We start from the raw sequence: 57,671 nt of genomic DNA on the forward strand, positions 1-57,671 counted from the left end.
CGTCGACTCCCGCGTGAAGCATGCGCTGGGTGACGGGGAGTACGCGGAGCGCCGGGAGGGCTGCGAGGAGGGCGCCCGGCAGCTCGGCATCCCGTTCCTCCGGGACCTCCCGTACGAGGACCTGGACGCGGCGCTGACCCGCCTGTCCGACGAGCGGGTACGCCGCTACGTGCGCCACGTCGTCTCGGACGACCACCGTGTGGAGCAGGTCATCGCGCTGCTGGACGCGGGTGACGTACGAGCGATCGGTCCCGTCCTGACCGACGGCCACACTTCCCTGCGCGACGACCTCCGCATCTCCTGCCCGGAGCTGGACCTGGTCGTCTCCACGGCGAACGAGGCCGGTGCCCTGGGCGCCCGAATGACAGGCGGCGGCTTCGGCGGCTCGGCGATCGTCCTCGTCGAGTCCACGGACGCGGAAACGGTCACCAAGGCGGTGGAGGAAGCGTTCGTGGCGGCGGGCTATACGGCGCCTCGGGTGTTTCCGGCGGTGCCTTCGGCGGGTGCGCGGCGGGTGGGTTGAGCTTCAAACGCCGGACGGGCTGAAAACAGCCCCTCCGGCGTTTGAGGAGCGGGGGTTCGGGGGCTGGCCCTCGAAACGGGGTCTGGGGCGGAGCCCCTGTCACCCCAACCGCTTCGTCAGCGTGTACTCCGTGATCCCCGGCGGATAGTCGGGGATCACGCACACCACGTCGTAGCCCCGCTTCCTGTAGAACTCGGGCGCCTGGAAGTCCCAGGTCTCCAGGCGGGCGGCACCGCAGCCGCGTTCCGTCCGGGCCAGGTGTTCGGCCCGGGACAGCAGGTGGGAGCCCAGGCCCGTGCCGCGGTGGGGTTCGTCGACCCAGAGGTACGTCACGTGCAGCCAGGTCGCCCAGGTGTGGCCGACCAGGCCCCCCGCGAGCTCGCCCCGCTCGTCCAGCGCCCACAGGTGGAGCGGAAGCTCGCGTTCATCGGGGGTTCCGCGGAGGGCACGGAGTACGGGAGAGGCCGCCGTGTTGGCGTCCCGGAGGCGGGAACGCAGCAACTTGCTGAACTCTTTGTCGACTCCTGTCTCAATGCGAAACATACGCCTCACCATAAACGTGCCGGACAATCAGTTCTGCAAATCCTCTTCCACTCCCGCTGCCCGGCCTTACTCTGTGAGCAGCACCGGTGGGGGCCGGTGTTGATCAGGGGGCGAGAGAAGTCGGGTACGACGCCCGGAGTGGGGGTAGCAGTTCCAGCACGGCGGCGGCCGTGCGGCTGCGGCTCCCCGTCCCGGGGTCCTCGGGGTCCCGGAACACTCCGGGCGCCGTACCTGCGTCGGTCGTCCCCCGACCAGTGGGGGTTTCAGTGGTTCGCATCCGTGTCCTGGTCGTCGACGACCATCGCATCTTCGCCGAGTCGCTCGCGGCAGCTCTTGCCGCCGAGCCCGACGTCGACGTCTCCGCAGCCGGCAGCGGTCCCGCCGCGCTGCGCTCCATGGAGCGCGCGGCGGCGGAAGGCCGCAGATTCGACGTGCTGCTCGTCGACGCCGATCTGGGCGGCAATGTGCCGGGCGTCCGCCCGGCCGTACCCGTGCACGACAACAACGAAGAAGGCCTGGTCGACGGCATCTCCCTGGTCGCGGGCGTCCGCTCGGGCCAGCCCGGTGTCCGTATCGTCGTCCTCGCCGAGAAGGACGACCCGCGCCGCGCGGCCCTCGCCCTGCAGGCCGGAGCCTCGGGCTGGGTCGCCAAGGACTGCTCGCTGTCCCGGCTTTTGACGGTCATACGAGGCGTACTGCGGGACGAGACGCACCTTCCGCCCGCCCTGCTCACGGGCGTGCTGCGCGAGCTGACCGCCGCCCGCAAGCACCGCACCGAGAGCGAGGAGCTCGTGGAGTCCCTCACGCCGCGTGAGCGCGAGGTGCTGCGGTGCATGGTCGCGGGCCTGGGGCGCAAGGCCGTCGCCGAGCGCCTGTTCCTGTCCCCGCACACCGTCCGTACGCATATGCAGAACGTGCTGGGGAAGCTGGGCGTCCACTCCACCCTCGCCGCCGTGGCACTCGCCCGCCGTGCCGGGGTCGGGCCGGTCGACCTAGCCGGGGATGTTGTCGAACGGGGCGGTCAACTGGCGTAGCAGCCCGGCCAGTTCACCGCGCTGCGCAGTGCTGAGCTCCGCCAGGATCGCCCGCTCCTGGTCGAGGAGTCCGGCCAGCGCCTGGTCCGCGCGGTCCCGCCCCTCGTCGGTCAGCCGCACCAGCACGCCCCGGCGGTCGTTGGGGTCGGGGAGGCGCTCCACCAGGCCCTTCTTCGCCAGCCGGTCGATACGGTTCGTCATCGTGCCGGACGTCACCAGGGTCTGGGTCAGCAACTGGCCGGGGGAGAGCTGGTACGGAGCCCCAGCCCGCCTCAGCGCCGTCAGGACGTCGAACTCCCAGGGCTCCAGGCTGTGTTCGGAGAACGCCAGACGGCGTGCGCGGTCCAGGTGTCGGGCCAGCCTGCTCACCCGGCTGAGCACTTCCAGCGGCTCCACATCGAGGTCCGGGCGCTCCCGGCGCCACGCTGCGACCAGTCGATCGACCTCGTCCTCCATGGCGATCAGTGTAGTGGTTGTGTCGATGTGAAGTCTCTTGACGTCAAGATAGTTGGGGTGTGAGCCTGGAGATCCGTTTCGGTCGCTTCAAGGAGGCCCACCCGTGCCCGCAGCCGGTCGTTCAGTCGCCCCCACCTGGGACCCGAGCCAGTACCTGCGTCACGCGGACCATCGCGCCCGCCCCTTCGTGGACCTCCTGACCCGCATCCCCTCCCTGCCCACGGACCCGCCCCGCATCGCCGACCTCGGCTGCGGCCCCGGCAACATGACCCGCCTCCTCGCCGACCGCTGGCCCACCGCGCACATCACCGGCCTCGACAACTCACCCCAGATGCTCGCCCGCGCCGAACTCCTCGCCGGCCCCACACCGGGCGGCGGCCACCTCGACTTCACCGCCGCGGACGCCGGGACCTGGGCGCCGACAGAGCCGTACGACCTGATCGTCAGCAACGCCACCCTGCAGTGGGTACCGGACCATATGGCCCGCTTCCCCGCCTGGGTGGACGGCCTCGCTCCGGGCGGCACCTTCGCCTTCCAGGTGCCCGGCAACTTCGACGCACCCAGTCACCGACTGATGCGCGAACTCGCCCATTCCGCGCGCTGGAAGAGCCGTCTGGCCGAAACGCTCCGCCACGACGACGCGGTCCACGAACCCGCCCGCTATCTCCAGGCCCTCACCGACCGCGGCTGCGAAGTCGACGTCTGGGAGACGACGTACCTGCACCTCCTGACGGGCGAGGACCCGGTCCTGGACTGGGTGAAGGGGACGGGGCTGCGCCCGGTCCTGACGGAGTTGGGCGAGGAGGCGGAGTCCTTCGTCGCCGAGTACCGCACGGCCCTCCGTGCCGCGTATCCGGCCGGGGAACGGGGCACCGTGTTCCCCTTCCGTCGCATCTTCGCGGTGGCGCGGAAGGCGGATGCCTGAGGCCGCCGCGCCGAAGCGGCGGCGCTCCCGCGCCCCGGCCTGCGATGTTGTGCAGAATATTGACGGCAACTAAATCTACGCCTACCTTCGCCGGTGTCCCTCCCCCCGCTCAAGGGAGACCGCGATGCCCCAGTCCCCACCCGCATCCCCAGCACCACCCCAATCCCCCGAATCCAGGCGCCAGTTGCGACGCGTCGCGCTGTCCGGGCTGCTCGGCACCGCCGTCGAGTTCTACGACTTCCTCGTGTACGGAACCGTCGCCGCCCTCGTCTTCGGGGAGCTGTTCTTCCCGGGAGCCGACCCCGCCGTCGGCACGATCGCCGCGTTCGGCACCTTCGCCGCCGGTTACGTCGCCCGGCCGCTCGGCGGCATCGTCTTCGGACACTTCGGCGACCGGCTCGGCCGCAAGTCCATGCTGTTGCTGACCATGGGCCTGATGGGCGGCGCCAGTTTCCTCATCGGCGTGCTGCCCACGTACGACACCGTCGGTGTCTGGGCGCCCGTCATGCTGATCACCCTGCGCGTCGTCCAGGGCCTCGCCATCGGCGGTGAGTGGGGCGGCGCCACGCTCATGGTCGTCGAGCACGCCGGTCAGCGGCGGCGCGGACTGTGGTCCAGCTTCACGCAGATGGGAGCCCCGCTCGGCTCCCTGCTGTCGTCGCTCGTGGTCACGCTCGTCGTCACGCTGCCCAAGGACGAGTTCGCCGCCTGGGGCTGGCGGGTGCCGTTCCTGCTCAGCGTCGTGCTCCTGGGCGTCGGCCTGTTCGTACGCCTGAAGGTGGTCGAGAGCCCGCTGTTCGCCGAGGTGAAGAAGGAGCGGAAGGAGGCCCGGCTGCCCGTGGTGGACGTACTGCGTCGGCCCCGCGCGCTGCTGCTCGCCTGCTGCGTCGGCATCGGCGCCTTCACCGCCCAGTCCCTGCTGACCAGCTACATGATCGCGTACGCCACCGGAATCGGCTACGCCCGCTCGCAGGTGCTGACCGCGCTCACCGTCTCCGCCTGCGTCGCCCTCGTCGTACTGCCCTGCGCCTCCGCCCTGTCCGACCGCATCGGACGCCGCCCCGTCGTGCTCACCGGTGCCGTCGCCTCTGCCGCGCTGGCCTTCCCGGTGCTCGCGCTGGTCGACTCGGGGTCGCCCGGGCTGCTGATCCTCGCCATCGCCCTCGGTCACGGCGTCGCCCAGTCGATGATGTACGGCCCGCTCGGCGCCCTGCTCACCGAGATGTTCGGCACCCGCGTCCGCTACACCGGCGCCTCCCTCGGCTACCAGCTCGCCACCCTCGTCGGCGCCGGCTTCTCCCCGATGATCGCCGGAAGCCTGGTCGCCGCGGACGGCGGCAGCTCCACCTCGATCGCCCTGCTGCTGTGCGGCGGCGCCACCGTCACCGCACTGACCGTGTGGTTCCTGCGCGAGACCCACCGGGATTCCCTGGCCGACGCCGAGCCCGGAACCAACACCCCCCACACCCCTGCACCCAAGGAGCAGATGACCTCGTGATCACCCCCACCCGCACCCGCGCCCGTACGTCATTAACGCGCCGGACCGCTCTCGCTCTCGCCGTCCTGCTCGCCGCCTCCGCCGCCCCCACGGCCTCCGCGTACGCCGCCGGAACCCCCGCCGAACACATCGAGGGCACCCTCCCGTCCGGCGCCAAGTACCTCATGGACAAGCCCGCGAACTGGAACGGCACCGTCCTCCTCTTCAGCCACGGCTACCGGCCCGCCGGCTTGCCCCTCGCCGGCCAGAACGCCTCCGACGACGCCACCAAGGCACTCCTCCTCGACCAGGGCTACGCGCTCGTCGGCTCCTCGTACGCCACCAACGGCTGGGCCGTGACGGACGCGGTACCCGATCAGCTCGCCACCCTCGACGTGTTCACCGCCCGCTTCGGCGAGGCCCGGCGCACCATCGCCTGGGGCCAGTCGTACGGCGGCCTCGTCACCACTGCGATCGCCGAACGGCACCCCGGGCGCATCGACGGCTCGCTCGCCATGTGCGGCCTCGTCCACGGCGGCGTCGCCAACTGGAACAACACCCTCGACCCCGTCTTCGCCCTCAAGACCCTGCTCGCGCCCGGCTCCTCCGTCCAGCTGACCGGTTTCGCCGACCAGGCCTCGGCGACAGCCGCCGCCGGCACCATGGGCAAGACGGTCACCGACGCCCAGGCCACGCCCGAGGGCCGCGCCCGCATCGCCCTCGCCGCCGCACTCCACAACATCCCCGGCTGGAACGACCCCTCGCAGCCCGAGCCCGCCCCGGACGACTGGAACGCCCAGCAGGCCAACCAGTACCAGGCCCTCCAGGGGATGCTGGGCAGGCCCGCGTTCAGCTGGCGCCAGGAGGCCGAGAGCCGGGCGGGCGGCAACATGTCCTGGAACACCGGCGTCGACTACACGAAGATGCTCAGCCGGTCCTCCGTCTACAAGGAGGTCACCGAGCTGTACAAGGAGGCGGGCCTGTCCCTGAAGAAGGACCTGGGCGCCCTGAACCGGGCCCCGCGCATCAGCGCCGACCCCGCCGCCGTCGACTGGATGAGCCGCACCAGCTCCTTCACGGGCAAGCTCCGCAAACCGCAGCTCACCATCCACACCACCGGCGACGCCCTCGTCCCCGTACAGGTCCAGAGCGCCTACCGCAGGGCCGCCACCGCCGCGGGCTCGGCACCGCTCCTGCGTCAGGCGTACGTCGACAACCCCGGCCACTGCTCCTTCAGCCCGGCCGAGCAGTCGGGTGCTCTGCACACCCTGGAGAAGCGGCTCGACAAGGGGCGCTGGCAAGGCACGGATCCGGCATCGCTCAACGCCACCTCCGCCGCGGCCGATCCCACGACCCCGGCCCGCTACATCCCGTACCGGCCCGCTCCCTACCCCCGCCCGTACGACCTGGCACATCCCGGCGACGGCCGGTGACAAGCGCGTACGGCCGCTCGTGACCTCCCGCGCACGGGCGGCCGTACGCTTACCGCTGTGGAGGACGACAACCTGGACACGACGGACACGCCGCCCGAGGCCCCCGACACCCCGCAGTTGCGCCCTCAGTCGCTCGTGCTCGCCTTCTTCGGCAACCACGTACTCGACGAGGGCGAGCTGTGCGTGTACTCGGGCAGCATCATCGACGTACTCGCCCGGGTCGGGACGGGCGAGCAGGCCGTACGGTCCACGCTGACCCGCATGGTCAACCGGGGGCTGCTGCGGCGTCAGCGCGAGGGCCGCAAGATGTTCTTCGGACTGACCCCGCAGACGGTACGGATCCTCAAGGACGGCGGCCAGCGCATCTGGCGGGACGGCGCGGTCAACGAGGACTGGGACGGCACCTGGACGCTGCTCGGCTTCTCCCTTCCCGAGTCCTGGCAGCGCCAGCGCCATGACCTGCGGTCGCGGCTCACCTGGTCGGGGTTCGGCGCGCTGTACAGCGGGCTGTGGATCGCGCCCGGCCGCGTCAGCGTCCACGACATCGTCTCCGAACTCGGCCTCACCGCCCACGTCAAGATCTTCCACGCACAGGCCGACGAGGCGACGGACATCGGCGCGATGATCTGCGAGAGCTGGGACCTGGAGAGCGTCGCGGCACGATACGCCGCCTTCGACAAGCGGTGGGCCGGCGGCACCGGCGTCACCCCCGCCGACCCCATGGCCACCCGCCTCCGCCTGGTCGCCGAATGGCTGCGGATCATACGCACGGACCCCCGGCTCCCCGTCCAGCACCTGCCCCCGGAGTGGCCGGCCCGCCAGGCCCAGGAGACGTTCCGACGCATAGCGGAGGAGACGGCGGGGTCCGCTGCGCGGATGGCGGGGGAGCTGCTGGAGACGGTGCCGCTGCGCTCGGCTTGAACGGTTTGGCCCGGTGGGCGGGTGCGGGTTGTTTGTGGTTGCTCGCTCCCCCACTCTCGGCTGCTCCCCCAGTGCCTTAAGGGCCTGGGGGGACCCCAGAGCGGGGGGATCCCCAGAGCGGGGGTCCCCATCGCGGCGGAACCGCAAATCGACACAGCCCCGCGCCCCTTACAGGGGCGCTTCAGTGGCGGTTTCGTTATTAGCGAAGCCATCCCCCAGCTATTAGATGCCCCCTTTCGCTTTCAGTCGACTGGTCGAACGTATGCCTCGCACCGCCTGTCACTTCGGTGTGAATTCAGCTTGCTTTGCTAGGTTCGAAGCCGCAGGTGGGTCTTTGACCAGGAGATTTTCTTTCTTGCTGCCGTTTTCCGGTGGCGGACGCCTGCCCTGCCGCTGTTTCCGCGGAGCGGCTCCGCTTGCTGAAAGGAATTCTTCGGTGGCACTCAGACTCCGGATTGTTCGCGTGAAGTCGAGAACGTCGTGAAGATCGCTTTCCTGATCAACAACGCGTACGGAATCGGCGGTACCATCCGCTCCACGGCGAACCTCTCGGCCGCGTTCGCCGACCGCCACGACGTCGAGGTCGTCAGCGTGCACCGCGTACGGGAGGAACCGGCGCTCCCCTTCGACCCGCGCGTACGGCTGACCTCGCTGATCGACATGCGCGAGGACAGCCCGGGCTACGACGGCGCGCACGAACTCACCCGGCAGCCCTGCACGATGTTCCCCGGCGCGGGCGCGGCCATGTACACGTCGAAGCTGCCGTTCACGGCGCTTCAGGACAAGCGCATCGGCGGCTACCTCAAGGACACCGACGCCGACGTGGTGATCGCCACCCGCCCGGACCTCAACGGCTACCTCGCCCGCGACGGCCGGCCCCGCTACCTGCGGATCGGCCAGGAACACCTGAGCCTGGCCACCCACCGCGACCCGCTGCGCGAGTACCAGAACAAAGCCATCGCGAGCCTCGACGCCTTCGTCACCGTCTCCGAGGCGGACGCCGCGCAGTACCGCGCCGCACTGCCCGAGGTGACGACACGGATCATGTGCGTACCCAACGGCGTACGCACCCCGGCCGTCCTCCCCTCCTCCCTGGACTCCGGCATCATCGTGGCGGCCGGACGTCTGATCCCCGTCAAGCGGTACGACCGGCTGGTCTCGGCCTTCGCCGAGGTGGCCGCCGAGCATCCCGGCTGGACCCTGCGGATCTACGGACGCGGGCCGAGGAAGGCGAGGCTGCGGGAGCAGATCGAGCGGCTCGGGCTGTCCGACCGTGCCTTCCTCATGGGACCCGTGTCGCCCATCGAGACCGAGTGGGCCAAGGGCGCGATCGCGGCCGTCTCCTCCGACATGGAGTCCTTCGGCATGACGATCGTCGAGGCCATACACTGCGGCGTCCCGGTCGTCGCGACCGACTGCCCGCACGGACCCGGCGAGATCATCACCGACGGCCAGGACGGACTGCTCGTACCGCTCTCCGGCGACGTCGACGCATTCGCCGACGGACTCAAGCGCCTCGTCGCGGACCCCGAACTGCGCCGCACAATGGCCGCAAGCGCCCAGGAGAAGGCCGCGACCTACGCGCCCTCCGTCATCGCCCGCCGCTACGAAGCGCTCATCGACGAACTGTCCCGCAAGCGCCGCCGCACCTGGACCGGCGGCGGCGCAGCCCTGATCCGGCGCCTGAGCCGCACCGTCCGGCCCCGCCCGGCAGCGCGCACCGCCCTCCCGGAGAGCCCCCCACCGCCCGCCGCACACGCCCGCGCGACAGCGGAAGGCGGACTGACCGTCCTGCTGGACACGGCCGAACTGCCCGCCGGACCACTGGACTTCGTCCTCCGGCTGCGCCGCGACCCGGAAAAGCGGGAGGTCCGCCTCCCCGTGCTCCCGGATCCGGACTCCCCGGACACCGGCGCCCGCGTCACCCTGCACCGAGCCGAGCACAGCCTCGCCGAGGGCCGCTGGGACTGCTACGTCGCCCCGCACGGCACCGGCTCCGGCACCCGTAAGCGCCTGACCGCCCGGCTCGTCGAGCAGGCGGCACTGCTCCAAAGACCGCTCACCGTCCGCGACCCCGACGGTGTGAGCGCGTGGATCCCGTACACCACCGCCGACGGCTTCCTCGCCCTGCGCACCTGGCTGCGGCCCGCCCACGCCGAGGTCGAGCGGATCGAGGCGGGCGAGCGGTCGGTGTCCGTCACCGTCGCGCTGCACGGGGCTGCCGGCCTCGCGGGAGGAGCCGGAGTCACGGTGCGGGCGGTGTCCCGGACGGAGCGGGCGTACGACTTCTCCGTGCCCGCCCGTACCGTGGGCGCCGACAGCCTCCGCCTCACCGTCCCGTACGAGGAGGTCATGGCGCGGCGCACCAGGGAACAGGATCTCTGGGATCTGCGGCTGTCCACCGACGACGGGACCGTCCCGGTGGGCCGGATCGGCGGGGACATCGTGGGGCGCAAGAAGACGGATGTGGTGCCGGCGGTCGTCCTCGACCACCCGCAGCGGGGCAGTACCCGCGTCAGGCCGTACTTCTCCGCCACCAACGACCTGTCGCTGAGCGCCCGAGACATCGCGGACAACTGAGGCCCAGCTGACTGGCCGACCCCGCCGCAGCCTTGGTGAAGTCCGGTGCGGTACCGCGCCCCTGAGAAGAGGGGGCCGCAGGCCCCTCTTCTCAGGGGCGCGGGGCTGTATCACTATGCGGCTCCGCCGCGCGGGCGCGACCAGCCACAACGAACCCGCAGCTTCGAACCGCCAAACCCAGCGGAGCGCTCAGCTTTTGCGGTGCCCGATGAGGCGCGGCTTCGCCTCCAGTCCGTCAAGCCCGTGCCAGGCCAGATTCACCAGGTGGGCCGCCACCTCGGCCTTCTTCGGGCGCCGTACGTCCAGCCACCACTGGCCGGTCAGGGCGACCATGCCGACCAGGGCCTGGGCGTACAGCGGCGCGAGCTTCGGGTCGAAGCCGCGGCTCTTGAACTCGCGGCCCAGGATGTCCTCGACCTGTGTCGCGATGTCGGAGATCAGCGAGGCGAAGGAACCCGTGGACTGGGGGATGGGGGAGTCACGGACGAGGATGCGGAACCCGTCCGTGTACTCCTCGATGTAGTCGAGCAGCGCGAACGCCGCCTGCTCGCACAGTTCGCGGGGATGGCCGGCCGTGAGCGAGCTGGTCACCATGTCCAGCAGGCACCGCATCTCACGGTCCACCACCACCGCGTACAGACCCTCCTTGCCGCCGAAGTGCTCGTACACCACCGGCTTGGAGACCCCGGCCTTCGCCGCTATCTCCTCCACCGACGTGCCCTCGAAGCCCTTGGTGGCGAAGAGCGTGCGGCCGATCTCCAGGAGCTGCTGGCGTCGCTCCGCCCCCGTCATCCGGGTCCGGCGCGCTCGCCGCGGCTTTTCGTTGCTGGGTGTGCTGGAGTCGGCCACGCCGTCAATCATGCCGCCTCGGCGGTCTCCTGCTTACCTCGGGAGCGCTTCGCCTCCGGGTCCCGGCGCGAATCGATACGCGAGCGTGACGGCCAGCGCACGTCGTACGCCCAGCCGAGCTGCTCGAACCAGCGGATGATCCGCGCCGAGGAGTCCAGCTGACCGCGCTCCACACCGTGCCGGGCGGACGTCGGATCGGCGTGGTGCAGGTTGTGCCAGGACTCGCCGCAGGACAGTACGGCCAGCCACCACACGTTGCCCGAACGGTCACGCGACTTGAAGGGACGTTTGCCCACCGCGTGACAGATCGAGTTGATCGACCAGGTGACGTGATGCAACAGCGCCACGCGAACGAGTGAGCCCCAGAAGAACGCCGTGAACGCGCCCCACCAGGACATCGTGACCAGGCCGCCGACCAGCGGCGGGATGGCCAGGGAGAGCATCGTCCAGAAGATGAACTGGCGGGAGATCGCACGAATCGCCCCGTCCTTGATCAGATCCGGCGCGTACTTCTCCTGCGGCGTCTGCTCCTCGTCGAACATCCAGCCGATGTGCGCCCACCACAAACCCTTCATCAGAGCCGGAACGGTCTCGCCGAAGCGCCACGGCGAATGCGGATCGCCCTCGGCGTCGGAGAACTTGTGATGCTTGCGGTGGTCGGCGACCCAGCGGACCAGCGGGCCCTCCACCGCCATCGAGCCCATGATCGCGAGTGCGATCCGCAGCGGGCGCTTGGCCTTGAAGGAGCCGTGCGTGAAGTAGCGGTGGAAACCGATGGTGATGCCGTGGCAGCCGAGGTAGTAGAAGAACACCAGCAGGCCGAGGTCCAGCCAGCTCACTCCCCAGCCCCAGGCCAGGGGCACGGCCGCGAGCAGCGCGAGGAACGGGACGGTGATGAAGAGGAGGAGCGTGATCTGCTCGATCGAGCGCTTCTGCTCCCCGCCCAGCGTGGCAGAGGGGATCGAGGAGTCGTTGTTCGCCTTCGGGGCGTCGTCGATCACATCGGAGCTTGTGGTCATGGGGCGTCCCCTGTGGGGTTCGTGGATTGAGACGATGCCGGATGTACGGGCCTACGGGTGCGTATGTCATGCCTACGGTTCCGTAACCTACGGCGTCGTAAGTATGGCAGCGCCCAGCCCGGCGGCAAGAGGCCGAGAGTCTGCGCCTCCGTATCGAGACCTATCCTGGAATCGGTCGGACAGCGCGGTCCGCTCTGTTTCTTAACTTCCCTGATGCCCTCTTGCTATGCGGCGCCCGCCGCCGCAGGCCGACGGGTTCCAGGGGGTCCTCACTCAGCCGAGCCTCAGACGTCCTTCACCACTGCAAGGAGCCGCACCTGTGAGCAGTGCCGACGACCAGACCACCACGACCAGCAGTGAGCTGCGCGCCGACATCCGCCGCCTGGGCGACCTGCTGGGCGAGACCCTCGTACGCCAGGAGGGCCCCGAGCTCCTCGAACTGGTCGAAAGGGTGCGCCGCCTCACCCGCGAGAACGGCGAAGCCGCCGCCGAGCTGCTGCGCGGCACCGAACTGGAGACCGCCGCCAAGCTGGTCCGCGCCTTCTCCACGTACTTCCACCTGGCGAACGTCACCGAACAGGTACACCGAGGCCGCGAGCTGCGCGTCAGGCGGGCCGCCGAGGGCGGACTCCTCGCCCGTACCGCAGACCGGCTCAAGGACGCCGACCCCGAGCACCTGCGCGCGACCGTACGGAACCTGAACGTTCGCCCCGTCTTCACCGCCCACCCCACCGAGGCCGCCCGCCGCTCCGTCCTCAACAAGCTGCGCCGGATCGCCGCCCTCCTCGAGACACCCGTCATCGAAGCGGACCGCCGCCGCTACGACACCCGTCTCGCCGAGAACATCGACCTCGTCTGGCAGACCGACGAACTGCGCGTCGTACGCCCCGAGCCCGCCGACGAGGCCCGCAACGCGATCTACTACCTCGACGAACTCCACGCCGGCGCCGTCGGCGACGTCCTCGAGGACCTCACCGCCGAACTCGAACGCGTCGGCGTCGTCCTCCCCGACGAAACCCGCCCGCTCACCTTCGGCACCTGGATCGGCGGCGACCGCGACGGCAACCCCAACGTCACCCCCCAGGTGACCTGGGACGTACTGATCCTCCAGCACGAACACGGCATCAACGACGCCCTGGAGGTGATCGACGAACTCCGCGGCTTCCTCTCCAACTCCATCCGCTACTCCGGCGCCACCCAGGAACTGCTGGACTCCCTCCAGACCGACCTGGCGAACCTCCCCGAGATCAGCCCCCGCTACAAGCGCCTCAACGCCGAAGAGCCCTACCGCCTCAAGGCCACCTGCATCCGGCAGAAGCTGGAGAACACCAAGCAGCGCCTCGCCAAGGGCACCCCGCACGACGAAGGCCGCGACTACCTCGGCACCTCCGAGCTCCTGCGCGACCTCACACTCATCCAGACCTCCCTGCGCGAACACCGCGGAGCCCTCTTCGCCGACGGCCGCATGAACCGCACCATCCGCACCCTCGCCGCCTTCGGCCTCCAGCTCGCCACCATGGACGTACGCGAACACGCCGACGCCCACCACTACGCCCTCGGCCAGCTCCTCGACCGGCTCGGCGAGGAATCCTGGCGCTACGAGGACATGCCGCGCGAGTACCGGCACAAGCTGCTCGCCAAGGAACTGCGCTCCCGCAGGCCCCTCGCACCGACCCCGGCCCCCCTGGACGCCGCCGGACAGAAGACCCTCGGGGTGTTCGGAACGGTCAAGCGGGCCCTCGAGGTCTTCGGACCCGAGGTCATCGAGTCGTACATCATCTCCATGTGCCAGGGCGCCGACGACGTGTTCGCCGCAGCCGTCCTCGCCCGCGAGGCCGGACTGATGGACCTGCACGCCGGCTGGGCGAAGATCGGCATCGTGCCCCTCCTCGAGACGACCGACGAGCTGCGCGCGGCCGACACCATCCTCGAAGGCATGCTCGCCGACCCCTCCTACCGGCGGCTCGTGGCACTCAGGGGCGACGTCCAGGAGGTCATGCTCGGGTACTCCGACTCGTCCAAGTTCGGCGGCATCACCACCTCCCAGTGGGAGATCCACCGCGCCCAGCGACGGCTGCGCGACGTCGCCCACCGCTACGGCGTACGCCTCCGCCTCTTCCACGGCCGCGGCGGCACCGTCGGCCGCGGCGGCGGCCCCACCCACGACGCGATCCTCGCCCAGCCCTGGGGCACCCTCGAAGGCGAGATCAAGGTCACCGAACAGGGCGAGGTCATCTCCGACAAGTACCTGATCCCCGCGCTCGCCCGGGAGAACCTGGAACTGTCCGTAGCTGCCACCCTCCAAGCCTCCGCCCTCCACACGGCCCCCCGCCAGCCCAGCGAGGCACTGGCACGCTGGGACGCCGCGATGGACGTGGTGTCGGACGCCGCCCATGCCGCATACCGCCGCCTGGTCGAGGACCCGGACCTTCCCGCGTACTTCTTCGCCTCCACCCCCGTCGACCAACTCGCCGACCTGCACCTCGGCTCCCGGCCCTCACGACGGCCCGACTCCGGCGCGGGCCTCGACGGACTGCGCGCCATCCCGTGGGTGTTCGGCTGGACCCAGTCCCGACAGATCGTGCCGGGCTGGTTCGGCGTCGGCTCCGGCCTGAAGGCCCTGCGCGAGGCCGGCCTCGACAGCGTCCTGGAGGAAATGCACGAACAGTGGCACTTCTTCCGCAACTTCGTCTCCAACGTCGAGATGACCCTCGCCAAGACGGACCTGCGGATCGCCCGCCACTACGTGGACACCCTCGTCCCCGACGACCTCAAGCACGTCTTCGAGACGATCGAAGCCGAACACGAGCTGACCCTCCGCGAGGTCCTGCGAATCACCGGCGAACAGGAACTCCTGGACGCCCAGCCGGTCCTCAAGCAGACCTTCACCATCCGAGACGCCTACCTGGACCCCATCTCCTACCTCCAGGTCGCCCTCCTGAAGCGCCAACGCGACGCCGCCGCCTCCGGCGCGGACCCGGACCCACTCCTGTCACGGGCACTGCTGCTGACGGTGAACGGCGTGGCGGCGGGCTTGCGCAACACGGGGTGAGGCCACGAACGCCGGACGGGCTGATTTTCAGCCCGTCCGGCGTTTGAGGACGAGGCCGTTCAGGCCGATGCGGGGGTCTGGGGGCGCAGCCCCCAGCGGGGTCCAGGGGCGGAGCCCCTTGGTACGGGACGGGTAAGGGCGGCGGGGGCGAAAACCCTCACAGAGCGACAAACGCCGCCGTCAGCAACGTCAACCCCGCCCCACCCAACGCCCACGCAAGTCGTGGCAGCCGCAGCCCACCCGCCACCACCAGCGAAGCAAGAAGCAACGCACCGCCGAGCGGCACCCACGCGTACAGCAGCCCACCAGGCCCCGCACGCACCACCTCATCGCTCCCCGGCTTCACCACCACCGCGTACGTCTCGCCCTTCTTCGCCACAACCGTGCTCGAGATCGTGACCCGCTCACGCGCAGTGGACCCCGCCGACACCGGCGCATACGACCCCGTACAGCGATCATCCCCACACCGAGTGACCGTCATCGTGCCCTGCTCACGCCCCTTGGTGAGCATCACATGCTGCGCGGTACCCCACGAGGCCCAGACACCGGCGATCAACAGAAGCACCGCGACGGTCCCCATCGCCGCGAGCCGCCCGAACCGCAGCGCAGTACCCGCGCTCGGGCGAGAGGTAAGGGCAGACATGGCCGCGATCCTTGGCCATGGCCCAGCACTCGGTCAACTCCGACTAGCTCACACTGGCGGACAAGTCAGGAGTTGTACGTACTCTGCGCCCGCTCCAGCCCATCAATCACCAGACACTCCACCGCATCGGCCGCCCGATCCACGAAGTAACCCAGCTCCTTGCGCTCCGCAGCCGCGAAGTCCTTCAACACGAAATCCGCGACCTGCATACGCCCCGGAGGCCGCCCGATACCGAACCGCACCCGGTGATAATCCGAACCCATCACCTTCGTCATCGACTTCAGCCCGTTATGACCGTTGTCGCCACCACCCAGCTTCAACCGCAGCACGCCATAGTCGATGTCCAACTCGTCATGAACAGCAACGATATTCGCGACCGGCACCTTGTAGAAATCCCGCAGAGCGTTCACCGGACCACCCGACAGATTCATGTACGACATCGGCTTGGCCACCACCACCCGCCGACTGCCCGGCCCCGGCGGCCCAATCCGCCCCTCCACCACCAGAGTCTGCGCCTTCCCGGCCCGCTTGAACTTCCCCCCGACCCGCTCAGCCAGCAGATCAGCCACCATGAACCCCACGTTGTGCCGGTTCATCGCATACTCGGGCCCCGGATTACCCAGCCCCACCACCAACCAAGGGGCGCCGGCGTCGCTCGTCACGTCCATGTCTCCTTCATACGCGCCGACCGCCGCTCCCGGAGGAACGGCGGCCGGCAAAACGACGACAGTGCAGGATCAGGCCTCCGCAGAAGCAGCCTCGCCCTCGCCCTCCTCCGTCGGCTCCTCCGCCTGCGCGGCCAGAACCTGGAGAACAACCGCGTCCTCGTCGATCGCCAGCGTCGTACCCTCCGGCAGCGGGACGTCCTTCGCCAGAATCGAGTCACCGGCAGCCAGGCCCTCGATGGACACAGTCACCGACTCCGGAATGTGCGTGGCCTCCGCCTCGACCGGCAGCGCGTTCAGCACGTGCTCGACAAGGAAGGCACCCGGAGCCAGGTCGCCCTCGGTGTGCACGTAGATCTCGACATTGACCTTCTCGCCACTACGCACAAGCAGCAGGTCCACGTGCTCCAGGAAACCCTTGATCGCATCACGCTGAACGGCCTTCGGAATCGCCAGCTGCTTCTTGCCCTCGATCTCAAGAGCCAGCAGAACGTTCGGCGTACGCAGCGCCAACAGCAGATCGTGACCCGGCAGCGTCACATGAACCGGGTCGCCACCGTGGCCGTACAGCACACCGGGAACCTTGCTCTCACGGCGGATACGACGCGCCGCACCCTTGCCGAACTCGGTACGGGGCTCGGCAGCGAGCTTCACCTCGGCCATGCTCATCACTCCTCGTAGAAAAGGGGAAACGGAGTCACCCGGCCAAACAACGGCCTGCTACGAAGAGCGCGTCGATTACGGACCGCCGTACCAGCGCCTTCACAACGCCGTACGGCCTCCCTCGCCGAGCAACTGTGACAGCTTACGCGGCAGGAAGGCCGTACCAGAAATCGATCTTCAGACCCGAAACCGGCTACTCAACCCGGCAACTCGATCCGGTCTACTGGTCGTCGAACAGGCTCGTCACCGAACCGTCCTCGAACACCTCACGCACCGCACTCGCGATCGTCGGCGCGATCGACAACACCCTGATCTTGTCGAGCTGCAACTCACCCGGCGTCGGCAGCGTGTTCGTGAAAATGAACTCACTGACCCTCGAGTTCTTCAGCCGATCCCCGGCCGGACCCGACAACACCCCATGCGTCGCCGTCACGATCACATCCTCCGCACCATGCGCGAACAACGCGTCCGCCGCAGCGCAGATCGTGCCACCCGTGTCGATCATGTCGTCGACCAGCACACACACCCGGCCCTCGACATCACCGACCACCTCGTGCACCGTGACCTGATTCGCCACATCCTTGTCACGACGCTTGTGCACAATCGCCAGCGGAGCACCCAGACGATCACACCAGCGATCCGCCACCCGCACCCGACCCGCATCCGGCGAAACCACCGTCAGCTTCGCGCGATCCACCTTCTTGCCCACATAGTCCGCGAGCAGCGGCAGCGCGAAGAGATGATCCACCGGACCGTCGAAGAAGCCCTGAATCTGGTCCGTGTGCAGATCGACCGTCAGGATCCGGTCCGCACCCGCCGTCTTCATCATGTCCGCGACCAAACGCGCCGAAATCGGTTCACGCCCCCGGTGCTTCTTGTCCTGACGGGCGTAACCATAGAACGGCACAATCACCGTGATGCTCCGAGCGGAAGCCCGCTTCAGCGCATCAATCATGATCAACTGCTCCATGATCCACTGATTGATCGGAGCCGTATGGCTCTGAATCACAAAGCAGTCCGCACCACGCGCCGACTCCTCGTAACGGACATAGATCTCACCGTTCGCGAAGTCAAAGGCCTTCGTCGGAACAACCCCGACACCCAGCTGCTCGGCGACCTCCTCGGCAAGCTCGGGGTGGGCGCGGCCGGAGAAGAACATCAACTTCTTCTCGCCGGTCGTCTTGATCCCGGTCACAGCACTGTCTCCTCAGAGGTGTCTCAGCCGGCCGTCAAACAGTGACCACAGCTGGGTATGCGGATGTGCACCTATCACGGTACGCCGTCACAGACGCGCCGAATTCCGGTCAGCTCTCGCCCTCAGCCTCCCGAGAAGCCGCCTCCGCCGCCTTCGCAGCCGCGCTCCCCGGACGCTTCCGAGCCACCCAACCCTCAATATTCCGCTGCTGGCCACGGGCCACAGCCAACGAACCCGGCGGCACATCCTTCGTGATCACCGAACCCGCCGCCGTGTACGCACCATCCCCAACCGTGACAGGCGCCACAAACATATTGTCCGAACCCGTCTTGCAATGTGAACCCACAGTGGTGTGGTGCTTGGCCTCACCGTCGTAGTTCACGAAGACGCTTGCCGCACCGATATTGGAGTACTCGCCGATCGTCGCATCACCCACGTAGGACAGATGCGGAACCTTCGTCCCCTCACCGATCGACGCGTTCTTCGTCTCGACGTACGTCCCCACCTTCGACTTCAACCCCAGCCGAGTACCCGGACGCAGATACGCAAACGGCCCCACACTCGCCTCCGGCCCCACCTCGGCACCATCCGCCACCGTGTTGTCCACCCGAGCACCCGCACCAACCGTCGTGTCCTTCAGACGACAGTTGGGACCGACCTCCGCACCCTCGCCCAGATGCGTGGCACCGTGAAGCTGCGTCCCCGGATGCACGATCGCGTCCTGCTCGAACGTCACCGTCACATCGACCCACGTCGACGCCGGATCAACCACCGACACACCGGCCAGCATCGCCCGCTCCAGAAGCCGGTCGTTCAGAATCCGGCGCGCCTGAGCCAACTGCACACGGTTGTTGATCCCCGCGATCTCACGATGATCACCGGCCACCGAAGCCCCCACCCGATGCCCAGCCTCACGCAGAATGCCAAGGACATCCGTGAGGTACTCCTCACCCTGACTGTTGTCCGTACGCACCTTGCCCAGCGCATCCGCGAGCAGCCGGCCATCGAAGGCGAACACACCCGAGTTGATCTCACGGATCGCACGCTGCGACTCGGAGGCGTCCTTGTGCTCGACGATCGCCGTCACAGCCCCCGAGACCCCGTCACGCACGATCCGCCCGTAACCGGTCGCATCCGGAACCTCGGCGGTCAGCACGGTGACGGCATTCCCGTCGGCGGTGTGGGTCGCGGCGAGCTCCTGGAGGGTCTCGCCACTGAGCAGCGGAGTGTCCCCGCAGACGACGACCACGGTCCCGTCGACCGCACCGCCCAACTCCTCCAGCCCCATCCGTACGGCATGCCCGGTGCCGTTCTGCTCCGCCTGCACAGCCGTACGCACGCCCGGATCGACCTCGGCGAGATGCGCGGTGACTTTCTCGCGGGCGTGCCCCACGACGACGACCAGGTTCTCGGGCTCCAACTCGCGCGCGGCGGCAAGCACATGCCCCACAAGGGAACGGCCACAGATGTCGTGCAGGACCTTCGGTGTGGCCGACTTCATACGGGTGCCCTCACCCGCTGCAAGAACGACTACGGCTGCCGGGCGAATGGCGCTCACGGGTTTTGCCCTTCGGCTTCGATGACTGCGATGTCTGATGTCTTTGGGGTGCGGACATCGGCAGGATACCGGGGCGTTGTGCGGGGGAAATGTGAGCGGGGCCTGACCCCGTTTTCTTGGGGCAGGCCCCGAACCGAGAAGGGCTCCCCCGCCAGGACTCGAACCCGGACAGATGGCACCAAAAGCCACAGTGCTGCCAATTACACCACGGGGGAATAAAGCCGACCAAACCGGACATTCGGCTAGGTCGCCGTGTAGGCACCCAACACTATGCCGTACCAGGCGCCTTCCACGCGACGATACAACTCGGCGCTCTTGGCGACGTAGATGACCAAGCAGCCGCGGTAGGCGTCGTTCGTGTTCTTGCGGACAGTTCGAGGGTTGTGCTTCTTCAGAGTGGCTCGGCTGAACACGGACACGTCGACGCCCACGATGTCGGCCCAGTACTTCTCGGCGGCTTCCACGTCGGCGGTTTCGTGAATGCTGACCCGAAGGGTCAAGCGATCCCGCGACACTTCGAGCAACTCCAGCCAGCGCAGGAAAAGCTTGATCATGTTGGGGTCGCTGTTGATGAACTGCAGGACCTCAGCGCGCCGGTACGGCTTGTCCTTGGAGCCCTCGGCCCAGTACAAGCCGACACCGAGGAGGAACAGCTCGCGATCGGAGAGCTCGCCGACCGCCGCGGCTGCCGCCCGCTTGGTTTCCTCGCGCTCGCGGTCCTGAGAAGCGCGCAGCCGTGCGAGCCCCGCGTTCATGCGTGCTCGCTGTTCCTCCGGCGTGCACTTGGGTTCCGGGTGTGGCAGATCCCGTACCCATAGCGAGACCGAGCTCTTCGAGCAGCCCAGTTCGGCCTGGATCTGGTTGTACGTCCAGCCCTGGAGTCGTAGCTGTCGGGCCTTCTCGCGGAGGTCGTCCTTGGCCCTGGGGCGCTTCGTCCATTCCGGAGGCGGCTCGCCCTCTACGAGGCGCTGGAGGATCTCCTTGTTGTGAACCTGAAGCTCGTCCTGGATCTGCCGAAGGCTGTAGCCCTCGCGCCGCAGCGCGATCGCCTGCTCCCGCAGCCCCTCGAAGTCGGCGTACTTGCCGTATGCGTGTGCCATGGGCATACCTTCAGGCCCGAATAGGGGCGTCCGGACCGAAACCGTGTGCGGTTCGCCAGTTCGAGGGATTTCTGCCGTTTTCGCTCCTGTTCGATTGCGGTATGTGGTGTAGGCCAGTGCGGGAAAGTCACCGGAAAAGGTGGGGTGGACGCCCGTAGGCTGGAGGTATGACCACGACGGGGGAAGACCACACCGCGGCCGGGACGGGGCCGTGGTGGTGGGTGCGGTGGCGGAGTGCGTGGCTCGATGGTGGGCTCGCGTTGGTGTCCGCTGTCGAGTGTGCGTTCCAGGGGGTTCCGTTCGCGCGGGATGCGGGGTTGCCGGAGGCGGTGGGGGTCGTTTTCGGGCTGTTGGCGGGGTCCGTGCTGCTGTTTCGGCGTAAGTGGCCGATTGCTGTCGTTCTTGTCTCGATCGCGATCACGCCTGCCGCGATGGGTTTTCTGATGGGGGTCGTGGGGCTTTACACGCTGGCGGCGTCGGAGTTGCCGCGGCGGATCATCGGGGCGTTGGCGTCGATGTCGATGGTCGGGGTGCTGATCGTCGCGTATGTGCGGGCGCATCAGGGTGTGGTGCGTGGCGAGGTGGAGTTCGGTGAGTGGGCTGTGCCGTTCTTGTCGCTGACGACTTCGCTGGGTCTGACGGCGCCGCCGGTTCTTCTTGGTTTGTATGTGGGGGCGCGGCGTCGGCTGATGGAGAGCTTGCGGGAGCGGGCTGACTCCTTGGAGCGGGAGTTGCAGTTGCTGGCTGAGCGGGCGGAGGAGCGGGCTGAGTGGGCGCGGAACGAGGAGCGGACGCGGATCGCGCGTGAGATGCACGATGTGGTCGCGCATCGGGTGAGTCTGATGGTTGTGCATGCGGCGGCGCTTCAGGCTGTTGCGCGGAAGGATCCGGAGAAGGCGGTCAGGAACGCGGCGTTGGTGGGGGATATGGGCCGGCAGGCGCTGACGGAGTTGCGGGAGATGCTGGGGGTGTTGCGTACGGGGGACGGTCTGTCGCCTCGGGCGCAGCCGGTGCCGCTTGCGGCGGTGGGTGCGGCTGCTGCGGCGGCGGCGTCTCGGGTCGTCGATGACGAGGGTGGCGACGGGCCGTGCCTGGCCGATTTGGACGAGTTGCTCGGGCAGTCGGCGGCGGCCGGTATGGCGGTGGATCTGTCGGTCGACGGTGATTCGCGTGCGTATGCGCCGGAGGTGGAGCAGACCGCGTATCGCGTGGTGCAGGAGGCGTTGACGAACGTCCATAAGCATGCGGCGGGTGCGAAGACGCATGTGCGGTTGGCGCATCGTTCGGCGGAGATCGCGATGCAGGTGGAGAACGAGCCGCCGCCGGAGCCGGAGGCGGCTTCGGATGCGCGTCTGCCGAGTGGGGGGAACGGTTTGGTGGGTATGAAGGAGCGGGTTGCCGCGTTGGGTGGGGTGTTTGTGTCGGGGCCGACGGATGCGGGCGGGTTCCGGGTGTCCGCGGTGATTCCGGCGGAGGGCTGAGAGAGCCCCGGAGCCGGGCGGGTTCAGCCTGTCGTCAGGCGTACCGGTTCGATGCCCGAGAGGAGTCCGGTCAGGGCTTGGTCGATGTCGGAGCCCAGGTACCAGTCGCCGGTGTGGTCGAGCGTGTATACGCGTCCCTCGGCGTCGAGCGCGAGTAGTGCGCGGCTGTCGGATTCTTCGCCGAGTGGGCAGACCTCGGTGTCCAGGGCGCGGCCGAGGTCGGCGAGGGTGCGGGCCATGTGGAGGCCGTGCAGTGGGTCGAGGTGGAGGGGGGAGGGGGCGACCTGTCGGCCGGGTCCGGAGACGGGTACGTGGAGTCCGCCGAATTCCGCCCATGCTTCGACGGCTGCCGGGAACACGGCGTGTCGGTGTCCGGCGGGGGATTCGTGGTTGCGCAGGGCGTCGGCCCAGTATTCGGCCTGCTTTATGTCCCAGCGGCCTGGTCGCCATCCGGCGGCGCGCAGTGCGTGGTCGACGGGTGTGGGGAAGCGGGTGGTGGCGGTGGTGCGGTCGGCGTGCATGGGTCCTACGTTCGTCTGTGCGGTGTTCCTGGGGTGCTTATACGTGTACGTACGCGCGTGCGTGTGGGAAGGCTCACGTCTGTGATGCCGTGGGATCGATGATGCGTACGCCGAAGTGGGCGCTGAGTGCGGTGCAGGAGCGGCAGGGTGTGGCGAAGTTGCCGTGGAGGGGGTCGCCGTCTTCGCGGATGTAGCGGGCGGTGAGTTTGGCGTTTTTGAGGGTTTTGCGGGCTTCGCTGTTGGTCATGGGTTTGCGGGCGGCGCGTTTGGAGCGGGCTGTGTCGGCTGCGCTGAGGTGTCGGGAGATGAGGATTGTCTCGGCGCAGCGGCCGGTGAAGCGGTCGCGTTGGGCGCTGGTGAGGGTGTCGAGGAAGTCTCGTACGAGTGGGTGGAGTTCGGGTTGTTGGTCGCCGCGTGCGGCGGTGCCGGTGAGGGTGGCGCCGCGTACGGAGAGGGCGGCGGCGATGGTGGGGAGTATGCCGTCGCGGCGGTGGTGGAGGGCGGGTGCGTGGGGTCTTTCGGTGTTGCTCCAGCCGACCCGCGGGTCACCGGATGTGCCCGTCTGTGTGGCGTTCATGATCTTGTTTCCTCCCCATCCCCGCGGTGTGGCTGTTGTGGTCGCAGCCCCCGGGTGCGGGGACAGAGTGCCAAACTCCGTGGCTGGTGTGGAAGCGGAGTCCACCCGACACGCCTGTTCTTCGTCGCTCGGTCACGGCGGGGTGACGGCAGGTCACGGAGCCGTCGGGCCTGTGGGCCGGTGCGGAACCGGAGGCCCGGTGACCGGTGTCGTACAACCGCATAGGCTGTCGACGTCCGCGATCCAATCAGAACGCCGCAGGGGGCAACCGCCATGACGACAGGTCGGCTCGGGCAGCAAGCCGCGCCGCCGAACGCGGCTTATGCCGGGCAGGTCGTACATTTTCCGGATCCGGTCCGGGCCGCTCGTCATCCCAGGGGTGTGCGGGTCGATGAGTACGGCTATCCCGACTTCTCGGTCTATGCGCGTGCGGCGGCGGAGATCGCCGAGCCGCCCGAGGGCTTCGGTGTCGATGAGCTGCGGCTTACGGATTATGTGTCGGCGAACGCGGCTTTGGCGGCGACGGGGCATGACTTGTGGGACACCATTCCGGCGGTGGCGACTCCGCATGGCTGGACCTGGCATCACGTGCCGGGTTCGCGGCGTCTTGAGTTGGTGCCGGTCGAGGTGAAGGCCTTGCTGCGGCATCACGGTGGGCTTGCGACGGCGGCTGTCGACCAGGACAAGAGGGGTACGCGGCCGTTGCAGGAGACGCGGCCGGTGCATTTCGGGTTGCCGAAGACGTCGGTCGCGGTGTCCGAGCAGGAGGTGCAGGGTGTCGAGGAGGATCTGGGGTACCGGCTGCCGGGTGCCTATCGCTCGTTCCTGAAGGCGGCGGGCGGTTGTGCTCCGGTGGGGGCGGCGCTGGATGCCGAGTTGGGTCTGCTGGTGGATCAGCCGTTCTTCACGGTGCGCGACGAGGCGGCCGTGAACGATCTCGTGTACGTCAACAAGTGCCTGCGTGACCACCTCACCAAGGATTACCTGGGGGTGGGCTTCGTCCAGGGCGGGCTGCTCGCGGTGAAGGTGAAGGGTGAGCGGCTGGGGTCGGTGTGGTTCTGTGCGTTCGACGACGCGCGTGACCAGGACGCGTGGCCGCCGCCGGAGCGGGTGGAGCGGCTGTTGCTGCCTTGCGGTGATGACTTCGACCAGTTCCTGGGCCGGCTGGCGGGTAATCCGCCGGAGCTGGAGACCGTGGCGAACCTGATGGTGGACGGCGGCTTCGCGCGAGCCGTGTCCGTCTCTTCGGTGGGGGAGTGAACGTCCGATGGTGACCTTCGCGCAGGCGCAGGAGCGCGCGGAAGAGTGGATCAACGGTGATGTGGCCTCGTATCAGCATCGTGAGGTGCGGGTGCGGGAGTTCGAGCTCGGTTTCGTGGTCTGGGCGGAGGACCGGGCCGAGGGGCCGCGTTCCGACGGTGGTGCGCAGCGGCTGGTGATCGCGCGGGACAGCGGGGAGGCCACGTTGTGGCCTTCGCTGCCGGTGGGTGAGGTGATTCGCCGGTACGAGGAGGAGTACGGGTTGCCGGATGCGGCGCCTGAACCGGCGCCGGCGCCTCCGGCGCGGGTGGATCTGAACCAGACGTCGTTCCTGCTGACTCCCCCGGAGTGGTTGCAGGAGGCGGCGGATCGGATGGGGATTCCGGATCGGCGGGAGGGGTCGGGGGCTGGTTCGCTTTCGGGTTCCGCCGGTTCGCCTGCTGCGTCCGGTTCGGCTTCCCGTGCGTCCGGTTCATCCGGTTCGTCCTCGGGTTCGCCCGATGGGGCGGGGGCTCGTCCGGCTGCCGCCTCTGCTGACGTCGGGTCCGCCAACGGGGTGTCGGGGGGCGGGAGTTCGCGGCCCGGGATGTCGCCGGGCGGGTCCTCCGCTTCCGGGGGTGCTCCGTCGTGGCCGGCCGCCGGGGGCGGGTCCGAGCCGGGTTCCGGTGATGGTCCCGGTACGTCTTCCGAGGCGACCCCGTGGGCCGGGACCGACACCAATGCCGATGCGGGCGAGGACCGTTCGGTGCCGCTGCCCGCGACGGTGTTCGCACCGCCGCTGAGTGACGCCGACGACGGCCGTACGCCGCCGCCCACGCCGCCGGACGCCAAGACCGCCCTGATGCAGGGCGGCAGTCAGCTTCCGCGTACGGCGGTGTCCCCGGCGGTCGACGAGGAGCGGGGGTCGGGCGCGGCTCGGCCGGGTGCGGTTCCGGGTGCGCCGCCGCATGGCGCGCATGGTGCGCCGGGTACGCCGCCGCCGGGTGCTTCCCAGGGGGCGGGTGCGCCCGGTACTCCGCCGCCTGGTTCGTCGTACGGCTATCTGCAGGGGCCTGGTGCGCAGGGAGCCCCGCCTCCGGGTGCGCCCGGTACTCCGCCGCCCGGTTCCGCGTATGGCTATCCGCAGGGGCCCGGTGCCGTTCCGGGCACGCCGCCGCCCGCCGGACCGAATGCGCCGCAGCCGCCCGCCAGGCCCAACCCGCCGCAGCCGCCCGCTGGTTCGGGTGCGCCGGGGCGGCCGTTGGCGCCCCATGCCGGTGACATCGCCGACGCCGCGACCAGCAAGGCGCAGTCGCCGCCGCGTGGAGCGCGTGGCGGTGGCGCGAGTACGCCGCCTCCGCCGGGTGCGCCCGGGACGCCGGGGGCGCGGCCGGGGGGTACGCCTGCGCCGTCCGGGCCCGGTGCGCCGGGTGCTTCGGGGGGCGGTGGGTATGTGCCCACGCAGTTCGTCTCGCAGGTCGGTCCTGACGGGCCCGAGGGGCCAGGGGCGCCTGGTCAGCCGGGTGCGCCCGGGGGACCAGGCGCGCCGCAGCCGCCCGGTGCTCCCAACCCGCCGGGCGGTACGCCCTCGGGTGGCGTCCACCATGCGCCCACGATGTTCGCCGACCCGAACCAGCCCGGCGGCAGCTTGGGCGGCAGTTCCGGTGGCCCCAAGCCTCCGGGCCCGCCCGGTGCCCCCGGTCGGCCCGGCGCGCCGGGTACGCCTCCGCCGGGTGCCCCGGGTACGCCGCCCGGTGGCGTCCACCACCAGGCGACCATGCTCTCCGGCTCCGGCCCCGGCGCTCCTCAACCGCCCGGCGCTCCCGGCACCCCGGGTGCGCCCAAGCCGCCCGGCGCTCCGGGTGCCCCTGGTCAGCACGGCCGGCCCGGCGGCCCCGGAGCCCCGAACCCTCCGGGCGGCACGCCCTCCGCCGGCGTCCACCACCAGCAGACGGTGCTGTCCGGTCCCGGTCCCGCAGGCCCGGCTACGCCCCCGCCGCCGCAGGCTCCGGGGATGCCGCCGGGTGCGCCGCAGCACCCGACGCCGGGCCACCCGATGCCAGGCCATCCGACGCCAGGTCACCCGATGCCGGGCCAGCCCTCCATGCCGGGCCAGCCCTCCATGCCGGGCCCGGGTGGCGGGCCGACCCCCGGCCAGTCCATGCCAGGCCAGTCCATGCCCGGCCAGCAGCCCCCGGCGTACGGCTACCCGCAGCAGGGCCAGCCGACCGTCGGTCCCGGCTATCAGGCCGTACTCCGCTACCGCGCGCAGGACGGCTCAGAGCAGCAGCTCATCCGCCGTTCCGCGCCGGGCACCCCGCACCCGGAGTGGCAGATCCTGCACGAACTGCGCGCGATGAACGTGCCCCCGCAGCAGGTGCTTGAGCTCCACACGGAGCTGGAGTCCTGCGAGCTGCCGGGCGCGTACTGTGCGCGGATGATCCGCGAGAGCTGGCCGCAGGCGAGGATCACCAGCATCGCCCCGTACGGCACGGATCACGCGAGCCGTCAGCAGGGCATGGCCCAACTCCTCGCACATCAGGGCGAGTTGCACCAGGTCGCGGACGGGCCCGCCCGGCCGGCACCGGTGCGTGCGCCGTTGCCGCAGGTGCAGCCCGCGCCGCCGGTTCCGCCGGAGGCGATCGGTCAGGAGCTGGCGGCGGCGTTCGGGCCGGGGGTCTTCCGGTTCGACCAGGCGGCGGTGTCCCGGCAGGGCGTACCTCCGATCGTGGCGCACACCCTGGTCGTGGCCGGGCTGCCCATGGACATGAACCCGTTCTTCTGGGCCCAGGCCCAGCCGGGCCGTCCGGTCCCCACGCTCGCCGAACTGGCCCAGGAACGCGGGGTGCAGCCGGCTTCGGACGCGGGTTCGTACCTCGTCATGGGCAGCGATTTCGGCAAGGCGATCTGCGTCCAGTACGGCACGGCGAACATCGTGGCCGTACCGGTCGAGGCGGGTCCGGGCGGCGCACCCGTACCGCCGCAGTTCGTGAACACGGGGCTGCCGGAGTTCGCCCGCAGCCTGGCGCTCCTCGGCCGTATGTGGCGTCTTCGCTTCGGCCTGAACCAGGAGCAGGCGGGCCGCTGGACCGTCGACTTCCAGGCGGCGCTCGCCGCTCTCGACCCGCCGGCGCTCGGTTCGCCGGAGAGCTGGTGGTCGGTGCTGCTGGAACAGATGTGGGACGGCTTGCTCTGACGTCACCTTCTGTGAAGGGGCGGGCCCGGTCGATCGACCGGGCCCCGCGGTTACCGTCCCGAGCAGGTGGACGCGTACGCCGCGGAACTTTCGCAGGACCGCGACGCCGCGTGGGAACGGGCCGCCCGTCTGACCGTGCTGGCCAAGGAGATGGAGGCGGAGGCGCAGCGGCTGGCCGAGCTGGTGGCCGCGCTGCCTCCGCAGACGTACGAGAAGCTCGGCAAAGGTGCCGCGCAGATCTTCGAACTCGTCAAGGGGGAGGCGGCGGCCCTCCACGAGAACGCCCACCGGGAGGCGAGACGCATCCTGGAGGAGGCGGAGTCCGAGGCCGGCCGGGTTCGCGAGGCGGCACGGGCGGGAGCCGACGCGGTACGGGCCGCGGCCGACGAACGGGCCCGTCGGCGCTTGCTCGCCGCCCAGGCCGAGGCCGACGAACTGCGCATCGCCGCGCGCCTGGAGGCGAAGGAGCACCGTGGCGAGGCACTGGACGCGCTGCGCGACATGCGCCGGCGCTCGGAGGCGATGCTCGTCGAGCAGGCCAAGGAGCACGCCGACCGCCTGGAGGAGCTCGACCGTGCGACGGCGGAGCAGGAGGCCGCCCTGGACGCGGAGCACGTTCCGCTGCTGTCACGCGCCGAGGAGACCCTGGCCGAGGCCGAACGGGCCCTGGCCGAGGCCCGGGAGTCGGCCCGTCCCATCCAGGAGGAAGCGGAGTCCCAGGCCGCCGCCATCCTTTCGGAGGCGTACGCCCGCGAAATCCGGATCACCCACGAAACGGAACGACTGCTCCGCGCTCACGCCGCCCAAAAGGACGAAGTGCAGGCCCACATGAACCACGTACGGGACAGCCTCGTGACGCTGACGGGCCAGGCATCGATGGATTGAGGGTGCCCCGGCACGGCTGCACGGCTAACGCCCTCGCCGGACCACCCCTGCCAGAATCCACCCCTCGACCGCCTCGTACTGCCGCCGCTGCTCCTCTGCCTGCTGCCGCCCCGAAAGCATCGTCCCCAGCCACCCGAAGGCGAAGCCGAGAGGAATGGAGAGGAGCCCGGTGGTGGTGAACGGGAACCACGTGAAGTCGTGGTCGGGGAACGCGGAGACAGGCGAGCCGGAGACCAGAGTGGTGCCGGTCATCAGCACGAACGTACTGACCGAGCCGCCGATCAACGTGCAGAGCAGCCCCGCCCGGGTGTAGCGGCGCCAGAACAGCCCGTAGACCAGCGCGGGCGCGATCGCCGAGGCCCCGACGCAGAGCGAGAGTGTGACGAGCGGCTGCAGGTTGCGGTGCTGGACGAGCGTGGCCAGCAGGATCGTCGGGACGCCGACGGCAGCGGCGGACAGCCGGGCCAGCGTCATCTCGCGACGCGGTGACAGCTGCTTCTTGCCGTGGGCGAACACGTCATGTGCAAGGGAGTTGGCGCAGGCGAGAATCATCCCGGCCACCGATGCGAGCACGGTCAGGAAGATCGCCGCCGTGACGGTGGTGAAGAGCAGTGTCTCGGCCGTCGACGGGTCCGTCCCGAACACGGCACGCGAGCCCAGCAGATATGTCGTGTTGCCCTGTGGATCTGCCGCCGTGATCGCCTTACGCCCGATCATGGCCACCGTGCCGAAGCCGATGACCGTGATGATCAGCACGAACAGTGCCACGGCCGGCACCGCCCAGGACATCGACCGGCGCACCTCGCGCGCGCTGCCCGCGGTGTACATGCGCATGGTGATGTGCGGCAGCACCGCGCCGCCGAGTACCACCACCAGCTCTGTGGTGATCATGTCCAGTCTGGGGTTGGGCCCGCTCGCGAACTGCAGCCCGGAGTTGAGGAACGCCGGCCCCGCCCCGCTGTTCTCCGCCGCCGTGTCGAAGAGGCCGCCGAGGTTCCAGTCGAACTTGTTCAGGATGAATACGGCGATGACGGCGCCGGAACCGAGCAGCATCACGATCTTCAGGATCTGGATGAGCGCGGTGCCCTTCATGCCGCCGATCGCCGCGTAGCTGATCATCAGCGTGCCGAGCCCGATGATGCAGCCGGTCTTCAGCGAGTCGCTGGAGAAGCCGAGCAGAAACGCCAACAAATCGCCCGTACCGGCGAGTTGGACCAGCATCATCGGCATCAGCGCGGCGAGCGTCACGACGCAGGCGGTGATGCGTACGGAGCGTCCCGGCATCCGTCGCGCGAACACGTCGCCCATGGTGAACCGGCCCGCGTTGCGCAGCGGTTCGGCCAGCAGGAACATCAGCAGCATCAGGGAGAGTGCGGTGCTCAGGGCGAGTACGACCCCGTCGTAGCCGAAGAGTGCGATCACGCCGCCCGTGCCGAGCACCGTCGCGGCGGAGATGTAGTCGCCCGCGATGGCCAGGCCGTTGCGCATCGGGGACATCGAGTTGTAGCCGGTGTAGAACTCGTCGAGGTCGTCGCGGTCGGGGCCGGTCATCACGCACAGCAGCAGCGTGATGGTGGCGACGACCGTGAACGCCACGAGCGACATCGACTGTGCTGAGCTGCTGAACCCGGTCATCGGCCGCCCTCCGCCCGCTTGTCGTCCAACTCCGCCTGTTTCCTTATCCGTTCGGCGATCGGATCGACGCCGCGGCGGGCCGTGTACTCGTACAGCGCGATCGCCGCGCAGGTGACGGGCACCTGGATGAGCCCGAGCAGCAGCCCGACGGGCAGCCCGTCGGTGACGTCCTTCGCCATGAAGTCCGGCGCGTACGCGGACAGGACGAGAAAGAGCGTGAAGTAGCCCAGCGCGGTCAGCGTCGCCACGCGCCGCTGCCAGCGGTACGCGGTGCGCAGGACGCGGAGGTCGCTGTGGTGGCCGAGCGCGGCGTGCCGGGGGCGGTGGCGCGCGGGTTCGGGTTCCGGCGGCGGTTGTGGTGCCCAGGGGTAGGTGAAGTAGGACGGCGACGAGTCGTGGGGCGGTGGCACTGGGTACGACGGGGACGGGTCGTAGGACATCCCGGTTTTCCTTGCGTGGCTCGGGCCCGGGGTGCGGGCCGCAGGGAATTCTTTGGCGGGGAGGGTAGGGAAGGGGGCGGGAATGAGCCACGCACGCTACCTGCCGTCCTCAGGATGCGCCTCCTTTTCACCAAACTGATTGGTCGGTACGCGCTTACTCCGCTGACCTCGGGTGTTACCTGCGTTAACCCCACTTGCCCCATTGGTCAGTTGTGACGAAAACGTAAACGTCGAGAAGTGTCGCTTCGGGCCCTTTCGTGATCACTGGTCGCGGTCGGCAGGGCGGCCGACCGCGAGCAGTGCCAACGGGTGTTCGCCGGACGGCACGACCGCAGGGTTGAGGCCGAGGAGCCGGTCGTCGTCGAAGCCGGCGACGAGTACCGCGCCCAGGCCGGACTCGGTGGCCTGGAGGTAGACGTTCTGGCTTGCGTGGCCTGCCTCCAGCCAGACGTACCGCCGTCCCCGGCGGCCTTGCGGCGGCTGGTCGGCGAAGTGGCGCGTGGCCGTGTCCATGTCGCCGCTGAGCAGCAGCAGGGCCGCCGCGTGCCGCAACCAGTCGTGGTCGGCGAGGGTGGTGCGGGCGACCCGGTCGCGGTGATCGCCGTCGGCGACCAGGGTCAGTACATGGCGCTCGGCGTCGTACCGGTAGGCCCCGGCGGCCAGGCCGTCCACGTTGCCTGCCACCACGGTCAGCGTCAGGGGATACAACGCGTGCGCCGACGGGCATGTGCGGTGCCCGTCGGCGGTTCGCCCGTGTGCCGCCCACGCCATGAGGGTGAGCTGGGCGAGGCTCAGGGGCCGGGGTCCGAAGCTGCGGGTGCTGCGTCGCCGTACCAGCAGGGACCCCAGGTCACCGGCAGTCGTAGGCCGAGCAGGCGCCAGAGGTACTTCTCGTCGTGTCATCGGGCCAGGCAAGCACGTCCTGATGTGAGCGCTGCGCGACCACGTACTGCCGCTGCTGCGAGCGAACGGCGCTCTCACGTGACCGCACACCAGTTGCGAAAAGCGTGAACACTTTCCGTCGAACACCGGCTGCTCGGCGTGTATTCGGCCGCCCTGACGAAGGTGGATGAAGGACCCGAAGAGGTCGATACCGCATGGCGGCTGCTCGACGACTGAGCACACACTGGAGTCATGAACGCAGACGACAGGAACCTTCTGGCCCTGGGAAGCGTGGCGACCAGGCTTCCTGCCCAGGACCTGGAGCGGGCGCGGCGCTTCTACTCCGAGCAGCTCGGCCTTGAGCCCGTCGACGAGCGGCCCGGCGGGCTGTTGTACCGGTGCGGAGGCGTGGAGTTCGCGCTGTTCAAATCGACGGGAGCCTCTCCCGGCACCTTCACCCAGATGGGCTGGCAGGTCGACGACATCGAGGCGGTCGTGGCGGAGCTCAAACAGCGCGGCGTGGTGTTCGAGGAGGTCGATGTGCCCGGGTTCCGGACGAGGAACGGAATCGCGGACATCGACGGCCACTATCCGAGCAAGGGCGCACGGGGCGAACGCGCCGTCTGGTTCCGCGACAGCGAGGGGAACCTGCTGGGTATCGGCGAGCCGGTCTTCTGAGCAGGGCACCCGGCCCGGAGGGCGAGGCAGGTCAGTAACCCGTGGTCGCCCGCCATACCGGTCCCAGATACTCGGAGAGTCCGGATTCTTCGCGCCGCGCAAGGTCGACCAGGTCGGAATTCCGGAGGTCACCCTCTCCGGACATCATGATCTCCCGCACTTCGTCGGCCATCGGCAGCATCTCCGGTGAGAGCGACACCTCCGCCGAGCTCTCCACTTCCTCCGCCAAGCGGCGGAAATGGAGGATCAGCGCTGCCAACGCGACATCTCTGACCTCGAGTTGCTGTGCGTCCCGAAGCCGGGCGGCCTCCTGAGCCGTGACCATGAGGTCGCGCGCTTCGGCCGTCATGTGTCTCATTGCGCCCCTGGTGCATACGTGTCGGTGTGCGGACCGGCGAATCGTAGGGACAGCAGGTGAACGGCAGGGGGCCGATCACGAGTCGGCGGCGCCCTTCAACACCGGAAACCGCCGCGGTGCCATCAACAACAGCACCAGGAAGGCGAGTCCGGCCGCGCAGGCCGCCCCGTAGTAGACCGCGTGGACCGCGTCGGCGACCGCGTGGCGGAGGGGTTCGGAGGGGGTGCCCGAGTCGAGGGAACGGGTGACCGAGTCGAGGTCGCCGGCGCCGCCGAGGCGGGTGGCCAGCACGCCGTTCGCGATCGCTCCGAACAGGGCCGCGCCCAGCGTCTGGCCGGTCTGGCGGCAGAAGAGCACGGAACCGGTGGCCGTGCCGCGTTCGGACCAGACGACCGTTGACTGGACGCCTATGAGCAGGGGGAGTTGGAAGAGGCCGAGTGCGCCGCCGAGCAGGAACATGAGCAAGGCCGGCTGCCAGGGTTCGCCGGGATAGGGCAGGAACGGAAACGCGAGCAGGAGCAGCGCCGCCGTACCGATACCGATCAGCGCCGAGTTACGGAAACCGATCCTGCGGTACACATGCTGGCTGAGCGCCGCCGACACCGGCCAGCTCAACGTCCATACGGAGAGCACGAATCCGGCCGCTACGGGGGCGAGGCCGAGGACCGCCTGGGCGTAGGTCGGAAGGAAGACCGTCGGTGCCACCATCAGCAACCCCAGCGCGCCCAGTGCCAGATTGACCGCCGCGATGGTGCGGCGGCGCCAGACCCAGCCGGGGATGATCGGTTCGGCGGCCCGGCGTTCGATCAACACCGTGAGTGCGACGAGGGCAAGTCCCGTACCCAGTAGGGCGATTGAGGGAGCTGAAAGCCAGGGCCACGCCACTCCGCCCTGCACCAGAGCCGTCAGCAGTACGCCGCCGCATGCGAAGACGGCGAGTGCGCCCGCCCAGTCGATACGGGGGCGGGGGCCGGGCCGGCGCTTGGGTTCGTGGAGGTGGCGGACGATCAGCCAGAGGGCCAGCGCGCCGATCGGCAGGTTGATGAGGAAGATCCACCGCCAGTCGGCGTACGCCGCGAGGACTCCGCCGACCGCCGGGCCCGCGACCGCCGAGGTCGCCCAGACCGTGGACAACTTCGCCTGGATCTTGGGGCGTTGCTTCAGGGGGTAGAGATCGGCGGCGAGCGTCTGGACGGTCCCCTGGAGGGCGCCGCCGCCGAGACCCTGGACGATACGGAAGGCGATGAGCGCCGCCATGTTCCAGGCGAGCGCGCAGAGCAGGGAGCCGAGCAGGAAGATGGCCGCGCCCGCGATCAGTACCGGCTTGCGGCCGAAGGTGTCGGAGAGCTTGCCGTAGACGGGGAGTGTGACCGTCACGGCCAGCAGATAGCCCGAGAACAGCCAGGAGAACACGGAGAAGCCGCCGAGGTCGCCCACGATCTGCGGCACGGCGGTCGACACGATGGTGGAGTCGAGCGCGGCGAGGCCCATGGCGAGCATGAGCGCGGCGACGACGGCACGGCGTTTACGGGGCTCGACCGGCCCGGCGGCCGGTGGTGCGGACGGTGTGCCGGTGTCCGGCCCCTGGGTTTCCTCCTGGCTCACGGATTTCCTTTCCCCCTGCATCTATCTGCCGGAGGACACTCTCCCACTTCAGCCTCGAGCCGTGGGAGGTACGAGGCGGACCGGCCTCAAGGATGGAGGCGACCCCTAGGACCCCTCCGCCGACAGGTGGAGATCCCTTAGGGGTACCTCCGTACTACGGACCGGGGAGGCTTCGTACCGCCGGAGGACGAGATGCGACCTGCCCCCTCCTTAACCTGGCTTCACGCCGCTGAGGGCGGAGTACCGCACCTTCGGAGGTGGGGTTTACCCCCGGAAAAGACTGCGCTGAGCACCAGCGCGCCGGACCCCCTCCCGCCGCCAGACTCATTCCACGTAGAAGAGCACGCAGACCACGCACAGCACGCAGACGATGCGTACCACCTGCTGACCGACTTAGGAGACATACCGTGACTTCGGCTGTAACCATTCCCAGGCACGGGGGCACTGGAGGGCGTACGGCCGTTGCCGCGCGGGCGCGGCAGGTCGTCAAGGCGTACGGGTCCGGGGAGACCCGCGTCGTCGCCCTGGACCACGTCGACGTGGACATCGCGCGGGGCCAGTTCACCGCGATCATGGGCCCCTCGGGGTCCGGCAAGTCCACGCTGATGCACTGCCTCGCCGGCCTCGACACCGTCACCTCCGGGCAGATCTACCTGGACGAGACGGAGATCACCGGCCTCAAGGACAAGAAGCTCACGAAGCTGCGCCGGGACCGGATCGGCTTCATCTTCCAGGCCTTCAACCTGCTGCCGACGCTGAACGCGCTCGAGAACATCACGCTGCCGATGGACATCGCGGGCCGTAAGCCGGACCGCGGCTGGCTGAGCCAGGTCGTCGAGACGGTCGGCCTGAGCGACCGCCTCAAGCACCGGCCGACCCAGCTCTCCGGCGGCCAGCAGCAACGCGTCGCCGTGGCACGGGCGTTGGCCGCACGGCCCGAGATCATCTTCGGTGACGAGCCGACCGGGAACCTCGACTCCCGCGCCGGCGCCGAGGTGCTCGGCTTTCTGCGGCGCTCCGTCGACGAGCTCGGCCAGACCATCGTGATGGTCACCCACGACCCGGTGGCCGCCTCGTACGCGGACCGGGTGCTGTACCTGGCCGACGGACGGATCGTCGACGAGATGTGGAAGCCCACCGCCGAAACCGTCCTGGACCGCATGAAGGACTTCGACGCCCGGGGGCGTACGTCATGACTGTCATGAAGACCTCGATGCGCAACTTCTTCGCGCACAAGGGACGTATGGCCCTCTCGGCCGTGGCGGTCCTGCTGTCGGTGGCCTTCGTCTGCGGCACGCTCGTCTTCACCGACACGATGAACACGACGTTCGACAAGCTCTTCGCGGCCACCTCGTCCGACGTCCAGGTCAGCGCCAAGGGCGCCTCGGACACCGGTGAGACCCAGGCAGACAACGGCAAGCCGCCGGTCATGCCCGCGTCCGTGCTGGGCGAGGTGCGCAAGGCGGAGGGGGTCAAGTCCGCCGAAGGAACCGTCTTCTCCACCTCGGTGACCGTCGTCGACGCCGACAAGGACAGCCTCTCGCCCTCGGGCGGCGCCCCGACCATCGTCGGCAACTGGAACGCCAACGACGCCCGCACCATGAAGATCTCCTCCGGCAACGCCCCGCGCGGACCGGACCAGATCATGGTCGACGCCGACACCGCCGACAAGCACCACCTGAAGCTCGGCGACGAGATCGGCGTCATCACGGCGGTGGGCACGCACCGTGCCAAGGTCTCGGGCTTCGCGGAGTTCGAGGTCACCAACCCGGGTGCCGCGATCTTCTACCTGGACACGAAGACCGCGCAGAAGGCCCTGGTCGGCGACACCGGCGTCTACACCAACGTCAACGTCACCGCCGCCTCCGGCTTCAGCGACGCCCAGGTGAAGAAGAACGTCACGGCCACGCTCGACAGCGGCTACCAGATCCAGACGGCCAAGGAGGTCGCGGACGCCAACGCCAAGGACGTCGGCGATTTCATGGGCGTGATGAAGTACGCGATGCTCGGCTTCGCCGGGATCGCCTTCCTCGTCGGCATCTTCCTGATCATCAACACCTTCTCGATGCTGGTCGCCCAGCGGACCCGCGAGATCGGCCTGATGCGGGCGGTCGGGTCGAGCCGCCGGCAGGTCAACCGGTCCGTGCTCGTCGAGGCGCTGCTGCTCGGTGTCTTCGGCTCGGTGCTGGGGGTCGGTGCGGGCGTGGGCCTGGCCATCGGCCTGATGAAGCTCATGGGCGCCACCGGCATGAACCTCTCCACCGACGACCTCACCGTCGCCTGGACCACCCCGGTGGTCGGCCTGCTGCTCGGCGTCGTGGTCACCGTGCTCGCCGCGTACCTGCCCGCCCGGCGGGCCGGCAAGGTCTCGCCGATGGCGGCGCTGCGGGACTCCGGGGCGCCGGTGGACGCCAAGTCCGGTGTCATACGGGCTGTGCTGGGCCTGGTCCTGACAGGCGCCGGCGGCTACGGGCTGTACCTCGCGTCCCAGGCCGACAAGGCGAGCGAGGGCTCGATGTGGCTGGGCGGCGGTGTGGTGCTGTCGCTGATCGGCTTCGTCGTCATCGGCCCGCTGCTCGCGAGCGGTGTGGTGCGGGTGCTGAGCGCCGTGGTGCTGCGGATCTTCGGCCCGGTCGGGCGGATGGCCGAGCGGAACGCGCTGCGCAACCCGCGCCGTACGGGGGCGACCGGCGCCGCGCTCATGATCGGCCTCGCACTGGTCGCGTGCCTGTCGGTGGTCGGCTCGTCGATGGTCGCGTCGGCCACGGACCAGCTGGACAAGACCGTCGGCACGGACTTCATCATCCAGTCCGACAGCGGCCAGCTGATCACGCCGCAGGCGGTGCAGGCGGCCAGGACTGCGGAGGGCCTGAAGGGAGTCACCGAGTACAAGTGGACCGAGGCCGACTTCACCACCCCCGACGGCAAGACGCTCGAGAAAACGGCCATCACGGCGGCCGACCCGAGCTACGCCACGGACCTGAACACCGAGACGGTCGCCGGGAACCTCAAGGACGCCTACCGGCCCGACTCGATGTCCGTCCACGAGGAGTTCGCCAAGGCCCATGGCATCAGCCTCGGCTCGAAGATCTCCGTCGCCTTCAAGGACGGCTCCACCGCCCGGCTGACGGTCCGCGCGATCACCAGCAGTGAGGTCGTCATCGACCAAGGGGCCATGTACACAGCCATCGACACGATGGCCAAGTACGTCCCCGCCGACAAGATGCCGCTCGATGCGATGGTCTTCGCCTCGGCGAAGGACGGCCAGGAGGCGGCCGCGTACAAGTCGCTGAAGACCGCGCTGGACGACTACCCGCAGTACACCGTCCGCGACCAGACCGACTACAAGGAAGCGCTGAAGGACCAGATCGGCCAGCTCCTGAACATGATCTACGGCCTGCTGGCGCTGGCGATCATCGTCGCGATCCTGGGTGTGGTGAACACCCTGGCGCTGTCGGTGGTGGAGCGGACGCGGGAGATCGGCCTGATGCGGGCGATCGGTCTGTCGCGCCGTCAGCTGCGGCGCATGATCCGCCTGGAGTCGGTGGTGATCGCCCTGTTCGGCGCCCTGCTGGGCCTCGGCCTGGGCATGGGCTGGGGCGCGACCGCCCAGCAGCTCCTCGCCCTGGAGGGCCTGAAGGTCCTGGAGATTCCGTGGCCGACGATCATCGGGGTGTTCCTGGGGTCCGCGTTCGTGGGGCTGTTCGCAGCGTTGGTACCGGCATTCAGGGCGGGCCGGATGAACGTACTGAACGCGATCGCGACGGAGTAGCTGCCGCAGGCTTCTGTGGACGGGGGCAGGGGGAAGGAGCCCGGCGCTGGGGGCGCCGGGCTCCTTCGCGTTCGTTTTCGACTGCGCGACCAGCCACGACGAACCCGCAGCTTACGAACCGCGCCCCCAGCGGAGCGTCATCGCTCGCGTCCGAGAACCACGTACCCCTGGGCGGAGCCCACAACGACGTACGCCGCGCGCGGGTGCAGTTGCCGGACATAGCCCGGAACGTCCTCGTAACGCCCGGACGAGTTGTCCAAGGCGATGAAGTCCGGCGTCACCCCACGGGTGTTGGTGATCCAGAAGACCCGGCACCGAGACGTGAGCCGACTGATCGGCCCGATGTTGGACTCGACGGTCGCGCCGTCCGGGATCCGCCCCAGCAGCCCGTCAATGGCGGAAACACGCGCGGGCACGCTGTAGGCCGCGGACTCGGTCAGCGCCCCCAGCGGCAACGTGGTCGTCAGCGCGAGTGCCGCCGAGGCGACGGCGGTGGGCAGATGAAGCGCGTACGACCGAACCCAGGCCCGCGAACTGTGCCGCGCGCGGGCGAGCGCGTCGGCGAGGGCGAGTACGACGACCGGCATCAGGACCGCGCTGTAGTGCCACTCCGTATCCCAGTGATGCGGATCGGAGGAGAAGAACCGCCAGCCCAGGGTCGGCAGGATGACCAGCAGGAGCGGGGAACGCAGGGCCAGCAGCCCGGTGGTGGGGATCAAGAGCCAGGCGAGGGTGCGGAGTTTGGTGTCGAAGCCGTCGAAGGGGCCACTCGAGTCGCTGACCTTGCTCCAGTAGTCGTAGGCGTCCGTGGTGTTGAAGGCAGGTATGACCAGGGTCATGGTGACCACCGTGGCCAGCACGCCGAAGGCCGCGACCCCGAGTGCGTACAGGGCTGTCCGACGAGACTTCTTCCGGGCTCGCAACGCGACGACCAGGGCGAGAGCGGCCAGCGTCAGACCCAGGTCCTCCTTGACCAGGACGAGGGGGAGGGCCCAGCACAGTGCGGCCCGCCACCGCTGCCGCAGCAACGCCTCCAGGGCGAAGGCGATCAGTGGGACGGCGAAGCAGATCTCGTGGAAGTCGAAGTCGACGGCCCGCTGGATGCCCCATGACAGTCCGTACGCGACGCCGAGCGCGAGCCCGCGCCGCCGGCCGAGCAGCCGGGCGGCGGCCCGGGTGACCGGCACGGCGGACAGCGCCAGCAGCGCGGCTTGGGCGACGAGCAGTGTGACGGGGGAGGGGAAGAGCCGGTAGAGAGGGGCGAGCAGCGCGGTGACGGGGCTGAAGTGGTCGCCCAGGACGTTGGCCCCGGGGCCCTTGAGATCCACGACGGGCACCTGGAGATGGGCGTACGCGCGCACGGCCTGCTCGAAGATGCCGAGGTCCCAGGACCTGGTTCCCAGCCGCAGGTAGCGGCCTATGGAGACCACGGCATACGCCACGAACAGCACGCCGGCCAGGATCTGTGGATCCCGCCGCCCGTCCAGCAGGCGGCGCAGCCCCCGGTCACGGGAGGACGCGACCGGCGCCGGGACGAGGGGCGGGTCCTGCGCGGTCCGGTCGGTTTCGGACGTGGCGACGGGGGCTCCGTGCACGGATCGGGTCCTTCGGTCGGGCCAGGGGTTCGACTTGAGACGGTACCTCTGCGGTGGGTGTGTCCAGACGTTGTCCACAGGCCCGACACCCGTGACCGAGCCGACGTACCCTAGGACACCCCCGGCCCGTACACGTGTCGGGCGTTCCGCGTTGCCCACCCCTCGGATGGAAGCCTCTTCATGAGCCTGCACGGTCTGCTCGACGCCGTCGTCAAGGACGCCGCACTCACCGAAGCGGTGAAGGCCGCCGCGGACGGCAACCGGATGCACGTCGACCTGGTCGGACCACCCGCGGCCCGTCCCTTCACGATCGCGGCGCTGGCCAGGGAAACCCGCCGTACGGTCCTGGCGGTGACCGCCACGGGGCGCGAGGCCGAGGATCTGGCGGCGGCGCTCAGGTCCCTGCTGCCTCCCGACACCGTCGTGGAGTACCCGTCCTGGGAGACCCTCCCGCACGAGCGCCTCTCCCCGCGCAGCGACACCGTGGGCCGGCGGCTCGCCGTACTGCGGCGGCTCGCGCACCCGCGCCCCGACGACCCCGAGACCGGCCCGGTCTCGGTCATCGTCTCGCCCGTGCGCTCCGTGCTCCAGCCCCAGGTCAAGGGCCTGGGCGACCTGGAGCCGGTGGCCCTGCGGACCGGCGAGAGCGCCGACCTCGGCGATGTCGTCGAGGCGCTGGCGGCAGCGGCGTACTCCCGGGTCGAACTGGTTGAGAAGCGCGGCGAGTTCGCCGTACGGGGCGGAATCCTCGACGTCTTCCCGCCCACCGAGGAGCACCCGCTGCGCGTGGAGTTCTGGGGCGACGACGTGGAGGAGATCCGTTACTTCAAGGTCGCCGACCAGCGGTCCCTCGAAATCGCCGCACATGGCCTGTGGGCACCGCCCTGCCGTGAGCTGCTGCTGACGGATGAGGTTCGGGAGCGGGCGGCGGCGCTGGCCGAGGAGCATCCCGAGCTGGGCGAGCTGCTCGGGAAGATCGCGGAGGGCATCGCCGTCGAGGGCATGGAGTCCCTGGCCCCCGTACTCGTCGACGACATGGAACTGCTCCTCGACGTACTGCCCCAGGGCTCGATGGCCGTCGTATGCGATCCGGAGCGGGTCCGGACGCGGGCCTCGGACCTGGTGGCGACCTCGCAGGAGTTCCTGCAGGCCTCCTGGGCTGCGACCGCGGGCGGGGGAGAGGCGCCCATCGACGTCGGCGCGGCCTCACTGTGGGCCATCGCGGACGTGCGGGACCGGGCCCGTGAGATGGACATGATGTGGTGGTCGGTGTCCCCCTTCGCGGCGGACGAGTCCATCGACGACACGAACGCGGACACGCTGAAGCTCGGCATGCACGCCCCGGAGGCGTACCGCGGCGACACCGCCAGGGCACTCGCCGACACCAAGGGCTGGCTCGCGGACGGCTGGCGCGCGGTGTTCGTCACCGAGGGCCACGGCCCGGCCGCCCGTACCGTCGAGGTCCTCGGCGGCGAGGGCATCGCGGCCCGCCTGGAATCGGATCTCGCCGCGCTGGCGCCCTCCGTCGTCCAGGTGGCGTGCGGCTCGATCGAGTACGGCTTCGTCGATACGGCACTGAAGCTCGTCGTCCTCACCGAGACCGACCTCACCGGTCAGCGGGCGGCGGGCAAGGAGGGCGTGCGCATGCCCGCCCGCCGCCGCAAGACCATCGACCCGCTCACCCTGGAGACGGGCGACTACATCGTCCACGAGCAGCACGGCGTCGGCCGCTACATCGAGATGGTGCAGCGCACGGTCCAGGGCGCGACCCGCGAGTACCTGGTCGTCGAGTACGCGCCCGCCAAGCGCGGCCAGCCCGGCGACCGGCTCTACATCCCGACCGACCAGCTGGAACAGATCACCAAGTACGTGGGCGGCGAAGCCCCCACGCTGCACCGCCTGGGCGGCGCCGACTGGACCAAGACCAAGGCGCGCGCGAAAAAGGCCGTCAAGGAGATCGCGGCCGACCTGATCAGGCTCTACAGCGCGCGGATGGCGGCACCGGGGCACGCCTTCGGCTCGGACACCCCGTGGCAGCGCGAGCTGGAGGACGCCTTCCCGTACGTGGAGACGCCCGACCAGCTGACGACCATCGCCGAGGTCAAGGAGGACATGGAGAAGACGGTCCCGATGGACCGCCTGATCTGCGGAGACGTCGGCTACGGCAAGACGGAGATCGCGGTACGCGCCGCCTTCAAGGCGGTGCAGGACGGCAAGCAGGTGGCCGTGCTGGTGCCCACTACGTTGCTGGTGCAGCAGCACTTCGGGACGTTCGGCGAGCGTTACTCGCAGTTCCCGGTGAACGTACGGGCGTTGTCGCGCTTCCAGTCGGACACGGAGGCGAAGGCGGTCCTGGAGGGGCTGCGGGACGGCTCGGTGGATGTCGTCATCGGCACGCATCGGCTGTTCTCCGCCGAGACCAAGTTCAAGGACCTGGGGCTCGTGATCGTCGACGAGGAGCAGCGGTTCGGCGTCGAGCACAAGGAGCAGCTGAAGAAGCTGCGGGCCAATGTGGACGTGCTGACGATGTCGGCCACTCCGATCCCCAGGACCCTGGAGATGGCGGTGACGGGCATCCGCGAGATGTCCACGATCACGACTCCTCCGGAGGAGCGGCACCCCGTCCTGACCTTCGTCGGTCCGTACGAGGAGAAGCAGATCGGCGCGGCGATCCGACGTGAACTGCTGCGCGAGGGGCAGGTCTTCTACATCCACAACCGCGTCGAGTCGATCGACCGCGCGGCGGCGAGGCTGAGGGAGATCGTCCCGGAGGCGCGCATCGCGACGGCCCACGGGCAGATGTCGGAACAGGCCCTGGAACAGGTCGTCGTCGACTTCTGGGAGAAGAAGTTCGACGTGCTCGTGTCGACGACGATCGTGGAGTCGGGCATCGACATCTCCAACGCCAACACGCTGATCGTCGAGCGCGGCGACAACTTCGGCCTCTCCCAGCTGCACCAGCTGCGGGGCCGGGTGGGGCGTGGCCGCGAGCGGGGTTACGCGTACTTCCTCTACCCGCCCGAGAAGCCGCTGACGGAGACGGCCCACGAGCGCCTCGCCACCATCGCCCAGCACACGGAGATGGGCGCGGGCATGTACGTGGCCATGAAGGACCTGGAGATCCGGGGCGCGGGCAACCTCCTGGGCGGCGAGCAGTCGGGCCATATCGCGGGCGTCGGCTTCGACCTGTACGTACGCATGGTGGGCGAGGCGGTCGCGGACTACCGGGCGTCGTTGGAGGGCGGCGTGGAGGAGGAGGCGCCGCTGGAGGTCAAGATCGAGCTCCCGGTCGACGCCCACGTCCCGCACGACTACGCGCCCGGCGAGCGGCTGCGCCTCCAGGCGTACCGCGCGATCGCGTCGGTGAACTCCGAGGACGACATCAAGTCCGTACGCGAGGAACTCGTCGACCGCTACGGCAAGTTGCCCGAGCCTGTGGAGAACCTGCTGCTGGTGGCCGGACTCCGCATGCTCGCGCGGGCGTGCGGCGTCGCCGAGATCGTCCTCCAGGGCAACAACATCCGGTTCGCGCCGGTGGAGTTGAGGGAGTCCCAGGAGCTGCGCCTCAAGCGGCTGTACCCGGGGACCATCATCAAGTCGGCCGCCCACCAGGTCCTTGTGCCCCGCCCGAAGACAGCCAAGGTGGGCGGGAAGCCGCTGGTCGGGCGGGAGTTGCTGGGGTGGACGGGGGAGTTCCTGGCTTCGATCCTGGGGTCGTGACCCAGTCCCTTCCAGTCCAGTCGTGACTCAGTCCTTCCAGTCCAGTTGGGGTGCCGGTACGCCCACTGAGCGGGCGTACGCCTCCACTTCGGCGCGAGCCTTCGCGTCACCGCGCGGGTAGCGGAAGACGCGGTCGGCGAAGACGACGAAGGCCTCGGTCGCGGTGCTGTAGTTGACGTACCAGCCGCCGGTCGGCGCCAGGCAGTTGGCCAGCGCGCCGGCCAGTGGCTCGGCCGCGTCCTGAGGCGCCCGGAAGTCCAGCAGGGTCCACTGCTCGGGCTGGTCGGCCGTCGCGTTGCCGACCGCGATGCGCTGAATCGCCGTGACCTGGAGTGGAACGCCGCTCAACTCGCTGCCGACACGCAGGCTCTCGGCGATCAGGACACCGCTGAGTGTGCGGGGTGGGTGGGCCATGCCGGGCTCCTCCTGCTGGCGATGGGCTGTCAATGGGCGAGATCGGCGACACCAGCGCCTGGGTCAGCCCGACCGCGACTGGAACAGCATCCCCGTCAGCAGGCGGAAGACGTCCTCCGGGTCCTGGTCACCCACCGGGCCGTCCAGGTTGTGGCTGAGCAGGAGCGTCGCGAAGCCGTGGGCCAGGGACCAGGCGGCGACACCGGCGAGGCGGGGGTCTGGGCCGCGTCCGGAGGGCGGTACGGCGGCTACCGCCTCGCGCAGGCGCTCGCCCGCGAGGGCTCTGGCCGTCGTGAGTTCCAGATCGTTCTCGCGGAGCAGCTCAGGCGCGAACATCACCTGGAAGTGCGCCGGGTGCTCGCACGCGAATCGTACGTAGCGGACGCCGGCGTCGCGCAGGTCCTCGGCCTCCGTGAGCGTGGCCGCCAAGAGCCCGTACCCCTCTGCCGCGATGGCGGTGAGCAGACCCGTGCGGTCCTTGAAGTGATGGGCAGGCGCAGCGTGCGAGACGCCCGCGCGGCGGGCCAGATCGCGAAGGCTCAGGGCGGAGGGGCCCTCGGCGGAGATGACGTCCAGGGCGGCGGCCAGGATCGCGCGGCGCAGGTCGCCGTGGTGGTAGGGGCGGCGGCGGTCCGGCTTCGCGGGGTCCGGCTTCGTGCGATCCGGCTCGGTGGTGTCGCTCATGGGCAGCAGCGTACGCAGAATCTAGGCATTGACAAGTTGGGCGGGGTCGGGCAATCTAGCCAGTGTCAAGTTGTCGAAGGGGCGAGAACGGGACGAGGGGTTACGTCATGTCTGTGAACGTCGGTACGTCCGTGCGGGACGGCGAGGTCGAGCTCGGCAAGGTGCGCCAGATGTGGCACCTGCTCGAGCCGCTGCACGCCGTGGTCTATTACGCGCCGGAGGTCTTCGAGGAGTCGGCCGCGCTCGGCTTCGGCGTCGAGGAGCGGTGGCCGAGCTACTTCCCGTTGCGGGCGGCCCCGTTGGGCGCGGTCGGGAGTGAGCGGGTGGCCTCCGCGTTCTACAGCTTCAGCCCGCGGATGGTCACCCAGCACATGGATCCGGCGTGGGAGATCGCGAGCCCTGACCGGCTGCTCGCGGCACGGGAGCGCGGGATCGGCCGGGCGTACGGAGCGATATTCGGCGACCGCATACACAGCCCCGAACTCGCCGAAGCCGCCGCCCTGGCCCGGCGCGCGGCCGAATCCGCGAACACGGCGGGTCGCCCCCTGGCCGCCGCCAACGCCGAGCTGCCCTGGCCACAGGCCCCGCACCAACAGCTCTGGCACGCGGCGACGATCCTGCGCGAGCACCGAGGCGACGGGCACCTGGCCGCGCTGCTCGTCGCGGGCCTGGACCCGATCGAGTCCCTCGTCTCGTTCGCGGCGATAGGCGCCGCCTCGGTGGAGCGCTTCGAGAGCCGCGGCTGGCGCTCCGAGGAATGGTCCGCCGCGAGTGAACGGCTCATCGAGCGGGGCCTGTTGAACGCGGATGGCACGGCGACGGCGGCGGGCCGCGCCCTGCGTAAGTCGGTCGAGCAGCACACCGACGAACTCGCTGCCGCGCCCTGGCAGGCGCTGGGCCCGGATGCCGTTGCTCAACTCGCCGATCTGCTGGGTGAGTTCTGGATTGCGGTGCTGGGCTCGGGGCTGCTGCCGTCGGAGACGACGTTGGGGATCGGGAAGGTGTGAGGAGGACGCTCACGCGCGGCGACGCTCCGGGGTGTGCGCCGCTCTGCCCTTGAGCTCCGTTACGGCCCGGACCCCCGGTCGCTACTGTGAGGACCAGCGGTAACCGCCCGACCAGGGCGGATCCGGGGAGGCAAGGGAAGGAGAGCGCGCATGACGCTCTGGACCAGGGGTGCCGGTGCTGCCGTCATGCTGCTCGCAGTGACCGGGTGCACCGTGGACAGCACGGGCTCGGCGGGACCGGACGAACCGGCGGAGTCATCGGCTTCGGCCGGGTCCGGTGAATCGGCCGGTGGCGCCGCCCGCGCCGCTGTCGACTCGCTGACCGTCAAGGGGAGGGCACCCAAGACGGGATACGACCGAGACAAGTTCGGCAGCCCCTGGGCCGACACCGACTCGAACGGCTGTGGAACCCGCGACGACATACTCAAGCGGGATCTGAAGGACGTGAAGTTCAGCGACGGCGACTGTGAGGTCAGGTCGGGGACGCTGGACCCGGACCCGTACACCAACAAGGACGTGACGTTCGTACGCGGCCGCAGTCAGGTCGACATAGACCACGTCGTCGCCCTGTCGGACGCCTGGCAGAAGGGCGCCCAGCAGTGGGACCCCAGCAAGCGAATAGCCCTGGCCAACGACCCGCTCAACCTCCTCGCCGTCGACGCGAGCACCAACCGCAGCAAGAGCGACGGTGACACGGCGACCTGGCTCCCGCCCAACAAGGCGTACCGCTGTACGTATGTGGCAGGGCAGGTGGCCGTGAAGAAGAAGTACGGGCTGTGGGTCACGGCCGCCGAGAAGGCCGCCATGGAGGGGGTGCTGGCCGGGTGCCCCGGGCAGAAGCTCCCCTCGGGCGGAAACCCGACAACGGCGCCGGAACGGTTCCACGCGAACTGAGTAGCCCCGTAGGTGCTCGGCGTTACAACGGTTCGGTACAAGCAGGGACCGTTGTCCTTGTCGGCCTATACGCTCGTCTTCACATTCGTATGTCTGCCGGTATCAGGTCTTCAGGAGCATCCATGCACGGCCACGGCTACGCGCCGCCACCGCCGCGTCGACCCTCGACGGGGGCGGTGGTGACGCTGCGCGTGATCCTCACGGCGCTGCCCCTGATGACCTGCGGGATGCTCCCCTGGCCGGCGACGCTGCGGGCCGCCCTGGTGACCCGCCGGCAGCGCGAGTGGTGGGCCTTCGCAGCCTCGATCGTGATCTGGACCTTCGCCATCGGGCTCATGAGCACCGACGACACCGACGACTTCAGCAGCCCGGCCGGCTCCCTGGGCCTGATCCTCATGATGCTGAACGGCCTGGCCTGCGCCATCTACTTCCTGGTCGTGGACATCCACTACTACGGGCGGCCCATGCCCATGGCCAACATGCCGCCCCAGCAGACGACCCTCTACGGCTACCAGCAAGCGCCGCCCGCCCCCCACGGCGGCACACCCGTCCCGCAGCCGCCCGCCCCCCAGCCGTACGGCGGCACACCCGTCCCACAGCCTCCCCCACCCCAGTCGGCACCCACCCCGCCGCCCCCGCAGCGCCCCGCGCCCGTCCGGATCGACCAGGTGCGCGCCGAGCTCGACGAGCTGAGTGACTACCTCCGCAAGCACGAGGACGGCAGGTGACCGTGGCGTCGGGACGTGTGATCACCGGCCGCTACGAACTGTCCACGCTCATCGGCCAGGGCGGCATGGGCCAGGTGTGGACGGCATACGATCAGCGCCTGGACCGCCGCGTCGCGGTCAAACTGCTGCGCCCCGACAAGGTCGCGGGCCACGAGGCCGACGAGCTGCGCCGCCGGTTCGTACGCGAGTGCCGCGTCACCGCCCAGGTCGACCACCCCGGCCTGGTCACCGTGCACGACGCCGGCATCGAGGGCGAGGAGCTGTTCCTCGTCATGCAGTACGTCGACGGAGTCGACCTCGCCGGCCACCTCGCCGAACACGATCCGTACCCCTGGCAGTGGGCCGTCGCGGTCGCCGCCCAGCTGTGCGCCGTACTGTCCGCGGTGCATGCCGTGCCGATCGTGCACCGTGACCTGAAGCCCCGCAATGTCATGGTCAAGCAGGACGGCACGGTCACCGTCCTCGACCTCGGCGTCGCCTCCGTCATGGACACGGACACGACCCGCCTCACCCACACCGGCTCACCCATCGGCAGCCCCGCCTATATGGCGCCCGAGCAGGCGATGGGCGGCGCCGTCGGCCCGTACACCGACCTGTACGCGCTCGGCGTGCTGCTGCACGAACTGCTCAGCGGAGACGTGCCGTTCTCCGGCTCCACCGCCCTCGGCGTGCTCCACCGGCACCTCTACGAACCGCCCGTTCCGGTACGCCAACTGCGCCCCGAAGTCCCCGAGCCGCTCGAAGCCCTCGTCCTGCGCCTGCTCTCCAAGGACCCGCAGCACCGCCCGGCCTCCGCGCAGGACACCTACGAGCAACTGCTCCCGATGCTCCCCGCGCGCGGAATCCCCAGCGGCGGCCCGCTCGACCCGGCGCGCCCCTTCCTGCGCCCGCACGCCCCCTGGCCCGACCGGGCCCGCACCCCCGCGGCCCAGCCGCAGGCCACCCCCACCGTGGAGAAACCCGATGTCGCGCGCGCCGTCGACGAGGTCAAGCAGCTCCTCGGCGAGGGCCGTATCACGCAGGCCGTCGACATCCTCGGCTCGATCCTCCCGACCGCCGCCGAGCAGCACGGCGAGCACTCGCCCGTCGTCCGCACCCTGCGCAAGCAGTACGCGGCCACGCTGATGGACGACGGCCAGTTCCGCCGCGCCCTGCCCGAACTGCGCCGCCTCGCCGACGAGCGCGCCAAGGAGGCAGGCCACGCCGACCCGCAGTCCCTGCGCTTCCGCTACGAGGCCGCCCAGTGCCTCGAACAGCTCGGCGAACCCGCCGCCGCGCTCGCGGAATACCGGTCCCTGCTGCCGTACTACGAGAACCAGTACGTGGCCGGCGACCCCGAGCTCTCCTACGACGTACGCCGCCGCATCGGCCACCTCCTGCTCGCCCTCGGCGACCGAGGCGCCGCCCACGAAACCCTGGCCCGACTGCTCCTCGACGTGGAACGCCTCCAGGGGCCGGGGCAGCCGATGGCGGTGGAGATCCGGCGGACGTTGCAGTGGCTGGGCCAAGTGCGCGGTTAGTGGGGCCACAGGGGCTTCGGGGCAGTACGGAACCTTTGGCGAATCGTTGGGTCGAATGGGTGGCCGAGAGCCGGTCCCCTGCCTACCATCGATCATCGCAAGACTTTGTGCACCGTCGCACAAGCTCCCCATGGAGGTTCTCCCTTGCACCGCCGCCGTCGCACCGCGCTCCTCCTCGCCGCCACGCTCGCCACCGCGGCACCCCTCCTCACCGCCTGCTCGGACGAGGCGCATCCCGGTGCCGCGGCCGTCGTCGGCGACGACCGGATCACGGTCTCCCAGCTGGAGAACCGGGTGACCGAGGTGCGTACCGCCCAGCGGGCCGCCGTCACGGACGACGCCCAGTACGAGCAGGCCATCGCCCAGTCCGGCGGCCTCACCCGCGAGATCCTGAACAACATGGTCCTCGACCGTGTGCTGCACCAGGCCGCCCAGGACGCGGGCGTGACCGTCTCCCGCAAGGAGGTCACGCAAACCCGCGCCAACCTCGAGAACCAGCCGGGTGGCGTCAAGGCCCTGGAAGCGAGCTGGTTGCAGCAGTACGGCATCCCGCCGCAGCGGATCGACGAGAACCTCCGCCTCCAGCTCGAGGCCCAGAAGCTCGCCGCCAAGCTCGGCACCGACACCAGCGGACCCGCGTTCTGGGCAGCCCTGTCCGACGCCTCCAAGAAACTCGACATCGACCTGAACCCGCGTTACGGCACCTGGGACGCCAAGAAGAACAGCCGCGTCGAGGCCAAGCTGCCGTGGCTGCGCCAGGTCACACAGGCGGGCAGCCAGGAGACCGCGTAACCGCTGTCCCCATCCGTTGCCTGACCTTGATGTCAGTGGCGTGGGTTACGTTCGAGGGGTGAACGCATCCAACCCTGGGCGCATCGTCCTGCTCACCACCAGCCACCGCGTCGCGCCCGGGCTCCTGTCCTGGCCCGCCTGGCAGGCGCTGCACGGCGCCGACCGCGTCCTGTGCGCGGACGGCGCTCACCCCCAGCTGCCGTATCTGCGCGAGGCCGGCGTCAAGGTCGACGAGGCCGAGCCGACCGCCGAGGAACTCGTCGACGCCTGCACCGGCGGCCGCACGGTGACGGTGGTCGCCACGGGCGAGGGCGAGCCGCAACTGACCGACGGGCTGGCCCGCCTGGCCGGCTCCGGCCGAGTCCAGATGCCCGACCTCGAACTGCTCCCCGCCTCGTACGACCTCCCCGGCGCCCGCCTCCTCGACCTCGTCCAGGTCATGGACCGCATCCGCGCCGAATGCCCCTGGTCGTCCCGGCAGACCCACAAGGGCCTCGCGAAATACGGCATCGAGGAGGCGTACGAACTCGTCGAGGCGATCGAGGAGGGCGACCGTCACGAACTGCGGGAGGAACTGGGCGATGTCCTGCTCCAGGTCGTCTTCCACGCCCGGATAGCGGAAGAGGACCCCGAGGAACCCTTCTCCGTGGACGACGTCGCAGGCACCATCGTCACCAAGCTCATCCACCGCCACCCCCACGTCTTCGGCGACGAAACCGCCGCGACCCCCGAAGAGGTCAAGGAACACTGGCTGCGCACCAAGGCGGTGGAAAAGCAGCGGACATCCGTCACGGAAGGAGTGCCACTGGGCCAGCCCGGCCTGGCACTGGCAGCGAAACTGGCATCCCGCGTGCGCACAGCGGGACTTGAGGTGCCGATACCCCAGGGCGAGGGCATCGGCTACGACCTGCTCGCGATGGCCGTACGAGCCGAGGCGGAGGGCGTGGACCCGGAGGCGGCCCTGCGGGCCGCTGCGCGAGCGTATCGGGATGCGATACGGGCGACGGAGGGCTGACGCGGAACCCCAAGGGCGGTCACGGTCAAGGGCGTACGGGCGTGAACTCCACAGGGAGGTTGCGCAGACCGCGCATGATCAGGCCGCCTCGCCAGCGCAGGTCCGCGGAATCGGCGGCGAGCCGAAGGTCGGGCAGCCGGCGCAGCAAGGTGGCCAGGGCGGTGCGGCCTTCCAGGCGGGCGAGTGGGGCGCCGAGGCAATAGTGGATGCCATGCCCGTAGCCGAGGTGCTGGTTGTCCCGGCGGGAGAGGTCGAGCGTGTCCGGCTCGTCGAAACGCGCGGGATCACGGTCGGCAGCGGCGAGGACCACGAGTACGGGGTCGCCGGAAGCGATGCGTTGTCCGCCGATTTCGAGGGGCTCGGTCGCATAGCGCCAAGTAGCCAGTTCGACGGGGCCGTCGTAACGGAGAAGCTCTTCGATGCCGGTGTCGAGCAGTTCTTGTTCGCCACGCTCGATGGACTTCTGCAGTTGTGCGCGCTGCTTCGGGTTGCGGAGCAGTGCGTACGTGCCGTTGCCGATGAGGTTGATGGTCGTTTCGAAACCTGCGAACAGCAGTACGAAACACATGGCCGCGGCTTCGTTCTCGGTGAGGTGTTCGCCGTGGTCGGAGGCGCGGATGAGCCCGGAGATGAGGTCTTCGCCGGGGCCGGGGGTGTCCGGAAGTGCCTCCCGTTTGCGGTGGATCAGTTCGGCGAGATAGCCGCGCATCTTCTTCACGGACCGTGCGACGCCGCCGCGCGGCCCACCCCCGTGCCGGATCATCATCCCCGCCCAGTCCCGGAAGTCGTCCTGGTCCTCGCGGGGGACGCCGAGCAGGTCACAGATGGCGTAGATGGGGAGGGGGAACGCGAACTCGTGGATGAGGTCGGCGGAGCCCTTGTGCGCGAACTGGTCGATGAGCTGGTCGGTCAACTCCTGGACGCGAGGCGTGAATTCGGCCACGCGACGGGGTGTGAACGCCTTGGAGACGAGCCGGCGGAGCCGCGTGTGGTCCGGCGGGTCGATGTTGAGCAGATGGGTCATCAGGTTGGCGCTGCGCTCGCCGGGGATGCCCGTCTTGCTCTTGCCGTGGGCGTCCTCGGAATGGTGCACGGGATTCTTGGAGAGTCGCTGGTCGGCCAGGGCCTGCTTGGCGTCCGCGTACCGAGTCACGAGCCATGCCTCGACGCCGCTGGGGAGCGTGGTGCGGTGTACGGGTGCGTGCTCGCGGAGCCATGCGTAGGCGGGATAGGGGTCGCTGGCGAACTCCCAGGTGAAGAGTTCGGGTCCGAGGTATGGGGCGTTCACGAGGTGACGGTACCGGCCGCGGCGTGGACGAACCCCGGGCTCAAACTGACGAACCCCCAGCTCAAAGCTGACATACCCTCAAGTTCGTGATCTTTACGTGATCTACGCTACATCTACTGGTGACAAGTGATCGGGTCCCACTAGGTTCACGCGAAAGCGGATCTCAGCAGCCCCACTGGTCACACCCATGTCACACACTGTCGCGTGAAAGGCAATCACATGCTCTCCGGGAACGGTCGACACCGTCGCCCCCGTCAGGCGCCCGCTCTCTTCGTCGCGGCAGGGGTGACCGGATCGGCCATCGCGATCCCCCTGCTCGGAGCGAGTGGTGCGAGTGCCGCCAGCGGTACGACCTGGGACGCGGTCGCGGAGTGCGAGAGTGGCGGCTCGTGGAGCGCCAACCCCGGCAACGGGGAGTACGGCGGACTCTCGATGACCCAGGAGGAGTGGGAGCGGTACGGCGGTCTCGACTACGCGATGAGCGCCGACCTGGCCAGCCGCTCGCAGCAGATAGCCGTCGCCGAGAAGATCCTCGCGGACCGGGGTACGGGCCCCTGGGCGACCTGCGGACTCATCGCGGGCCTGACGCAGAACTCCGACTCGGCCGACGTCGACACCGGCCTGGCGCAGGACTCGCCCACGCCCACTCCCACCCCGTCCACCGAAGCGGACCCGGGCGTGGACCCGGGCGTGGACTCGGGCTCGGGCACTGACTCGGGTTCAGATTCCGGGCAGACGTCAAGTGACGGCTCCGTAAAGGATGATTCATCCGACACTTCCGGCTCATCCGGTACATCCTCTGAATCGGACTCGTCTGATAAATCCGAGTCGTCCACTGATGCGTCACAGGATTCCGACAGTGGCCCCATCGCCGAATCGCCGAGCCCCGACAGCTCGCCCACAGATGCGACAAAAAAGGGCGACTCGGGCAACTCCGATCAGAACGCAGACGATTCAGGCAGTGAGAGTACAAACACAGGCGACGCGGACGCAGCCACCGGCCGCCATCGCGGCGGCAGCGCCGAAGAGGATGCCGCACCCTCCCGTACGGACGACTCCGCCGGCCGGCATGCCTCGCGCGCGGGCAGTGCCTCACGCGACGAAGCGGACGCGGCGGACGGCTCGTACACCGTCCGTTCCGGAGACAGTCTCTGGTCGATCGCCGACTCCCTTGACCTCCAAGGTGGATGGTCCGATTTGTACGCTGCGAACAGGCAGACCGTCGGCGCCGACTCGAACCTCATCCTTCCCGGTCAGCGCCTTGAACTCGGCACAGACTGAGCGGTCGACAAGGTGCCGAACCGGCCCAAAAGTGGCGGCAGTTCGGGCCGAATGTCCGGTTTGATGAAAGTGAGACATGGATCTCAAAGGCCCTGATCGTCTTTGAAATTCGGCGGATCGCATGTTTACGGTCGTGACCGCTCGCCACAGCGGGCCCCGACGGACGTCACGCCGAATCCTGCCAACGTCCGTACGGGAACAGTCGTCGCGTAAAGCGCCGTAGGCAGGAGCGGGGGACCCAAGGTAAGTGCCGGGCCCGGTCGTTGAGACCAGGTGCGGCTTGGGGTGAAGTCGTGCGGAGCGATCCGTACGGCCGGGCAACTCACCAGGCCCGAACCCGACAGCTCACCTCGTAGGCGTCGGTGAGGGGATCTCTTCATGCTGCTTTCCGGCAAGGGCAAGCACCGTCGCCCGTCCAAGGCCACCCGCATGGCCACGCTCGCCGGTGTCACCGGTGCCGCCATCGCCGCCCCGCTGATGGTGTCGGGTACGGCCTCCGCCGCCACCGCCTCCGAGTGGGACACCGTCGCCCAGTGCGAGTCGGGCGGCAACTGGTCCATCAACACCGGCAACGGCTACTACGGCGGCCTGCAGTTCTCCGCCTCCACCTGGGCCGGCTACGGCGGCACGAAGTACGCCGCCACCGCCGACCAGGCCTCCAAGGCCCAGCAGATCGAGATCGCCGAGAAGGTTCTCGCGGGCCAGGGCAAGGGCGCCTGGCCGGTCTGCGGCAAGGGCCTGTCGAGCGCCGGGTACACCGGCGGCGGCTCCTCCGACTCCGGTGCCGCGCAGGAGAACACCCAGCAGTCCCAGCAGCAGAGCGCCCCGGCCCAGGAGGAGCGCGCCTCCCGCTCCGCGGAGCGCCCGGCTGCCAAGAAGACCGTCACCACCCCGACCGGCAAGAAGGTCAAGAAGGGCGACGGCGAGTACAAGGTCGTCAAGGGTGACACCCTCAGCGAGATCGCCACGGAGAAGAAGGTCAAGGGCGGCTGGCAGAAGCTGTACAAGCTGAACGACGACATCGTCGACAACGCCGACGTCATCTACCCGGGCCAGCAGCTGCACCTCAGCTGAACTGAGTCCCCGGCTCAGCCGAAGCCCGGCCCCCAGAGCGGCGCCGGCTGAGCCCTCAGCTCAGCCGAAGCCGAGCCCCAACTCGGCTGAAGCTGAGCCCCCCAGACAGTCCCGCCCCGGTGCGTCTTCCCCCGTACGCACCGAGGCGGGACTTTTTTGCCCCTGCCTTGCCCCCTGCTCTGCCCTCTTCGGATTTGTTCCGTTAGGAAACAATTTACTCTCGGTTCGGTCCATGGGCGGGGCGGACGGCTGGCCGATCGCCCGGAGCCGGTTAGGCTCGTCCTCGCGGAGCCGCCGCGGCTTCGCGCTGTGCGGGCCCAGCGGCCCGCGTAACCGCGTCACATCCCAGAAGGAGATGCTCGTGCCGTCCATCGACGTCGTCGTAGCCCGGGAAATCCTGGACTCCCGAGGCAATCCCACGGTCGAGGTCGAGGTCGGCCTCGACGACGGCAGCACGGGTCGTGCCGCCGTTCCGTCCGGCGCCTCCACGGGCGCCTTCGAGGCTGTCGAACTCCGCGACGGAGACGCCAACCGCTACCTCGGCAAGGGTGTAGAGAAAGCGGTCCTCGCCGTCATCGAGCAGCTCGGCCCGGAGCTCGTCGGTTACGACGCCACCGAGCAGCGGCTGATCGACCAGGCCATGATCGACCTGGACGCCACCGACAACAAGGGCTCGCTCGGCGCCAACGCCATCCTCGGCGTCTCCCTCGCCGTCGCGCACGCGGCCTCCGAGGCCAGCGACCTCCCGCTGTTCCGTTACCTGGGCGGTCCGAACGCGCACCTGCTGCCGGTCCCGATGATGAACATCCTGAACGGCGGCTCGCACGCCGACTCGAACGTGGACATCCAGGAGTTCATGATCGCCCCCATCGGCGCGGAGTCCTTCTCCGAGGCGCTGCGCTGGGGCGCCGAGGTCTACCACACCCTCAAGAAGGTGCTGAAGACCAAGGGCCTGTCCACCGGCCTCGGCGACGAGGGCGGCTTCGCCCCGAACCTGGAGTCCAACCGCGCCGCCCTCGACCTCATCATCGAGGCCATCAAGGAGGCCGGTTACCAGCCCGGCGAGCAGGTCGCCCTCGCGCTCGACGTCGCCGCCTCCGAGTTCTACAAGGACGGCGCGTACCTCTTCGAGGGCAAGTCGCGCTCGGCCGCCGAGATGACGGAGTACTACGAGGAGCTCGTCGCCTCGTACCCGCTCGTCTCCATCGAGGACCCGCTGTTCGAGGACGACTGGGCCGGCTGGAAGGTCATCACCGACAAGATCGGCGACAAGGTCCAGATCGTCGGCGACGACCTCTTCGTCACCAACCCGGAGCGCCTCGCCCGCGGTATCGAGGAGGGCTCCGCCAACGCCCTGCTGGTCAAGGTCAACCAGATCGGCTCGCTGACCGAGACCCTGGACGCCGTCGAGATGGCCCAGCGCAACGGCTTCAAGTGCATGATGTCCCACCGCTCCGGCGAGACCGAGGACGTCACCATCGCCGACCTCGCCGTCGCGGTGAACTGCGGCCAGATCAAGACCGGCGCCCCGGCCCGCTCGGACCGCGTCGCCAAGTACAACCAACTGCTGCGCATCGAGGAGATCCTCGACGACGCGGCGGTGTACGCGGGCCGTTCGGCGTTCCCCCGCTTCAAGGGCTGACCTACACCTGTAGGCACCTCCTTGCCTACGTCCCCGTACGCGGTCCCGTACCGTGTGCGGGGACGTACGCGTGTCTGAAGGGGAGGCGTCACATGGCCGCGAAGGACCGGGACCGGTTCTCCACCGCGACCAGGCTGCGGGTGCTCGGCGAGCAGACGGCGGCGCGCGTCTACCGCTCCCAGACCAGGCGCCAGGCCCGCCGTTCCCGGCTGACCGGGCGGGCCGCGCTCCTCGCCCTCGTCCTGTGCACCCTCGTCGTCGCCCTCGCGTATCCGACCCGGCAGTACGTCTCCCAGCGTGCCGAGATCGCCGAACACGAGCGGGAGCGGGAGCAGGCCCGTGAGCGGGTCGAGCAGCTGCGCGACCTCAAGGCACGCTGGCAGGACGACGCGTACGCCGAGCAGCGGATCCGCGAGCGCCTGCACTACGTGAAGCCGGGCGAGACCGGCTACATCGTGATCGATCCGAACGCGGCGAAGAAGTCGCGTACGACGCAGGGTGCGGCCGCCCGCCCCTGGTACGCCAATGTCTGGGACGGGGTCGACAAGGCCGACCGCGCCGACCAGTGAATGCGATGAGAAAGACGACTATGAACACGCCCCCGCCTCCCACCCCGCGAACCGAGCCCACCGACGCGGACGTCGAGGCCTTCAAGCAGCAGCTCGGGCGCCCGCCGCGCGGTCTGCGCGCGATCGCGCACCGTTGCCCGTGCGGTCAGCCCGACGTGGTCGAGACGGCGCCGCGACTGCCGGACGGTACGCCGTTCCCGACGACGTACTACCTGACGTGCCCTCGGGCCGCCTCCGCGATCGGCACGCTGGAGGCGAACGGCGTGATGAAGGAGATGACAGAACGCCTGACGACGGATCCGGAGCTGGCCGCCGCGTACCGGGCCGCGCACGAGGACTACCTCGCCCGCCGCGACGCGATCGAGGTCCTGGAGGGCTTCCCGAGCGCGGGCGGCATGCCGGACCGTGTGAAGTGCCTGCACGTCCTCGTGGGCCACTCCCTGGCCGCGGGCCCCGGAGTGAACCCGCTGGGCGACGAGGCGATCGCGATGCTGCCGGAATGGTGGGCGAAGGGGCCGTGCGTGGTGCCCTCGACGCCTCCTGAGGGAGAGGGCTGGGAGGTGGACGCGAGCGGCGAGTCCGGCTACTTCGCGTTCAAGCCCGTCGACTCGGGGGAGTCCGGGAAGTCCGAGGAGGACGTCAAGTGACCCGCGTCGCCGCCATCGACTGCGGTACGAACTCCATCCGCCTCCTTGTCGCCGACGCGGACCCGTCGACCGGCGAACTCATCGACCTGGACCGGCGGATGACCATCGTCCGGCTCGGCCAGGGCGTCGACCGGACGGGGCGCCTGGCGCCCGAGGCGCTGGAGCGGACGTTCGCCGCCTGCAAGGAGTACGCGGCGATCATCAAAGAGCACGGAGCGGAGCGCGTCCGTTTCGTGGCGACCTCCGCGTCCCGGGACGCCGAGAACAGGGATGAGTTCGTACGGGGCGTCCTGGACATCCTGGGCGTCGAGCCCGAGGTCATCACCGGTGACGAGGAGGCGGAGTTCTCCTTCACGGGCGCGACCAAGGAACTGAGCGGCCGGGAGGACCTGGCCAAGCCCTACCTGGTCGTGGACATCGGCGGCGGCTCCACCGAGTTCGTCGTCGGCGACGACCACGTACGCGGCGCACGCTCGGTCGACATCGGCTGCGTACGCATGACGGAACGCCACCTTGTGCACGACGGAGTGGTCGCCGATCCGCCGACTCCCGCTCAGATCAGCGCCATTCGCGCCGATATCGAGGCGGCCCTCGACCTCGTCGAGCAGGCCGTCCCGCTGCGCGAGGCCCGCACCCTGGTCGGCCTCGCGGGTTCCGTCACCACGGTGTCGGCGATCGCGCAGGACCTCCCGGCGTACGACCCGGCCGCCATCCACCACTCCCGGGTCCCCTACGCCAGCGTCCGCGAGATCACCGAGTCCCTCCTGACCTCCACCCACGCCGAGCGCGCCGCGATCCCCTCGATGCACCCGGGCCGCGTGGACGTCATCGGTGCCGGCGCCCTCGTACTCCTGACGATCATGGAACGGATCGGAGCGGAGGAGGTCGTCGTGAGC

At 69.4% G+C, this 57,671-nt stretch carries 49 protein-coding genes, 1 tRNA gene and 1 riboswitch (2 of these 51 cut by a window edge); of the genes, 28 read left to right on the top strand and 22 right to left on the bottom strand.

Annotated features, from left to right (window positions below):
• Window positions 1–523: the end of a galactokinase gene (gene galK / locus OP79_RS25125; RefSeq protein WP_033323088.1), read on the top strand. 620 nt of this gene lie to the left of the window's left edge; only the last 523 of its 1,143 coding nucleotides appear in the window; its start codon lies beyond the left edge, outside the window; the stop codon is at window positions 521–523.
• A gap of 99 nt (window positions 524–622) precedes the next feature.
• Here the strand turns inward: galK and OP79_RS25130 are convergent, their stop codons facing one another.
• The gene (locus OP79_RS25130; RefSeq protein WP_106972473.1) at window positions 623–1,078 is read right to left on the bottom strand and encodes a GNAT family N-acetyltransferase; all 456 of its coding nucleotides are present in this window, start codon (window positions 1,076–1,078) and stop codon (window positions 623–625) included.
• Window positions 1,079–1,332: 254 nt separating this feature from the next.
• Between OP79_RS25130 and OP79_RS25135 the strand changes: the two genes are divergently transcribed.
• Complete coding sequence (locus OP79_RS25135) at window positions 1,333–2,100, top strand: LuxR C-terminal-related transcriptional regulator (protein ID WP_033323091.1); 768 nt, start codon at window positions 1,333–1,335, stop codon at window positions 2,098–2,100.
• On the opposite strand, the gene tamR is transcribed toward OP79_RS25135, so the two are convergent.
• Window positions 2,059–2,556, bottom strand: a complete 498-nt coding sequence (tamR, locus tag OP79_RS25140) for a MarR family transcriptional regulator TamR (protein ID WP_033323093.1) — start codon at window positions 2,554–2,556, stop codon at window positions 2,059–2,061. The genes OP79_RS25135 and tamR overlap by 42 nt on opposite strands.
• A 103-nt stretch (window positions 2,557–2,659) precedes the next feature.
• On the opposite strand from tamR, the gene OP79_RS25145 reads away from it, so the two are divergent.
• The 5 genes from OP79_RS25145 to OP79_RS25165 all read left to right on the top strand — a co-directional run bounded on the left by OP79_RS25145 (window position 2,660) and on the right by OP79_RS25165 (window position 9,892).
• Complete coding sequence (locus tag OP79_RS25145; protein WP_033323094.1) at window positions 2,660–3,481, top strand: trans-aconitate 2-methyltransferase; 822 nt, start codon at window positions 2,660–2,662, stop codon at window positions 3,479–3,481.
• Window positions 3,482–3,605: 124 nt separating this feature from the next.
• On the top strand, window positions 3,606–4,979 hold the full coding sequence (locus OP79_RS25150) for an MFS transporter (RefSeq protein ID WP_033323095.1): 1,374 nt from the start codon (window positions 3,606–3,608) through the stop codon (window positions 4,977–4,979).
• Window positions 4,979–6,391 carry an alpha/beta hydrolase family protein gene (locus OP79_RS25155; protein WP_425428608.1) on the top strand — a complete coding sequence of 471 codons (1,413 nt, stop codon included), beginning with the start codon at window positions 4,979–4,981 and terminating at the stop codon, window positions 6,389–6,391. Before OP79_RS25150 ends, OP79_RS25155 begins: the two co-directional genes overlap by 1 nt.
• Window positions 6,392–6,448: 57 nt before the next feature.
• Complete coding sequence (locus tag OP79_RS25160; RefSeq protein ID WP_033323098.1) at window positions 6,449–7,312, top strand: PaaX family transcriptional regulator; 864 nt, start codon at window positions 6,449–6,451, stop codon at window positions 7,310–7,312.
• A gap of 480 nt (window positions 7,313–7,792) precedes the next feature.
• A complete protein-coding gene (locus tag OP79_RS25165) occupies window positions 7,793–9,892 on the top strand; it encodes a glycosyltransferase family 4 protein (protein ID WP_033323100.1) in 2,100 nt (699 codons plus the stop codon).
• A gap of 189 nt (window positions 9,893–10,081) precedes the next feature.
• On the opposite strand, the gene OP79_RS25170 is transcribed toward OP79_RS25165, so the two are convergent.
• Both OP79_RS25170 and OP79_RS25175 read right to left on the bottom strand, forming a co-directional pair.
• Window positions 10,082–10,753 carry a TetR/AcrR family transcriptional regulator gene (locus tag OP79_RS25170; protein ID WP_033323101.1) on the bottom strand — a complete coding sequence of 224 codons (672 nt, stop codon included), beginning with the start codon at window positions 10,751–10,753 and terminating at the stop codon, window positions 10,082–10,084.
• Window positions 10,750–11,760 (bottom strand): acyl-CoA desaturase, encoded by a 1,011-nt coding sequence (locus OP79_RS25175; RefSeq protein WP_033323102.1) that lies wholly within the window; start codon window positions 11,758–11,760, stop codon window positions 10,750–10,752. Before OP79_RS25175 ends, OP79_RS25170 begins: the two co-directional genes overlap by 4 nt.
• Window positions 11,761–12,079: 319 nt before the next feature.
• Here OP79_RS25175 and ppc point away from each other — a divergent pair, with 319 nt between their 5' ends.
• Window positions 12,080–14,812, top strand: a complete 2,733-nt coding sequence (gene ppc / locus OP79_RS25180; RefSeq protein ID WP_033323103.1) for a phosphoenolpyruvate carboxylase — start codon at window positions 12,080–12,082, stop codon at window positions 14,810–14,812.
• Window positions 14,813–14,969: 157 nt separating this feature from the next.
• Here ppc and OP79_RS25185 read toward each other — a convergent pair whose 3' ends face one another.
• From OP79_RS25185 to OP79_RS25215, 7 genes are all read right to left on the bottom strand, one after another.
• Window positions 14,970–15,455: a hypothetical protein gene (locus tag OP79_RS25185; protein WP_033323105.1), complete on the bottom strand. Its 486-nt coding sequence runs from the start codon at window positions 15,453–15,455 to the stop codon at window positions 14,970–14,972.
• 65 nt (window positions 15,456–15,520) lie between these two features.
• Window positions 15,521–16,123 (bottom strand): aminoacyl-tRNA hydrolase, encoded by a 603-nt coding sequence (gene pth, locus OP79_RS25190; protein ID WP_033323106.1) that lies wholly within the window; start codon window positions 16,121–16,123, stop codon window positions 15,521–15,523.
• A gap of 69 nt (window positions 16,124–16,192) precedes the next feature.
• Window positions 16,193–16,783 (bottom strand): 50S ribosomal protein L25/general stress protein Ctc, encoded by a 591-nt coding sequence (locus tag OP79_RS25195; protein WP_033323108.1) that lies wholly within the window; start codon window positions 16,781–16,783, stop codon window positions 16,193–16,195.
• A 220-nt stretch (window positions 16,784–17,003) separates the two neighbouring features.
• Complete coding sequence (locus tag OP79_RS25200) at window positions 17,004–17,978, bottom strand: ribose-phosphate diphosphokinase (RefSeq protein WP_033323110.1); 975 nt, start codon at window positions 17,976–17,978, stop codon at window positions 17,004–17,006.
• A gap of 109 nt (window positions 17,979–18,087) precedes the next feature.
• Window positions 18,088–19,536, bottom strand: coding sequence for a bifunctional UDP-N-acetylglucosamine diphosphorylase/glucosamine-1-phosphate N-acetyltransferase GlmU (gene glmU / locus OP79_RS25205; protein ID WP_078492001.1), 1,449 nt, complete (start codon window positions 19,534–19,536; stop codon window positions 18,088–18,090).
• Window positions 19,537–19,679: 143 nt separating this feature from the next.
• Window positions 19,680–19,751 (bottom strand) — tRNA-Gln (locus OP79_RS25210).
• Between the two features lie 27 nt (window positions 19,752–19,778).
• On the bottom strand, window positions 19,779–20,636 hold the full coding sequence (locus OP79_RS25215) for a hypothetical protein (RefSeq protein ID WP_033323113.1): 858 nt from the start codon (window positions 20,634–20,636) through the stop codon (window positions 19,779–19,781).
• 167 nt (window positions 20,637–20,803) lie between these two features.
• Here OP79_RS25215 and OP79_RS25220 point away from each other — a divergent pair, with 167 nt between their 5' ends.
• The gene (locus OP79_RS25220; RefSeq protein WP_033323115.1) at window positions 20,804–22,117 is read left to right on the top strand and encodes a sensor histidine kinase; all 1,314 of its coding nucleotides are present in this window, start codon (window positions 20,804–20,806) and stop codon (window positions 22,115–22,117) included.
• 23 nt (window positions 22,118–22,140) lie between these two features.
• On the opposite strand, the gene OP79_RS25225 is transcribed toward OP79_RS25220, so the two are convergent.
• Together OP79_RS25225 and OP79_RS25230 are read right to left on the bottom strand one after the other, a co-directional pair.
• Window positions 22,141–22,638, bottom strand: coding sequence for an SUKH-3 domain-containing protein (locus OP79_RS25225; RefSeq protein ID WP_033323117.1), 498 nt, complete (start codon window positions 22,636–22,638; stop codon window positions 22,141–22,143).
• 73 nt (window positions 22,639–22,711) lie between these two features.
• A complete protein-coding gene (locus tag OP79_RS25230; protein ID WP_033323119.1) occupies window positions 22,712–23,215 on the bottom strand; it encodes a YwqJ-related putative deaminase in 504 nt (167 codons plus the stop codon).
• Window positions 23,216–23,488: 273 nt separating this feature from the next.
• Here OP79_RS25230 and OP79_RS25235 point away from each other — a divergent pair, with 273 nt between their 5' ends.
• The 3 genes from OP79_RS25235 (at window position 23,489) to OP79_RS25250 (ending at window position 28,535) form a co-directional block, all read left to right on the top strand.
• Complete coding sequence (locus tag OP79_RS25235; RefSeq protein ID WP_078492002.1) at window positions 23,489–24,475, top strand: SMI1/KNR4 family protein; 987 nt, start codon at window positions 23,489–23,491, stop codon at window positions 24,473–24,475.
• A gap of 7 nt (window positions 24,476–24,482) precedes the next feature.
• Entirely contained in the window at window positions 24,483–27,650 is a 3,168-nt protein-coding gene (locus OP79_RS52115; RefSeq protein WP_078492003.1) for an SUKH-4 family immunity protein, read from the top strand.
• 66 nt (window positions 27,651–27,716) lie between these two features.
• Entirely contained in the window at window positions 27,717–28,535 is an 819-nt protein-coding gene (locus OP79_RS25250; protein ID WP_051744904.1) for a coiled-coil domain-containing protein, read from the top strand.
• Window positions 28,536–28,559: 24 nt separating this feature from the next.
• Here the strand turns inward: OP79_RS25250 and OP79_RS25255 are convergent, their stop codons facing one another.
• The 3 genes from OP79_RS25255 to OP79_RS25265 all read right to left on the bottom strand — a co-directional run bounded on the left by OP79_RS25255 (window position 28,560) and on the right by OP79_RS25265 (window position 31,513).
• Entirely contained in the window at window positions 28,560–30,170 is a 1,611-nt protein-coding gene (locus OP79_RS25255; protein ID WP_033323123.1) for a sodium/solute symporter, read from the bottom strand.
• A complete protein-coding gene (locus OP79_RS25260) occupies window positions 30,167–30,610 on the bottom strand; it encodes a DUF485 domain-containing protein (RefSeq protein ID WP_033323124.1) in 444 nt (147 codons plus the stop codon). The genes OP79_RS25255 and OP79_RS25260 overlap by 4 nt, the downstream gene beginning before the upstream one ends.
• A 261-nt stretch (window positions 30,611–30,871) precedes the next feature.
• Complete coding sequence (locus tag OP79_RS25265; RefSeq protein WP_063741991.1) at window positions 30,872–31,513, bottom strand: SagB/ThcOx family dehydrogenase; 642 nt, start codon at window positions 31,511–31,513, stop codon at window positions 30,872–30,874.
• A gap of 231 nt (window positions 31,514–31,744) precedes the next feature.
• Between OP79_RS25265 and OP79_RS25270 the strand changes: the two genes are divergently transcribed.
• Entirely contained in the window at window positions 31,745–32,170 is a 426-nt protein-coding gene (locus tag OP79_RS25270) for a VOC family protein (protein ID WP_033323126.1), read from the top strand.
• 31 nt (window positions 32,171–32,201) lie between these two features.
• Here OP79_RS25270 and OP79_RS25275 read toward each other — a convergent pair whose 3' ends face one another.
• Window positions 32,202–32,519, bottom strand: a complete 318-nt coding sequence (locus tag OP79_RS25275; RefSeq protein ID WP_033323128.1) for a hypothetical protein — start codon at window positions 32,517–32,519, stop codon at window positions 32,202–32,204.
• Between the two features lie 84 nt (window positions 32,520–32,603).
• On the bottom strand, window positions 32,604–34,133 hold the full coding sequence (locus OP79_RS25280) for an MFS transporter (protein ID WP_033323130.1): 1,530 nt from the start codon (window positions 34,131–34,133) through the stop codon (window positions 32,604–32,606).
• Window positions 34,134–34,540: 407 nt separating this feature from the next.
• On the opposite strand from OP79_RS25280, the gene OP79_RS25285 reads away from it, so the two are divergent.
• Together OP79_RS25285 and OP79_RS25290 are read left to right on the top strand one after the other, a co-directional pair.
• Window positions 34,541–35,329: an ABC transporter ATP-binding protein gene (locus OP79_RS25285; RefSeq protein WP_033323132.1), complete on the top strand. Its 789-nt coding sequence runs from the start codon at window positions 34,541–34,543 to the stop codon at window positions 35,327–35,329.
• Window positions 35,326–37,905 (top strand): ABC transporter permease, encoded by a 2,580-nt coding sequence (locus tag OP79_RS25290; protein ID WP_033323134.1) that lies wholly within the window; start codon window positions 35,326–35,328, stop codon window positions 37,903–37,905. The genes OP79_RS25285 and OP79_RS25290 overlap by 4 nt, the downstream gene beginning before the upstream one ends.
• A 137-nt stretch (window positions 37,906–38,042) precedes the next feature.
• On the opposite strand, the gene OP79_RS25295 is transcribed toward OP79_RS25290, so the two are convergent.
• Window positions 38,043–39,500: a DUF2079 domain-containing protein gene (locus OP79_RS25295; protein WP_051744907.1), complete on the bottom strand. Its 1,458-nt coding sequence runs from the start codon at window positions 39,498–39,500 to the stop codon at window positions 38,043–38,045.
• A 180-nt stretch (window positions 39,501–39,680) separates the two neighbouring features.
• Here OP79_RS25295 and mfd point away from each other — a divergent pair, with 180 nt between their 5' ends.
• A complete protein-coding gene (gene mfd, locus OP79_RS25300) occupies window positions 39,681–43,220 on the top strand; it encodes a transcription-repair coupling factor (RefSeq protein ID WP_033323136.1) in 3,540 nt (1,179 codons plus the stop codon).
• 27 nt (window positions 43,221–43,247) lie between these two features.
• On the opposite strand, the gene OP79_RS25305 is transcribed toward mfd, so the two are convergent.
• A complete protein-coding gene (locus OP79_RS25305) occupies window positions 43,248–43,634 on the bottom strand; it encodes a hypothetical protein (protein WP_033323138.1) in 387 nt (128 codons plus the stop codon).
• Window positions 43,635–43,697: 63 nt separating this feature from the next.
• Entirely contained in the window at window positions 43,698–44,318 is a 621-nt protein-coding gene (locus tag OP79_RS25310) for a TetR/AcrR family transcriptional regulator (protein WP_051744908.1), read from the bottom strand.
• A 107-nt stretch (window positions 44,319–44,425) separates the two neighbouring features.
• Between OP79_RS25310 and OP79_RS25315 the strand changes: the two genes are divergently transcribed.
• From OP79_RS25315 to OP79_RS25340, 6 genes are all read left to right on the top strand, one after another.
• Complete coding sequence (locus tag OP79_RS25315) at window positions 44,426–45,325, top strand: SCO6745 family protein (protein WP_051744909.1); 900 nt, start codon at window positions 44,426–44,428, stop codon at window positions 45,323–45,325.
• A 150-nt stretch (window positions 45,326–45,475) separates the two neighbouring features.
• Window positions 45,476–46,219, top strand: coding sequence for an HNH endonuclease family protein (locus OP79_RS25320; RefSeq protein WP_033323142.1), 744 nt, complete (start codon window positions 45,476–45,478; stop codon window positions 46,217–46,219).
• Between the two features lie 122 nt (window positions 46,220–46,341).
• Complete coding sequence (locus OP79_RS25325) at window positions 46,342–46,947, top strand: hypothetical protein (RefSeq protein WP_033323144.1); 606 nt, start codon at window positions 46,342–46,344, stop codon at window positions 46,945–46,947.
• A 38-nt stretch (window positions 46,948–46,985) separates the two neighbouring features.
• Entirely contained in the window at window positions 46,986–48,467 is a 1,482-nt protein-coding gene (locus OP79_RS25330) for a serine/threonine-protein kinase (protein WP_281193240.1), read from the top strand.
• Window positions 48,468–48,611: 144 nt separating this feature from the next.
• Complete coding sequence (locus OP79_RS25335) at window positions 48,612–49,259, top strand: SurA N-terminal domain-containing protein (RefSeq protein ID WP_033323148.1); 648 nt, start codon at window positions 48,612–48,614, stop codon at window positions 49,257–49,259.
• Window positions 49,260–49,299: 40 nt separating this feature from the next.
• On the top strand, window positions 49,300–50,274 hold the full coding sequence (locus OP79_RS25340) for a nucleoside triphosphate pyrophosphohydrolase (RefSeq protein WP_425428603.1): 975 nt from the start codon (window positions 49,300–49,302) through the stop codon (window positions 50,272–50,274).
• A gap of 25 nt (window positions 50,275–50,299) precedes the next feature.
• Here the strand turns inward: OP79_RS25340 and OP79_RS25345 are convergent, their stop codons facing one another.
• Window positions 50,300–51,562: a cytochrome P450 family protein gene (locus OP79_RS25345; RefSeq protein ID WP_033323152.1), complete on the bottom strand. Its 1,263-nt coding sequence runs from the start codon at window positions 51,560–51,562 to the stop codon at window positions 50,300–50,302.
• A gap of 204 nt (window positions 51,563–51,766) precedes the next feature.
• On the opposite strand from OP79_RS25345, the gene OP79_RS25350 reads away from it, so the two are divergent.
• The 6 genes from OP79_RS25350 to OP79_RS25375 form a co-directional block, all read left to right on the top strand.
• The gene (locus OP79_RS25350; RefSeq protein ID WP_342669552.1) at window positions 51,767–52,843 is read left to right on the top strand and encodes a LysM peptidoglycan-binding domain-containing protein; all 1,077 of its coding nucleotides are present in this window, start codon (window positions 51,767–51,769) and stop codon (window positions 52,841–52,843) included.
• 205 nt (window positions 52,844–53,048) lie between these two features.
• Window positions 53,049–53,217, top strand: a riboswitch (cyclic di-AMP (ydaO/yuaA leader).
• 4 nt (window positions 53,218–53,221) lie between these two features.
• Window positions 53,222–53,917 carry a LysM peptidoglycan-binding domain-containing protein gene (locus tag OP79_RS25355; RefSeq protein ID WP_033323156.1) on the top strand — a complete coding sequence of 232 codons (696 nt, stop codon included), beginning with the start codon at window positions 53,222–53,224 and terminating at the stop codon, window positions 53,915–53,917.
• 355 nt (window positions 53,918–54,272) lie between these two features.
• Window positions 54,273–55,559, top strand: a complete 1,287-nt coding sequence (eno, locus tag OP79_RS25360) for a phosphopyruvate hydratase (protein ID WP_033323157.1) — start codon at window positions 54,273–54,275, stop codon at window positions 55,557–55,559.
• A 92-nt stretch (window positions 55,560–55,651) separates the two neighbouring features.
• Window positions 55,652–56,128 carry an FtsB family cell division protein gene (locus tag OP79_RS25365; RefSeq protein WP_033323160.1) on the top strand — a complete coding sequence of 159 codons (477 nt, stop codon included), beginning with the start codon at window positions 55,652–55,654 and terminating at the stop codon, window positions 56,126–56,128.
• A 20-nt stretch (window positions 56,129–56,148) separates the two neighbouring features.
• Window positions 56,149–56,775: a DUF501 domain-containing protein gene (locus OP79_RS25370; RefSeq protein WP_033323162.1), complete on the top strand. Its 627-nt coding sequence runs from the start codon at window positions 56,149–56,151 to the stop codon at window positions 56,773–56,775.
• Window positions 56,772–57,671: the 5' portion of a Ppx/GppA phosphatase family protein gene (locus tag OP79_RS25375; RefSeq protein ID WP_033323164.1), read on the top strand. The gene runs 54 nt beyond the window's last position; only the first 900 of its 954 coding nucleotides appear in the window; its start codon is at window positions 56,772–56,774; its stop codon lies beyond the right edge, outside the window. The genes OP79_RS25370 and OP79_RS25375 overlap by 4 nt, the downstream gene beginning before the upstream one ends.

Origin of the sequence: Streptomyces yerevanensis, from assembly GCF_000716805.1 — a bacterium.
In the GTDB taxonomy this organism is placed as follows: Bacteria; Actinomycetota; Actinomycetes; order Streptomycetales; family Streptomycetaceae; genus Streptomyces; species Streptomyces flaveus.

Excerpts from the sequence above, each read along its gene's own strand:
- OP79_RS25130 (WP_106972473.1), bottom strand. The coding sequence starts at position 1,078 with ATGGTGAGGCGTATGTTTCGCATTGAGACAGGAGTCGACAAAGAGTTC.
- tamR (WP_033323093.1), bottom strand. The coding sequence starts at position 2,556 with ATGGAGGACGAGGTCGATCGACTGGTCGCAGCGTGGCGCCGGGAGCGC.
- OP79_RS25150 (WP_033323095.1), top strand. The coding sequence starts at position 3,606 with ATGCCCCAGTCCCCACCCGCATCCCCAGCACCACCCCAATCCCCCGAA.
- OP79_RS25170 (WP_033323101.1), bottom strand. The coding sequence starts at position 10,753 with ATGATTGACGGCGTGGCCGACTCCAGCACACCCAGCAACGAAAAGCCG.
- OP79_RS25175 (WP_033323102.1), bottom strand. The coding sequence starts at position 11,760 with ATGACCACAAGCTCCGATGTGATCGACGACGCCCCGAAGGCGAACAAC.
- OP79_RS25185 (WP_033323105.1), bottom strand. The coding sequence starts at position 15,455 with ATGTCTGCCCTTACCTCTCGCCCGAGCGCGGGTACTGCGCTGCGGTTC.
- pth (WP_033323106.1), bottom strand. The coding sequence starts at position 16,123 with ATGGACGTGACGAGCGACGCCGGCGCCCCTTGGTTGGTGGTGGGGCTG.
- OP79_RS25195 (WP_033323108.1), bottom strand. The coding sequence starts at position 16,783 with ATGGCCGAGGTGAAGCTCGCTGCCGAGCCCCGTACCGAGTTCGGCAAG.
- OP79_RS25215 (WP_033323113.1), bottom strand. The coding sequence starts at position 20,636 with ATGGCACACGCATACGGCAAGTACGCCGACTTCGAGGGGCTGCGGGAG.
- OP79_RS25220 (WP_033323115.1), top strand. The coding sequence starts at position 20,804 with ATGACCACGACGGGGGAAGACCACACCGCGGCCGGGACGGGGCCGTGG.
- OP79_RS25225 (WP_033323117.1), bottom strand. The coding sequence starts at position 22,638 with ATGCACGCCGACCGCACCACCGCCACCACCCGCTTCCCCACACCCGTC.
- OP79_RS25230 (WP_033323119.1), bottom strand. The coding sequence starts at position 23,215 with ATGAACGCCACACAGACGGGCACATCCGGTGACCCGCGGGTCGGCTGG.
- OP79_RS25235 (WP_078492002.1), top strand. The coding sequence starts at position 23,489 with ATGACGACAGGTCGGCTCGGGCAGCAAGCCGCGCCGCCGAACGCGGCT.
- OP79_RS52115 (WP_078492003.1), top strand. The coding sequence starts at position 24,483 with ATGGTGACCTTCGCGCAGGCGCAGGAGCGCGCGGAAGAGTGGATCAAC.
- OP79_RS25255 (WP_033323123.1), bottom strand. The coding sequence starts at position 30,170 with ATGACCGGGTTCAGCAGCTCAGCACAGTCGATGTCGCTCGTGGCGTTC.
- OP79_RS25260 (WP_033323124.1), bottom strand. The coding sequence starts at position 30,610 with ATGTCCTACGACCCGTCCCCGTCGTACCCAGTGCCACCGCCCCACGAC.
- OP79_RS25265 (WP_063741991.1), bottom strand. The coding sequence starts at position 31,513 with ATGACACGACGAGAAGTACCTCTGGCGCCTGCTCGGCCTACGACTGCC.
- OP79_RS25270 (WP_033323126.1), top strand. The coding sequence starts at position 31,745 with ATGAACGCAGACGACAGGAACCTTCTGGCCCTGGGAAGCGTGGCGACC.
- OP79_RS25275 (WP_033323128.1), bottom strand. The coding sequence starts at position 32,519 with ATGACGGCCGAAGCGCGCGACCTCATGGTCACGGCTCAGGAGGCCGCC.
- OP79_RS25290 (WP_033323134.1), top strand. The coding sequence starts at position 35,326 with ATGACTGTCATGAAGACCTCGATGCGCAACTTCTTCGCGCACAAGGGA.
- mfd (WP_033323136.1), top strand. The coding sequence starts at position 39,681 with ATGAGCCTGCACGGTCTGCTCGACGCCGTCGTCAAGGACGCCGCACTC.
- OP79_RS25305 (WP_033323138.1), bottom strand. The coding sequence starts at position 43,634 with ATGGCCCACCCACCCCGCACACTCAGCGGTGTCCTGATCGCCGAGAGC.
- OP79_RS25310 (WP_051744908.1), bottom strand. The coding sequence starts at position 44,318 with ATGAGCGACACCACCGAGCCGGATCGCACGAAGCCGGACCCCGCGAAG.
- OP79_RS25315 (WP_051744909.1), top strand. The coding sequence starts at position 44,426 with ATGTCTGTGAACGTCGGTACGTCCGTGCGGGACGGCGAGGTCGAGCTC.
- OP79_RS25320 (WP_033323142.1), top strand. The coding sequence starts at position 45,476 with ATGACGCTCTGGACCAGGGGTGCCGGTGCTGCCGTCATGCTGCTCGCA.
- OP79_RS25325 (WP_033323144.1), top strand. The coding sequence starts at position 46,342 with ATGCACGGCCACGGCTACGCGCCGCCACCGCCGCGTCGACCCTCGACG.
- OP79_RS25355 (WP_033323156.1), top strand. The coding sequence starts at position 53,222 with ATGCTGCTTTCCGGCAAGGGCAAGCACCGTCGCCCGTCCAAGGCCACC.
- eno (WP_033323157.1), top strand. The coding sequence starts at position 54,273 with ATGCTCGTGCCGTCCATCGACGTCGTCGTAGCCCGGGAAATCCTGGAC.
- OP79_RS25365 (WP_033323160.1), top strand. The coding sequence starts at position 55,652 with ATGGCCGCGAAGGACCGGGACCGGTTCTCCACCGCGACCAGGCTGCGG.
- OP79_RS25370 (WP_033323162.1), top strand. The coding sequence starts at position 56,149 with ATGAACACGCCCCCGCCTCCCACCCCGCGAACCGAGCCCACCGACGCG.